Annotated in this window: 48 protein-coding genes, 3 tRNA genes and 1 pseudogene (1 of these 52 running past the window's edge); 29 read left to right on the top strand and 23 right to left on the bottom strand. The window is 41.1% G+C overall.

The genetic code is table 11. The features are described from left to right. The 3 genes from C511_RS0100265 to xerD all read right to left on the bottom strand — a co-directional run. A protein-coding gene (locus C511_RS0100265) for a TlpA disulfide reductase family protein (RefSeq protein ID WP_027317624.1) crosses the window boundary here: on the bottom strand, positions 1-545 show its 5' portion. Its footprint begins 466 nt before the window's first position; only the first 545 of its 1,011 coding nucleotides appear in the window; it begins with the start codon at positions 543-545; the stop codon falls past the left edge of the window. Positions 546-646: 101 nt separating this feature from the next. After that, positions 647-2,344, bottom strand: coding sequence for a tetratricopeptide repeat protein (locus tag C511_RS0100260; protein WP_024996044.1), 1,698 nt, complete (start codon positions 2,342-2,344; stop codon positions 647-649). Between the two features lie 205 nt (positions 2,345-2,549). Next, on the bottom strand, positions 2,550-3,500 hold the full coding sequence (gene xerD / locus C511_RS0100255; protein ID WP_024996045.1) for a site-specific tyrosine recombinase XerD: 951 nt from the start codon (positions 3,498-3,500) through the stop codon (positions 2,550-2,552). 74 nt (positions 3,501-3,574) lie between these two features. Here xerD and aroQ point away from each other — a divergent pair, with 74 nt between their 5' ends. The 6 genes from aroQ (at position 3,575) to C511_RS0100225 (ending at position 8,317) form a co-directional block, all read left to right on the top strand. Then, the gene (gene aroQ, locus C511_RS0100250) at positions 3,575-3,994 is read left to right on the top strand and encodes a type II 3-dehydroquinate dehydratase (protein WP_024996046.1); all 420 of its coding nucleotides are present in this window, start codon (positions 3,575-3,577) and stop codon (positions 3,992-3,994) included. Between the two features lie 27 nt (positions 3,995-4,021). Then, entirely contained in the window at positions 4,022-5,476 is a 1,455-nt protein-coding gene (gene pyk / locus C511_RS0100245; protein ID WP_027317623.1) for a pyruvate kinase, read from the top strand. Beyond that, positions 5,476-6,120 carry an O-methyltransferase gene (locus tag C511_RS0100240; protein ID WP_024996047.1) on the top strand — a complete coding sequence of 215 codons (645 nt, stop codon included), beginning with the start codon at positions 5,476-5,478 and terminating at the stop codon, positions 6,118-6,120. Before pyk ends, C511_RS0100240 begins: the two co-directional genes overlap by 1 nt. A gap of 25 nt (positions 6,121-6,145) precedes the next feature. Further along, positions 6,146-6,478, top strand: a complete 333-nt coding sequence (rbfA, locus tag C511_RS0100235) for a 30S ribosome-binding factor RbfA (protein ID WP_024996048.1) — start codon at positions 6,146-6,148, stop codon at positions 6,476-6,478. Further along, positions 6,475-7,707 (top strand): FtsX-like permease family protein, encoded by a 1,233-nt coding sequence (locus tag C511_RS0100230; RefSeq protein ID WP_024996049.1) that lies wholly within the window; start codon positions 6,475-6,477, stop codon positions 7,705-7,707. Before rbfA ends, C511_RS0100230 begins: the two co-directional genes overlap by 4 nt. A gap of 94 nt (positions 7,708-7,801) precedes the next feature. Then, positions 7,802-8,317 (top strand): hypothetical protein, encoded by a 516-nt coding sequence (locus C511_RS0100225; protein WP_024996050.1) that lies wholly within the window; start codon positions 7,802-7,804, stop codon positions 8,315-8,317. 147 nt (positions 8,318-8,464) lie between these two features. Here C511_RS0100225 and C511_RS0100220 read toward each other — a convergent pair whose 3' ends face one another. Both C511_RS0100220 and ahcY read right to left on the bottom strand, forming a co-directional pair. Further along, a complete protein-coding gene (locus C511_RS0100220; protein WP_027317621.1) occupies positions 8,465-10,963 on the bottom strand; it encodes a YfhO family protein in 2,499 nt (832 codons plus the stop codon). A gap of 69 nt (positions 10,964-11,032) precedes the next feature. Further along, a complete protein-coding gene (ahcY, locus tag C511_RS0100215) occupies positions 11,033-12,451 on the bottom strand; it encodes an adenosylhomocysteinase (protein WP_024996051.1) in 1,419 nt (472 codons plus the stop codon). Between the two features lie 186 nt (positions 12,452-12,637). Here ahcY and C511_RS15895 point away from each other — a divergent pair, with 186 nt between their 5' ends. Further along, positions 12,638-13,888, top strand: coding sequence for a PAS domain-containing sensor histidine kinase (locus C511_RS15895; protein WP_051260417.1), 1,251 nt, complete (start codon positions 12,638-12,640; stop codon positions 13,886-13,888). A 42-nt stretch (positions 13,889-13,930) separates the two neighbouring features. Here the strand turns inward: C511_RS15895 and C511_RS0100205 are convergent, their stop codons facing one another. Continuing rightward, on the bottom strand, positions 13,931-15,580 hold the full coding sequence (locus tag C511_RS0100205) for an AMP-binding protein (RefSeq protein WP_024996052.1): 1,650 nt from the start codon (positions 15,578-15,580) through the stop codon (positions 13,931-13,933). A 16-nt stretch (positions 15,581-15,596) separates the two neighbouring features. Further along, positions 15,597-16,172 carry a helix-turn-helix domain-containing protein gene (locus C511_RS0100200; protein WP_024996053.1) on the bottom strand — a complete coding sequence of 192 codons (576 nt, stop codon included), beginning with the start codon at positions 16,170-16,172 and terminating at the stop codon, positions 15,597-15,599. Positions 16,173-16,417: 245 nt separating this feature from the next. Between C511_RS0100200 and C511_RS15890 the strand changes: the two genes are divergently transcribed. The 14 genes from C511_RS15890 to C511_RS0100130 all read left to right on the top strand — a co-directional run bounded on the left by C511_RS15890 (position 16,418) and on the right by C511_RS0100130 (position 26,028). Next, entirely contained in the window at positions 16,418-16,939 is a 522-nt protein-coding gene (locus C511_RS15890; protein WP_051260416.1) for a DUF134 domain-containing protein, read from the top strand. 13 nt (positions 16,940-16,952) lie between these two features. After that, positions 16,953-17,273, top strand: a complete 321-nt coding sequence (locus C511_RS15885; protein ID WP_024996054.1) for a NifB/NifX family molybdenum-iron cluster-binding protein — start codon at positions 16,953-16,955, stop codon at positions 17,271-17,273. Positions 17,274-17,298: 25 nt separating this feature from the next. Next, positions 17,299-17,643 carry a NifB/NifX family molybdenum-iron cluster-binding protein gene (locus tag C511_RS0100185; protein WP_002562098.1) on the top strand — a complete coding sequence of 115 codons (345 nt, stop codon included), beginning with the start codon at positions 17,299-17,301 and terminating at the stop codon, positions 17,641-17,643. Beyond that, complete coding sequence (locus C511_RS0100180; protein WP_002562097.1) at positions 17,643-18,512, top strand: nucleotide-binding protein; 870 nt, start codon at positions 17,643-17,645, stop codon at positions 18,510-18,512. Before C511_RS0100185 ends, C511_RS0100180 begins: the two co-directional genes overlap by 1 nt. Next, a complete protein-coding gene (locus C511_RS0100175; protein ID WP_024996055.1) occupies positions 18,493-19,353 on the top strand; it encodes an ATP-binding protein in 861 nt (286 codons plus the stop codon). Before C511_RS0100180 ends, C511_RS0100175 begins: the two co-directional genes overlap by 20 nt. Positions 19,354-19,462: 109 nt before the next feature. Then, entirely contained in the window at positions 19,463-20,209 is a 747-nt protein-coding gene (locus tag C511_RS0100170; protein WP_002562095.1) for an acyl-[acyl-carrier-protein] thioesterase, read from the top strand. Between the two features lie 19 nt (positions 20,210-20,228). Next, complete coding sequence (gene sufB / locus C511_RS0100165; protein WP_002562094.1) at positions 20,229-21,665, top strand: Fe-S cluster assembly protein SufB; 1,437 nt, start codon at positions 20,229-20,231, stop codon at positions 21,663-21,665. A gap of 23 nt (positions 21,666-21,688) precedes the next feature. Then, a complete protein-coding gene (locus C511_RS15880) occupies positions 21,689-22,108 on the top strand; it encodes a 4Fe-4S binding protein (RefSeq protein ID WP_034781085.1) in 420 nt (139 codons plus the stop codon). 20 nt (positions 22,109-22,128) lie between these two features. Beyond that, entirely contained in the window at positions 22,129-22,938 is an 810-nt protein-coding gene (locus C511_RS15875) for an Mrp/NBP35 family ATP-binding protein (protein WP_024996057.1), read from the top strand. Positions 22,939-22,950: 12 nt separating this feature from the next. Next, positions 22,951-23,241 (top strand): hypothetical protein, encoded by a 291-nt coding sequence (locus C511_RS0100150; protein WP_024996058.1) that lies wholly within the window; start codon positions 22,951-22,953, stop codon positions 23,239-23,241. A gap of 26 nt (positions 23,242-23,267) precedes the next feature. Beyond that, positions 23,268-23,735 carry a C-GCAxxG-C-C family protein gene (locus tag C511_RS0100145; protein ID WP_002562090.1) on the top strand — a complete coding sequence of 156 codons (468 nt, stop codon included), beginning with the start codon at positions 23,268-23,270 and terminating at the stop codon, positions 23,733-23,735. Beyond that, the gene (locus tag C511_RS0100140; protein ID WP_024996059.1) at positions 23,728-24,567 is read left to right on the top strand and encodes an MBL fold metallo-hydrolase; all 840 of its coding nucleotides are present in this window, start codon (positions 23,728-23,730) and stop codon (positions 24,565-24,567) included. The genes C511_RS0100145 and C511_RS0100140 overlap by 8 nt, the downstream gene beginning before the upstream one ends. 130 nt (positions 24,568-24,697) lie before the next feature. Continuing rightward, the gene (locus C511_RS0100135; RefSeq protein WP_027317620.1) at positions 24,698-25,402 is read left to right on the top strand and encodes a peroxiredoxin; all 705 of its coding nucleotides are present in this window, start codon (positions 24,698-24,700) and stop codon (positions 25,400-25,402) included. Between the two features lie 149 nt (positions 25,403-25,551). Continuing rightward, positions 25,552-26,028 (top strand): Dps family protein, encoded by a 477-nt coding sequence (locus tag C511_RS0100130; protein ID WP_024996061.1) that lies wholly within the window; start codon positions 25,552-25,554, stop codon positions 26,026-26,028. A gap of 70 nt (positions 26,029-26,098) precedes the next feature. Here C511_RS0100130 and rpsO read toward each other — a convergent pair whose 3' ends face one another. Beyond that, positions 26,099-26,368, bottom strand: coding sequence for a 30S ribosomal protein S15 (rpsO, locus tag C511_RS0100125; protein WP_024996062.1), 270 nt, complete (start codon positions 26,366-26,368; stop codon positions 26,099-26,101). 122 nt (positions 26,369-26,490) lie between these two features. Here rpsO and typA point away from each other — a divergent pair, with 122 nt between their 5' ends. Continuing rightward, positions 26,491-28,290, top strand: coding sequence for a translational GTPase TypA (gene typA, locus C511_RS0100120; RefSeq protein WP_024996063.1), 1,800 nt, complete (start codon positions 26,491-26,493; stop codon positions 28,288-28,290). 149 nt (positions 28,291-28,439) lie between these two features. Here typA and pckA read toward each other — a convergent pair whose 3' ends face one another. Beyond that, on the bottom strand, positions 28,440-30,047 hold the full coding sequence (gene pckA / locus C511_RS0100115; RefSeq protein WP_024996064.1) for a phosphoenolpyruvate carboxykinase (ATP): 1,608 nt from the start codon (positions 30,045-30,047) through the stop codon (positions 28,440-28,442). A 266-nt stretch (positions 30,048-30,313) separates the two neighbouring features. Here pckA and upp point away from each other — a divergent pair, with 266 nt between their 5' ends. Further along, the gene (upp, locus tag C511_RS0100110) at positions 30,314-30,967 is read left to right on the top strand and encodes a uracil phosphoribosyltransferase (protein ID WP_024996065.1); all 654 of its coding nucleotides are present in this window, start codon (positions 30,314-30,316) and stop codon (positions 30,965-30,967) included. A gap of 489 nt (positions 30,968-31,456) precedes the next feature. On the opposite strand, the gene C511_RS0100100 is transcribed toward upp, so the two are convergent. Together C511_RS0100100 and C511_RS0100095 are read right to left on the bottom strand one after the other, a co-directional pair. Further along, a complete protein-coding gene (locus C511_RS0100100) occupies positions 31,457-32,470 on the bottom strand; it encodes a 2-oxoacid:ferredoxin oxidoreductase subunit beta (protein WP_024996066.1) in 1,014 nt (337 codons plus the stop codon). Between the two features lies 1 nt (position 32,471). Next, positions 32,472-34,328, bottom strand: coding sequence for a 2-oxoacid:acceptor oxidoreductase subunit alpha (locus C511_RS0100095; protein ID WP_027317619.1), 1,857 nt, complete (start codon positions 34,326-34,328; stop codon positions 32,472-32,474). A 321-nt stretch (positions 34,329-34,649) separates the two neighbouring features. Between C511_RS0100095 and C511_RS0100090 the strand changes: the two genes are divergently transcribed. Next, positions 34,650-34,721 (top strand) — tRNA-Arg (locus tag C511_RS0100090). 117 nt (positions 34,722-34,838) lie between these two features. Here C511_RS0100090 and secDF read toward each other — a convergent pair. The 5 genes from secDF to C511_RS0100065 all read right to left on the bottom strand — a co-directional run bounded on the left by secDF (position 34,839) and on the right by C511_RS0100065 (position 42,872). Continuing rightward, positions 34,839-37,862 (bottom strand): protein translocase subunit SecDF, encoded by a 3,024-nt coding sequence (gene secDF / locus C511_RS0100085; RefSeq protein ID WP_024996067.1) that lies wholly within the window; start codon positions 37,860-37,862, stop codon positions 34,839-34,841. Between the two features lie 281 nt (positions 37,863-38,143). Then, entirely contained in the window at positions 38,144-40,231 is a 2,088-nt protein-coding gene (locus C511_RS0100080) for a M3 family metallopeptidase (RefSeq protein WP_024996068.1), read from the bottom strand. 18 nt (positions 40,232-40,249) lie between these two features. Beyond that, positions 40,250-41,341, bottom strand: coding sequence for an endonuclease/exonuclease/phosphatase family protein (locus C511_RS0100075; protein WP_024996069.1), 1,092 nt, complete (start codon positions 41,339-41,341; stop codon positions 40,250-40,252). Between the two features lie 3 nt (positions 41,342-41,344). Next, positions 41,345-42,229: a rhomboid family intramembrane serine protease gene (locus tag C511_RS0100070; RefSeq protein ID WP_024996070.1), complete on the bottom strand. Its 885-nt coding sequence runs from the start codon at positions 42,227-42,229 to the stop codon at positions 41,345-41,347. Then, a complete protein-coding gene (locus C511_RS0100065) occupies positions 42,210-42,872 on the bottom strand; it encodes a rhomboid family intramembrane serine protease (protein WP_024996071.1) in 663 nt (220 codons plus the stop codon). Before C511_RS0100065 ends, C511_RS0100070 begins: the two co-directional genes overlap by 20 nt. A 224-nt stretch (positions 42,873-43,096) precedes the next feature. Between C511_RS0100065 and C511_RS0100060 the strand changes: the two genes are divergently transcribed. Together C511_RS0100060 and argS are read left to right on the top strand one after the other, a co-directional pair. Next, the gene (locus C511_RS0100060) at positions 43,097-43,369 is read left to right on the top strand and encodes an HU family DNA-binding protein (protein ID WP_024996072.1); all 273 of its coding nucleotides are present in this window, start codon (positions 43,097-43,099) and stop codon (positions 43,367-43,369) included. A gap of 80 nt (positions 43,370-43,449) precedes the next feature. Beyond that, positions 43,450-45,243, top strand: coding sequence for an arginine--tRNA ligase (gene argS / locus C511_RS0100055; protein ID WP_024996073.1), 1,794 nt, complete (start codon positions 43,450-43,452; stop codon positions 45,241-45,243). A gap of 290 nt (positions 45,244-45,533) precedes the next feature. On the opposite strand, the pseudogene topA reads toward argS, so the two are convergent. From topA to C511_RS0100035, 4 genes and pseudogenes are all read right to left on the bottom strand, one after another. Then, positions 45,534-47,888, bottom strand: a pseudogene (gene topA / locus C511_RS15870) (type I DNA topoisomerase); the annotation flags it as partial. Positions 47,889-48,022: 134 nt separating this feature from the next. Next, entirely contained in the window at positions 48,023-49,702 is a 1,680-nt protein-coding gene (locus C511_RS0100045) for a TonB-dependent receptor (RefSeq protein WP_051260415.1), read from the bottom strand. A gap of 10 nt (positions 49,703-49,712) precedes the next feature. Then, on the bottom strand, positions 49,713-52,715 hold the full coding sequence (locus C511_RS0100040; protein WP_024996075.1) for a tetratricopeptide repeat protein: 3,003 nt from the start codon (positions 52,713-52,715) through the stop codon (positions 49,713-49,715). Between the two features lie 89 nt (positions 52,716-52,804). After that, entirely contained in the window at positions 52,805-53,359 is a 555-nt protein-coding gene (locus C511_RS0100035) for an NUDIX hydrolase (protein ID WP_024996076.1), read from the bottom strand. Positions 53,360-53,457: 98 nt separating this feature from the next. Between C511_RS0100035 and C511_RS0100030 the strand changes: the two genes are divergently transcribed. Next, positions 53,458-54,147, top strand: coding sequence for a ComF family protein (locus tag C511_RS0100030; RefSeq protein ID WP_034781451.1), 690 nt, complete (start codon positions 53,458-53,460; stop codon positions 54,145-54,147). 241 nt (positions 54,148-54,388) lie between these two features. Here C511_RS0100030 and C511_RS0100025 read toward each other — a convergent pair. Then, positions 54,389-54,462 (bottom strand) — tRNA-Asn (locus C511_RS0100025). 23 nt (positions 54,463-54,485) lie between these two features. Then, a tRNA-Asn gene (locus C511_RS0100020) sits at positions 54,486-54,559 on the bottom strand. Between the two features lie 76 nt (positions 54,560-54,635). Here C511_RS0100020 and C511_RS0100015 point away from each other — a divergent pair. Then, complete coding sequence (locus C511_RS0100015; protein WP_024996077.1) at positions 54,636-55,613, top strand: adenosine kinase; 978 nt, start codon at positions 54,636-54,638, stop codon at positions 55,611-55,613. A gap of 63 nt (positions 55,614-55,676) precedes the next feature. Beyond that, positions 55,677-57,353, top strand: a complete 1,677-nt coding sequence (locus C511_RS0100010) for a S41 family peptidase (protein ID WP_027317616.1) — start codon at positions 55,677-55,679, stop codon at positions 57,351-57,353. An 88-nt stretch (positions 57,354-57,441) separates the two neighbouring features. Here C511_RS0100010 and C511_RS15865 read toward each other — a convergent pair. Beyond that, positions 57,442-57,671 (bottom strand): transposase (locus C511_RS15865; protein ID WP_034781073.1); only part of this gene is annotated, 230 nt, incomplete at its 5' end.

The raw sequence follows: 57,671 nt of genomic DNA, 5'->3' as shown, positions 1-57,671 counted from the left end.
TACGGATCGTCTCTCATTGGACCGGTCAGTACGTTAATCAGCTCTTTTATCTTTTTGTAATCAGGATTTTCTGCTTTTAAGAAATAGTTTTTGATGATATAAACGCAGACTTTGGAGTCGGTGTTAGAACGAATGAAGGCTTCGGCCTGCTTTAACTGTTCACTTTGCGGCGCCGAACCGTAACGGATGGATTGCAGGAAAGCAGTGAGCTGTTCGTTTGGAACATTTCCCTGAATGACAGGATGCTCCAGATCGCCCGACAGGGTAACCTTGTCGCCTTTATTGAAATAGAAAGGAATCTTTTTATTACTTTTCGTGAAGAGGAGTACCCCCGAAGCAAGCGTGTCTGTTTCCAGTGAGTGCGAAAACTCATTGTTGGTTACGTAAACCGTATCCATCAGGTTGGTTAGCTCATCGGTTCCATAAAGGTAGATGGTGTCGTTACCTGCGTTTGTCAGCTCGCCGCTGATTTTTGCCTTGCCCGATTTGGATTGGCAGCCCCACAATGCAGCAAGTAATATAATAAGTAAAGATAGCTTGTTCATTCTTTTTTTTGCGAATGTAAGCCTTTTACGGGAAATAAAAAAGAGTTGCCCGCATTTAATGTAGCAGGCAACTCTTATCTATGTTAGAAAAGAATCTCTTCTTATTTGATAATGCTTAAGAAATCAGCATTAGTTACATATTTAGCGAATTCAAGATCCTTAGCTGCTTTCTTAGCTAAAGAGCTATCTTTTTGAATTGCGCTCTTCAAGCTGCTTGTAAGCATAGATACATTGTTGGTTCTGGCGCCCAGAATAGCCATCAAATAATCTGTGTAAGCATCGGGTTTAGCAACGTTAGCCAATGTGTTCTTTGCTTTGTTGTAATCCTTAGCAAGGATTTGTGCCAAAGCAGCACTGTTTGTTTTGCTGTCGCCAAAAGCATTTACGGCTCTGTCATACTGACCTTGAGCTACATACAAGTTACCAAGTGTTTCATTGATTTGTTTTGCACCGGCAGCTTTGCCCAAGTAAGTTTCAGCAGCAGTCTTGTCGCCTTTTGCCAAAGCAAGAAGACCTTGGTTCATGCTCACTTCAGGAGCAGCTTTCAAGCTGGCAGCTTTGCTCAGGAATGATTCAGCTTTAGTAATATCACCGGCTTGGAATGCTAATGCACCAAGATTGTTGTATGCACGGTAATCGTTAGGGAATTGTTGAGTAGCTTTCGTATAGATAGCTGCCTTCTTAGCGTTATCATTTGTCAATGTTGCAGCGTAAAGAATCTCTTCAAGACTCAATTTGCTTGCATCAGCATCAGCCAATTTTGCGATCTCTTCATCAGATTTTCCGATGATTTCGTAGTTCAAAGTCAAACGTGAACGTCTCAACTGAGGAAGGATATCGTCAGCCAGGTTCTTGTAAACTGAAGAGATGTTTTTGATTTCTCTTTCTCTTTGTTCAGGATCTTGGTACATTGAAAGTACGCGAAGAATCAACTCTTTGTCTTGGATGTTTGATTTAGAAACCAATTCTTGGAAACCTTCCCAGTCTTCAGCAGTGTATTTTGCATCAACAACAGCATTAACTTTAGCTTTCTTCAACTCTTTGCTAAGGTATTTGTTGGTGTTAGCTTCACGTTTTTCAGCCAAATCGGTATTCAAATCAGTAGCTCCATCAGGAGAAGCGTAAGCTGAGATCTCGATGTTGCTGATCTTTTTGTTTTCAGCAGCGTTCACTTCTGCCACTTGATTGTGGAAATCCTTCATGCCAGCTGACTTCAATTCGCTTGCACGAAGATTAGCTTGTTGGATAAGGAACATGATGTTAGCTTGGTGAGCATCTTTGATGATGCGTTGGAAAGCATCTTCTCCCAATGCAGTGTTTGCATTGTTCAATGTGTTGTTGATCAGTTCTGAAGTAGAAATAACACCATCGGCAATCTTCACAGCAGGAATAGCTACTGTTTTGTCACCAATCTTAGCGTTGAATTCCAGGTAAAGTTCAGACTTAGCCATTTCAGGAACATAGTCGAAAGAAGTTTTCATTGTGTAGTTACCACCCATCTTATAAGAAATGGTCTGGTCGTTGCCTTCTACTTTTTCGCCCTGGAACACAGCAGGCTGACCTTTTACTTGTCCGCCATCCCATTTCAGAACCGGAGTAACTTCTACTACAGCCTTCTTATTAAAATACTTTTCTGGGAACTTTCCGTTAATAGTAACAGGAACTTTACCTCCTACGGCTTCAAGAACCTGAGGAGTCGTTGTGAAATAGTCCGATGACAATTCACCCATCTTTTTGCTGCACGATGACAGTGCAACAATCATAGCCATTAATAACGGCAAATACAACTTCTTAATCATTTTAGGTATAAATTAAATGTTTGTAATTGAAATTTCGTCTATTCGTTTGCTCTCAATGAAACAGTTATGAAAGCTACGCAAAGATATTAAATTATGTCTATTTTGGCAATTACCCATTTGTTTTTATCAAAATTTAATATAATCATTCTTGTATTGATTCACATTGTGGTTAACAACTAATAAACGTATTACTGCTTCTGTTTGTTTATATGTTCTCTTTTTTCTCTCTTGCTTTGATGTTTCTGGGGTGATGTTCTATGATTTCACTCCTCAAACGACTGCGATCTATGTGTGTGTAAATTTCGGTTGTCGTTATGGATTCGTGTCCCAGCATCATTTGAATGGCACGAAGATTGGCGCCGCCTTCAAGCAAGTGTGTGGCAAAAGAATGCCTGAAAGTGTGCGGACTGATTATTTTTATAATACCAACCTCATCTGCAAGCTCTTTAATAATATGAAAGATCATGATGCGTGATAGGTGTGTGCCTCTTCTGCTGAGGAACAGGAAATCTTCGTGTCCTTTCTTGGCGGTAACCAAATGACGGTCTGCCATATAAAACTGAATTTCCTTGATTGCTTTTTTTGAAATAGGAACTAGTCTTTGTTTCTGTCCTTTTCCTTCTACCCGAATAAATTCATCATCTAAATACAAGTCCGATAATTTCAGTGTAATCAGTTCCGACACCCGCAATCCGCAACTATAAAGGGTTTCTAGTATGGCCCGGTTACGTTGTCCTTCTTTCTTGCTGAGGTCAACAGCGGCAATAATGCTGTCAATTTCTTGAATGCTCAGGACTTCGGGTATTTTAAAACCTATTCTCGGATTGTCAATCAACTCGGACGGATCTTTTTCTATGATCTTTTCTAACATCAGAAAGCCGAAAAGCGATTTAATTCCCGACATGATGCGAGCTTGGGAACGAGCTGTAATCCCGATGTCATGTAGTCCGGCAATAAATTGTTCCAGATCTTCGGGCGTAGTGTTCAGAAGCTCTATGCTTTCACCCTCTAAAAACGCCAGTAATTTGGTGATATCAGCGTTGTAAGCCTCCAACGTATTAAGCGAAAGACCCTTTTCGAGTTTCAGGTATTGGTTATACTTCTTAATTATATCTACCCGACTCTGCTTATTGCCTGTTTTTTCATTTAATATCATTTCTTTTTCGTATATTTGCACCTTGAAATATTGTTCTTGAACAACAAAGGTATTAAAAACATTATGATTGTGTTATGAGGATACAAATTATTAACGGGCCTAATATCAATCTGCTTGGAAAACGTGAACCTTCTATCTACGGAAGCGTTACTTTTGAGGACTTTTTGATAGAACTCCGGGCCAATTATCCGGATGTGGAGATCTCTTATTATCAATCTAACACAGAGGGTGAGCTGATTGATAAGATACAGGAGACAGGTTTTGATGTGGACGGCATCATTCTGAATGCCGGAGCTTATACTCATACTTCTATTGCATTGCAAGATGCCATACGGGCAGTAACATCTCCGGTGGTGGAAGTACACATATCTAATGTTCATGCAAGGGAATCTTTCAGACACAAGTCCATGATTGCAGCGGCCTGCAAAGGTGTAATCTGTGGTTTCGGACTTAAATCTTATCAATTAGCATTAGAAGCACTAACGGGAAAATAATATTAACTATTACATTTTTTTGAATTTATGAAAAAGCATACTAAAATAGTTGCGTCTATTTCAGATCGTCGCTGCGACGTTGATTTTATAGCCAAGCTGTATGAAGCCGGTATGAATGTGGTTCGTATGAACACAGCTCATGCCGACAGAGAAGGCTCGGAACGTATTATCGATAACGTGCGTACCGTATCTAATAAGATAGCGATTCTTATGGATACCAAAGGTCCTGAGGTTAGAACTACAGCATGCGCAGAACCCATCCCTTATTCAATCGGCGACAAAGTGAAAGTGGTAGGAAATCCGGATCAGGAAACTACTCGCGATTGCATCTCCGTTTCTTATACGGGTTTTGTAAATGATGTGCGCGTAGGCGGTGATGTTCTGATAGACGATGGAGATCTTGCCTTGAAAGTAATAGAAAAAACTGATTGCGAACTTTTATGTGAAGTGCAAAACGAAGCTACACTGGGAAGCCGCAAGAGCGTGAATGTTCCGGGGGTTCGTATTAACTTGCCTTCGCTGACTGAAAAAGACAGAAACAACATTCTGTTCGCTATTGAAAAGGATATAGATTTCATTGCTCACTCTTTTGTTCGTAACAAACAGGATGTTCTTGATATTCAGGAGATTCTTGATGCGCACAACAGTGAGATTAAGATTATTGCCAAAATAGAAAACCAGGAAGGTGTTGATAACATCGACGAAATTCTGGAAGTAGCTTACGGAGTGATGGTAGCTCGTGGCGATTTAGGTATTGAGGTGGCACAGGAAAAAATTCCGGGAATTCAGCGCATGATTATTCGTAAATGTGTTTTGGCCAAGAAGCCGGTAATCGTTGCTACGCAAATGTTGCACACCATGATTAATAATCCGCGTCCTACTCGTGCCGAAGTGACGGATATTGCCAATGCAATTTATTATCGTACGGATGCTTTGATGCTCAGCGGTGAAACGGCTTACGGTAAATATCCTGTTGAAGCTGTGCAAACAATGGCTAAAATTGCTGCGCAGGCTGAAAAGGATAAGATCGAAGAAAATGATATTCGCATTCCGTTGAGTTCAGATAATATCGATGTAACGGCTTTCTTGGCAAAACAAGCTGTGAAGGCTACTTCAAAGATGCATATCCGTGCTATCATTACAGATAGTTATACCGGACGCACGGCTCGTTTTCTGGCTGCCTTCAGAGGCAAATATCCTGTTTTAGCCATGTGCTACAAGGAGAAAACAATGAGACTTCTTTCTCTTTCTTACGGGGTATTGCCTATTTACCTGGAAGAAAAAGACAACGCTCAGGCTTATTTCTTTTCAGCACTCGATTTGTTGTTGAAAGAGGGTCGCTTGGTGGAAGAAGATATGGTGGCTTACCTTAGTGGTAGCTTCGGAGAAGGTGGTGGAACATCTTTCTTGGAAATTAATAAGGTGAAAACAATTCTTTCGAAAGCGAAAGATTATCTGTTGCCTACATTTATTGAAAGATAATGCTGAATTCGGACGTATTGGAGGAGTATATTCTCAGGCATATTGATGAGGAAGACGACTATTTAAAAGCTCTATATCGTGATACGCATGTGAAATTGTTACGTCCGCGGATGGCTTCGGGACATCTGCAGGGGCGGATGCTCAAAATGTTTGTCCGCATGATACGTCCGAAACAGATTCTTGAGATAGGAACATACAGTGGCTATTCGGCTCTTTGTATGGCGGAAGGCCTGGATGAAGGATCTGTTTTGCATACTTTTGAAATAAATGATGAACAGGAAGATTTTACCCGCCCTTGGTTGGAGCAATCCCCCTATGCGGATAAAATAAAGTTCTATATTGGTGATGCCCTGGAGCGCGTGCCGCAATTGGGCATTACTTTTGATTTGGTCTTCGTTGACGGAGACAAAAGAAAGTATATGGAATACTACGAGATGTCTTTGGCACATCTGTCGCCGGGAGGCTACATTATTGCTGATAACACGTTGTGGGACGGGCATGTAACTGAAACTCCCAATCCCAATGATGCGCAGACAATCGGTATTCAGGCTTTTAATGAATTCGTGGCAAAAGATAACAGGGTTGAGAAAGTTATTCTTCCGTTGAGAGACGGATTAACGATTATTCGAAAGAAGAATGAATAAGCAAGAACAATTAAAATAGTAGAAAATGGAAACGACCAGACAAAATAAGATTTCACGCCTGTTACAAAAGGAATTAAGTGAAATTTTCCTGCTGCAGACGAAGGCAATGCAAGGAACATTGGTATCGGTGAGTGTAGTAAGGATCAGCCCTGATATGAGTATTGCCAGAGTTTATCTGAGTATCTTCCCTTCGGAAAAAGGAGAGGAGTTGGTGAAGAACATCAATGAGAATATGAAATCGATTCGTTTTGAACTAGGTACGCGCGTAAGACATCAGTTGCGCATCATACCGGAGTTGAAGTTCTTTATTGATGATTCACTAGATTATCTTCAAAAGATAGATTCGTTGTTGAAGTGAACTTTCCCTTTTACATAGCAAAACGTTACCTTTTCTCGAAAAAAAAGCATAACGCTATCAATATCATCTCGGGTGTATCGGTGTGTGGAGTTGCCTTGGCTACTTTAGCGCTGGTTTGTACCCTGTCGGTCTTCAACGGCTTTCAGGATATGGTAGCCAGCTTTTTTACGGCATTCGATCCCGAGTTGAAGATTACTGTTACCGAAGGAAAGGTCTTCGATTCTAAAAACAAAAACATACAGCAACTTCGTGCGATGCCTGAAGTTGCTGTTTTTACAGAAACCCTCGAAGAGAGCGCTATGGTGCAGTACAAGGATCGTCAGGTCATGGCTGTTATCAAAGGGGTGCAGGATAATTTCGAGGAACTTACCTCGATAGACAGTATTTTGTATGGTACGGGTGAGTTTGTGCTGCATGACTCGATTGTTGATTATGGTGTGATGGGAGTGGAACTTGTGTCGAATTTGGGCACGGGCATTCAGTTTGTAGACCCGCTTCAGGTGTATGCACCCAAACGCAACATGAAAGTGAACATGGCCAACCCGGCTTCTTCTTTTAACATGGAGTATCTTTATTCACCGGGAGCGGTGTTTGTTGTTAATCAACAGAAGTACGACGGGCATTATATTCTTACCTCACTGGCCTTTGCCAGAAAATTGTTTGATTATGACTCGGAGGTTTCTGCCATTGAGTTGAAGCTGAAACCGGGTGTTGATGTTTCTTCTGCAAAAAAGAAAATAGAAAGGCTGTTGGGAGAACGCTTCCGTGTGCAGGACAGGTATGAACAACAAGCCGATGTGTTTCGAATCATGGAGATTGAAAAGTTAATCTCTTATCTGTTTCTTACCTTTATTTTAATGATTGCCTGTTTCAATGTAATCGGTTCTCTTTCTATGCTGATTCTCGATAAAAAAGAGGATGTGCAAACGTTGCGTTCTCTTGGGGCGGATGATCAGTTAATTGGTCGTATCTTTCTTTTTGAAGGGCGTCTTATATCAGCTTTTGGGGCTTTCGTTGGCATTATTCTGGGTTTGGGTCTCTGCTACATACAGCAACGATTCGGACTCATTTCCCTAGGTGGGGCGAGTGGCAGTTTTGTAATTGATGCTTATCCGGTGAGCGTTCATGCTACCGATGTGATTCTTATTTTCTTTACTGTTATTACGGTAGGCTTCCTTTCTGTGTGGTATCCCGTCCGCTATCTGAGCAAACGTTTGTTGAAAAAGTAGCAATCTGTAGAGATAAAAAGTCTTTTTGTCGATTCCTTTTTTTTATCTCGTTCAAAGCCGGCATATTTGAATTGTTTTTAAATGGATATGCCTTATGAATAGATTGCTTAAAACAAGTTTGATTCTTATGTTTTCATGCTTTGCATGGAATGTTTCGGTGATGGCTCAACAAAAAACAGATGCCAAATTGCCACGTGAAGTTCCTTCTCCCGAGAAGATTGCTAAAAAGATGTGTGACGAACTGCAAAGTGAGTTGCAACTGACTGACAAACAGTATAAGAAGGTCTATAAACTTTATCTGAAAGAACAAAAAGCGCGCTTCTCCAGCCAGCAAGCTGATGGAGCATCTGGAATGCGTCCTCCGATGAAGGAGGGTAATGCCGACTTTGAAGGAGGTGATGGTTTTCCCCCGGCTATGGGAGGTGAAAGACCTGATTTTGGACAACGACCTGGTAACGGTAACGTTTCTAAAGAAGAGATGATGGCTGCTCAGAAAAAGAAAGAGCAGAGTATGAAGAAAATCTTAAATCCGGAACAGTATGAGAAATGGCTGAAGCTGGATAAGAAAAAGGATAAACCCAAAGATGGTAAAATAAAGGCCAATCAATAAATAATGCTTAGATAGTGAGTTTTTTTATAGACGACAAGATTACTTGCAGTTTATCTGTATTCTGATTTGATTTAAACGACCGAACGGGAAGTGGCTTTAGTGGCCGACTTCCCGTTCGTGTATAGTTACTGTTTTAGTCTCTTCTTTCTACTTCTTACGACTAGTCGGTAAGGACTTGCGGCAGTTGTACAACAAGATTATAATTCCTAAAAGTAATACGATTAGTCCACCATAAGCAATCCGTTCCGTGATATGTAAACTTTCAGGGTCGAAAGTCATTGTTATGGTGTGTTTCCCGGCAGGAACACTGATGGCTCTCAATATGTAATTGGCACGGGCAATCTCTACCGGCTGACCGTCAATGGTGGCTTTCCATCCCGGGTAATAGACTTCAGAAAATACGACGATTCCAGCTTGTGGCGATTGACTTTGATACACCAGCTTGTTAGGTGCATAACTGGTAAGCATAATGCTTGATGTTGAATCTTTAAATGCTGTTTGAACGCCATTTAAACATTGTTTAAATCGTGAATCAACTACGGCTGTCTGCGTAGGTTGTATGGAATCCAAAGCGTTCATTTCTTCGTTGGCGTTAGCTACATACCGTATTTCGTTTACAAACCAGGCATTGCCATAGGCGTAAGGATTCAGCAACGGTGCTGTCTTGCCTTGTGAAACGGGGAATATGAAATATTTAGTATTGAGCATGTTCAACACACGGAATGCATTGGCATTTACGCTATCCATATTTCCTTGTGCATTGGCTATCGCACTGTAAGTGGCTTGCATCTCTTTGCCAATGTGATGATCAATCATTTCTTGGTAGCGTCTCAGTTTGGCTGCATGGTACCCGCCAACACTCTTATGCCAATAAGCTGTATTATTCTCGTTGAATGTGTTGGTTGCAAAATTAAGTACACGATAATTCAAGGCACTATCTTGCAGAATGATTTTGTCTGTTTCTGTCTGCTGGAAACTTTCTGTTTGCTGACTGGCGGGAACAAACTGTTCATCGTTCAGGTAACGCTTGTTCACAATCCACATATCTCCCAAGCAGAGAACCGCTATTGCCAATATAGTCATAGTGGGTTTGAGCTTTTTGGCATTGTATGCCAAGAGTAAAGCCGTACCTATTATAATGATGAAGAAACTTCTCCATGCGTCTGATGTCAGTAAGTAAACGCGTATTTCTTCCAAGTTTGCTAGGATGGGTGAAAGCTGATCTCCGGGAATGCCTTGTTTCAGGGCTTCCATTTCCTGTGTCGGGATAAAGTTGCTGAAGAACAATCGAGGAGCCAGAGCGAACAGCAGGCTGAACCCGGCTGTGATGCCAAAGCTGATATATAGGTATTTGATTTTTTCTTTTAGTAATTCAGGCTTATCAAATAGTTGCTTTAAAGCCAAGATGGCTAGTAAAGGAATGGTGAATTCGGCAATAACCAGAGCGGAAGAAACAGCTCTGAATTTGCTGTACATAGGCACATAGTCAATAAAGAAGTCTGTAAAGCCCATGAAATTATGTCCCCACGAGAGTAAAATGGATAAAAGAGTAGCACCTCCCAATGCCCATTTAAGCGGACCGTCAACGATAAATAGTCCTAGAATAAATAAGAGCACAACAAAGGCACCTACGTAAACCGGACCGGCAGTCATAGGCTGATCGCCAAAATATTGAGTAAGCTGTGAGTAAATGCTGCCATACATTGGATTAGCCTTTTCCATTGCTTTTTCATTTTGCACAATGGGAACAGACGCTCCTCCTTTAATATTGGGAATCATTAATGAAAAAGTCTCTCCAATTCCGTAGCTCCATTGTGTAATGTAATTACGGTCTAATCCACTACTGGTTTGTTGGGCACTGTTTGTTTCGCTCTTTAGTTCACTTTTTCCACGCATGGTCTCCTTACTATACTCATAAGTATGGTATAAATTAGAGAGATTGACAGAGATGCCCACAATTGCAGCTACAATGAGAATGCCGCTGGCCTTGAAGAAATGAGGAAGTTCTTTGTTCCTCCAGGCATCTTCAAAAAAGGCACCGGCTATGAGCAATATGACAAACAGGAAGTAGTAGCTCATCTGCACGTGGTTTGAAAGGACCTGAAGAGCCAGGAATAAAGCTGTAAGTACTCCTCCCAATAGATATTTCTTTCTGTATGTAAGTACAATTCCTGCAATTGTTGGCGGAATGTATGCCAAAGTGATAAACTTCCAGATATGTCCGGCTGATATCAGTATAAAGAAATAGGAAGAAAAAGCCCAGATAATGCCTCCTAATGCCGAAAGCCATGCCGAAACGCCCATGCATCTAAGCAGAATGTAGAATCCCAGCATCATAATAAAGGTTAGCCATACGTAGCTTGGCAAGAATAAATGGTATGCTTTTTCGGCTACTTTCAGTGTGTCTGTTGAGTCGTAACTAGGAGCCATCTGATAGGTTGGCATGCCACCGAATATAGAGTTTGTCCAACGAGTACGCTCACCGGTACGTTCGTAATACTCTTTGGCTTCCTGTCCGGCTCCAGCTCCGGCGGCAGTATCATGTTGAAACAAGATACGATCTTCCGTTACTGCCGGGAAGAAGTAAACAAACGAAATGACTACAAAAGCTAAGATGGCGATTAAATCAGGGAGGAACTTTTTCATTTGTGTTTAGTATTATAAAGAGCGGTTTGTTGCCTTTGCAAAGGCAACAAACCGCTCTTCGGTTTCAGATTAATATCTGTAATGATCGGCTTTGAAAGGTCCTTCGGCCGATACTCCGATGTAAGCAGCTTGCTCTGGTGTAAGCTTAGTTAGCTTCACTCCAATCTTTTCAAGGTGTAAACGAGCTACTTCCTCATCCAAATGTTTTGGCAATCTGTATACATCAATGGCATATTCTTTATTGAATAACTCGATTTGCGCCAAAGTTTGGTTAGTGAAAGAGTTGCTCATTACGAATGAGGGGTGCCCAGTGGCACAACCTAAGTTTACCAAACGGCCATCGGCCAGCAGAATAATGCTGTGTCCGTCGGGGAAGAAGTAACGGTCAACTTGAGGTTTGATGTTTACCTGTTTGATGCCGTTGTACTTTTTCAAGGCGTCAACCTGAATTTCGTTATCGAAATGGCCAATGTTACAAACGATTGACTGATCTTTCATCTGCTCCATGTGGTCAATACGTATAATATCAATGTTACCGGTTGTGGTCACAAAAATATTGCCTTCTTTGCAAGCCTCTTCCATGGTTACCACTTCAAAACCTTCCATTGCAGCCTGTAAAGCACAAATTGGATCAATCTCTGTTACGAGAACACGAGCACCGTATGAACGCATAGAGTGTGCGCAGCCTTTTCCTACGTCACCATATCCGCAAACCACCACTACTTTACCGGCAATCATTACGTCTGTTGCCCGTTTAATACCGTCGGCCAATGATTCACGACAACCATAGAGATTATCGAATTTTGATTTGGTAACCGAATCATTTACGTTGAAAGCAGGGAAAAGCAATTTGCCTTCCTCTTTCATCTGATACAGGCGATGAACTCCGGTCGTGGTTTCTTCTGAAACGCCTTTAACCTCTTTTGCTACGCGATGCCAGCGATCGTTGTCCTGAGCCAATACTTGTTTTAAGATGGCATTCAGTTCAATTTCATCCTCGGCATGAACTTCTTTGTCAAGAATGGCAGCATTGCTTTCAGCTTCGTATCCCACATGAATCATCATGGTTGCGTCGCCTCCGTCGTCAACAATTACATTGGGTCCCTTGCCACCTTCGAAGCTCAAAGCCTGAAGTGTGCACCACCAATAGTCGGCGAGTGTTTCACCTTTCCAGGCGAAAACAGGAACTCCGGCAGCAGCTATGGCAGCCGCAGCGTGGTCTTGTGTAGAATATATATTACATGAACACCAACGTACCTCTGCTCCTAATGATACTAATGTTTCGATGAGCACAGCCGTTTGTATGGTCATGTGAAGTGATCCCATAATACGGGCACCTTTTAATGGTTTTGATTCTCCATACTTTTCGCGAAGAGCCATCAGGCCGGGCATTTCCTTTTCTGCCAAATCGATTTCCTTGCGACCGAAGTCAGCAAGCGTTATGTCTGCCACTTTGTAGGGCAGGGTAGAGAATAATTCTAAAGACATAATTAAAAATTGTTTTAATAATAACTGGTACAAAGATAGAACATTCTAGTCGTCTCAACAAAAAGCCACTATACTTTTTATAATTTATAACTTCCGGAGATAGTTGATAAATCTGTATGAAAGTTGTATATTTGTGATGGTGTGATTGAATTAGTTCACTTGTAACAAAGAAAAAAATAAATAGGAATGGAAGTGTGCCCCGATGTCAGGGAGAAAGAACTTGTTGATAAAGTTACATTTCTTCAAAATAAGGTAGAAAGCCTGAACGAGGAACTGTCTCATCTTAAGAAGAAACTGTTGTGCTCTCATTTTCAGTGCCAGTTTCATGCAAATGATGTCTTTTCGACTTCTGTAGAAGCTGTGGTTGAGCAAAATAAAACGATGTTTAATTTGCTCAATAATATTCCCTTTAGCTGTTTTGTTAAGGACCCGGCAAATAATTTCAAATATATATATTGCAACGAAGCTTTTAGTGTACTGGCAAAAGTTAAGGTTAATGATATTATTGGTAAAAATGACTATGAAATATTCCTTGGTAAAACGGATATAAACCGATTTCGCGAAGATGACTATTATGTTTTGCAACACAATCTGCTGGAGTATCAGGAAGAATGTAAAATGCCCGACGGTTCCATAAAACTGATCAAAACATTAAAAAAAACAATACCATCGGGTACTGGTAGTGTTTTAATAATGGGTATGAGTTGGGATGTTACCGATGCGTATAAAACACAAAAAGAGTTGGAGGAGGCACGATGCAAGGCTCAGGTTGCCGACAAATTGAAGAATTCTTTTTTAGCAAATATGAATCATGAAATTCGTACGCCACTGAATGCGATTGTTGGCTTTTCCAAATTGGTAGCCGACGCTTCGGAGAAGTCCGACCGAGATGAGTATGCACGTATCATTGAATTTAATTCGGGGTTATTGCTTTCTATGTTTGATGAGGTGCTCGACTTATCAGCACTTGAATCCGGAACGCTTACTTTGCAATGCCAGGCGGTTAAGCTCAGTGACTTATGCCGGCATTTATTTGAAAAGTATGTATTGATGACTAATTCCGGTGTGAAGCTTGTGCTAGATAACGTTGATGAGTCATTGATTGTGATGAATGATTGGAGCCGTATATCTCAGGTTTTAGCCAGTTTGTTAAACAATGCCGTTAAATTTACCTCTGCCGGATCTATTCATTTTGGTTTCACGACGCATCACAATATCATTAAGTTTTATGTGAAAGACACCGGAATAGGTATTCCGACTCATTTGGTAGCTACCATTTTTAAAAGTTTTGAGAAAGTGGATCCTTTTATTCAAGGCTCCGGACTTGGTTTAACTCTTTGTAGATTGTTAGTCCAAAAAATGGGAGGACAGATATGGGTACGTTCCAAAGAGAACGAAGGTTCTATTTTTTATTTTACTCTGCCTGTTACTGAATAGATAAAAAATGGGGCTCATCTTTACGATAGCCCCATTTGCACGTTATATAATCTCAATGCCTTGCTTTTTGCAAAGTTCCACGCCTAACTCTTTTAGTTTGAACTTTTGTATTTTTCCACTACCCGTCATCGGGAAGCTGTTTACAAAGAAGATGTATTTAGGGATTTTATATCTCGAAATTTTGTTTCTGCAAAAATCGCGAACGTCGGCATCTGTAATCTGGGCCCCTTCTTGCAGAATGATGAATGCCCCAACCGCTTCTCCGTATTTGGGTGAAGGAATGCCGGCTACCTGAACATCCTTTATGCCTTTCAACTTATAAAGGAATTCCTCAATTTCTCTTGGATAGATGTTTTCTCCTCCTCGAATAATCATGTCTTTGATTCTTCCCGTGATGCGGTAATTTCCGTTTTCATCTTTTGTACCAAGATCTCCCGAATGCAGAAAGCCGTTCTTGTCAATAACCGAAGCTGTAGCTTCCGGGTTTTTATAATAACCTTTCATATTGTTATATCCGCGGTTGCACATTTCACCTTGTACGCCTACAGGACATTCTTGGCCTGTTTCGGGATCTAGCACTTTGACCTCAGTGAATTCAAAGTCGCGACCTACCGTGTGGCATCTGACTTCAAAGTCATCATCAATACGTGTTGCCGTCATTCCCGGCGAAGTTTCTGTGAGTCCATAAACGCTGGTTACTCTCATAAACATCTTTTCCTGCACCTGTTTCATTAATTCAACCGGGCAAAGAGACCCGGCCATGATTCCGGTTCGCAAACTTGATAGGTCAAATAGGTCAAACATGGGGTGATGTAGCTCGGCTATAAACATGGTGGGTACGCCATAGACTGCGGTACACCTTTCTTTGTGAATAGAAGCTAGTACCAAGAGCGGATCGAACCGTTCCACCATAACCTGTGTGCACCCGTGCGTGAGGCAATTCATGGTGGCCAATACCACTCCGAAACAATGGAAAAGAGGAACACAGCAGCAGAGTTTGTCTTCAGAAGTAAACTCCATGTGTTCTCCTGTAAGATAGCCGTTGTTTGCAATGTTATGGTGTGATAACATAACCCCTTTGGGAAAACCTGTGGTACCCGATGTGTACTGCATATTGACCACATCGTGACAGTCGACCTGTTCTTTGAGCTTGGTTAGTTCGCTGTTGTCGACCATACTGCCCAACAATAATAACTCCGGCGTGTTGTACATGCCTCTGTGTTTTTCCTGCCCAATGTATACAACGTTTTTCATGAAAGGAAAACGGCTGCTGCTGAGATGTCCTCTTTCGCAGGTTTTCAGTTCGGGCAACATCTGATAAGTCATTTGCACGAAATCACTGTCTTTTTCTCCGTTGACAATACAAAGCGTGTGCATATCCGAGTTCTCGCACAGATACTCCAGCTCGGCTTGCTTGTAGTTGGTGTTAACGGTAACATAAACCGCACCGATTTTGGCGCATGCATATAATAAGGTGAGCCAGTCGGGCACATTAGCCGCCCATATGCCTACGTGACTATTTCGTTCCACTCCAATGGCTATGAGCCCTTTGGCCATATCATCTACACGCTTGTTAAACTCTCGCCACGTAAAGCGTAAGTTTCTGTCAGAGTACACGATGTACTCTTTGTCAGGGGTCGTTTCTGCCCAATGTTCCAGCCATTGCCCCAAAGTTCTATTTGATAATTGCATACTAACTTTCTGTTTTTTATACCGGGGTATAGATGACTGCGAGGATTCGGGCTGCCTGGCCTTCAAAGGCATGAACGTGGTGAGGAACGATGGAGTCGTAGTAGATACTGTCACCTTCCTCGAGTATATACGTATATTTTCCGTAACTTATTTCCAGAGTGCCTTCCATGACCATGATGAACTCCTCACCTTCGTGTGAGGAAAGAATAAAATCGCTGTCTTTTGTCGGCGCAATATCTATCATGAAAGGTTCCATGTGCCTGTCCGCTTTTGATTTTGACAAAGAACGGTACTCCATGTGTCTGCGTGAATGTATGGCGTTATTTGAAAAGCTAATGGTCTCCTTTGCTTCTTTTTTTCGGCAGATAACGGGACCCGTTTCGTCCTGATCATCCAGGAAAGTACCTAGTCGCACTCCTAGCACGCGGGCCAATTTGATAAGGGGAGCCAATGAAGGAATATCTACATTATTTTCAATACGTTCTATCTGTTCCACTGCCAGTCCGGAACGTTCGGCCAATTCTTCCATGCTGATTGAAAGACTTTCACGAAGAGTTCTGATTTTTTCTCCTACAATTTTCGTTGTATCCATGTTGACTGTATTTTCCATGTCTTGATTCCTTCCTTATTATAATTGATTTGCGGCAAAAATAACTAATTATTTATTGCACCGCAATTTTTGATGAATAAAATGCATTTTGATGCGCGTTTTACTTTCTAACTGTTACTTCATGTATATGCCTCACTTTTCTCTTTATAAATGTTAAAGATGATATTTTGCTTTTAGTTATGAACTATAGTTCATTATATTTGCTGAAAATTCTTAATTAAATAAATATGCCAAGACCAAAGTCAGTTAGGAAGATTGCAGGTGTACCTACCATTTCGGGTTTTAAACCCTACGGGCTATCAGGCTCAGTGAAAAGGAGTGAAGCTGTCTTTTTGTTGTATGAAGAGTATGAAGCATTGCGACTTTGTGATTACGAAAAATATAATCAGCAAGATGCTGCACTTTTTATGGGAGTTTCAAGACCTACATTAACTCGTATCTGCATGTCGGCTCGTGAGAAGATTGCGATGGCGATGGTCGAAGGGAGAAAGATTATCATTGAGGGGGGAAAAGTTGAACTAGATAATGAATGGATGTACTGCTCTTCTTGTGGTTGTTATTTTGTGCGTAATGAAGGTACTGAAACGATATTGGGTTGCGCGTTATGCGGATCACCAAATATAAAGCCGTTCTCGAGTGAAGAGATGACTCTACAGGTAGAAGGCGGAACAAGGCATTTGTATTGTGGAAGAGGTAAATGCAGAGGGAGAAGACGACAGAGATGTGGTGGTAATGAAGATATTTTTTAAATAATATATAATTATGAAAGTAGCTATAACTAGTACAGGTGATTCATTAGACAGTGCGATGGATCCTCGCTTTGGAAGATGTGCTTTTTTTGCATTGTATGATACGGAGACCAAGAAAGTTGAATTTATATTGAACACGGCCAAGACCGCAGAAGAAGGAGCTGGTCCGGCTGCCGTGCAAATAGTAGCTCCTCATCAAGTCGTGAAGATTGTATCGGGTGATTTTGGAGTTAAGATTAAGTCGCTTTTGACTGATCTTAAGATTCAGATGATAGTGATGAAGCAGGAAAAAACGATTAAAGAGATTATTGATTTGCTGAATCAACAAGTATAGTACTGATATATAATTGGATAGAAAAATGAATAAAAAAATTGCGATCCCCACAGAAGGGGGGAAATTATGTGCTCACTTTGGTCATTGTGAATCATTTTATATGGCAACCATTCAAGAAGGTTTAATTGTTGAAGAAACAATGGTTACACCACCGGCGCATGAACCCGGATTGTATCCGGCATGGGTTGGTCAACAGGGCGTTGGAACAGTAATAGCAGGAGGTATGGGTGAAAAGGCTAAAGAACTGTTCCGTCAAGAGAATATTCAGGTTTTTGTAGGTGCAGATGCTAAAACTCCTAGGGAATTGGTTGAAGACTTTTTAAAGAATTCGCTAGTTACGGGAGAGAATAGCTGTAATCACGATCATTAATGAAGATTGCAGTTGCTAGTGGTAAGGGTGGAACAGGAAAAACGTTTGTTGCGGTTAACTTGTTTCATTCTTTAAAAAATAAAGGTAAGTGTGTAGCGTTGGCTGACTGTGATGTTGAGGTCCCTAATGCTTTGGCTTTCTTTGAAGCTGATTTGTGTAATGAAATAGAAGTTACTGAATTCAGGCCTATTATTCATAACGATCAATGTGTCTTTTGTGGAAAATGTGTGGAATATTGTGAATATCATGCTATTTTTTATATGCCTTCTTCTCGCTACATCAGGTTGCTCAATGATTTATGTCATGGATGTGCTGCATGCAGCGTTGCTTGTGAGTCGGGTGCAATTGAAAATTCAAGTACTGTAGTCGGGACTGTCTCTTCTTATAAGTATCAGAATAGTGTTTGTTTAGCAGAGGGAAGAATGACAACCGGGCATCCTTCACCGGTTCCGCTCATTAAAGCAACCATGAAGAATGCATTTCAAGATCAATCTGAATATGAACTTTATGATTCGCCTCCCGGTACATCTTGTCCTTTTATTCAAACGGTTGCAAAATCTGATTTTGTTATTTTGGTAACAGAACCAACTCCTTTTGGACTGAGCGATTTGAAACAAGCTATTGATACTCTTCTGACAATGGGTAAAGCCTTTGGAGTTGTTATTAATCGAGCTGGTTTGGGCGATAGGGAGGTTTATGATTATTTAGAAAGGAATGGTTATACTTTGTTGGCTGAGATTCCTTTTGAGGAAGAGATAGCCCGTTTGTATTCCGAAGGAAAAGTTGTATCTGAACATCACGAAGGTGCTAATAGAGTATTTCACAGTCTTGCCGATAAATTGATAGCATATGGAAATAGCAGTAATTAGTGGAAAAGGAGGGACCGGAAAGTCAAGTATAAGTGCAGCATTTATGTCATTGGTGTCAAATGTGATGGCGGTGGATTGTGATGTTGATGCCTCAAACTTGTATTTACTGTTTCATCCTTTTCATGATAAGGAACTTGTGTTTGTTTCCGGTAAGCATGCAAAAGTCGATAATGAAGTCTGCATTGGCTGTGGGCGATGTGAAGAGTTATGTCGTTTTGATGCTATAGAAATGACACAGGGTAAAGCCGTTATTGATGAAATTAGTTGTGATGGTTGTGCGTTATGTTACCGGATTTGCCCCGTAGACGCGATAACTATGATTCCTGTTGATAAAAGCCGAATGTATATAGGTACTTTTCGTCATGGAAATATGGTATACGGTCGTTTGGCTCCCGGCGAGGAAAATTCCGGTAAAATGGTGAATCAAATTCGGGAGATCAGTAAGAATATAGCGAAGGAGAAACTTTGTCCCGTAACAATACTAGATGGACCTCCCGGAATTGGTTGCCCTGTTCTGTCAACAATAACAGGAGTTGATAAGGTTGTTATTGTAACTGAACCCACTTTGTCGGGATTCTCAGACTTAAAGCGCGCGGTAGAGTTAGTTCGGCAGTATTCACTTCCTACGTATGTGATTATTAATAAGTGTACTCTGAATCAAACAGTTGCACGACAAGTGGAAGATTGGTGTGCAGAAAAAAATGTACCGGTAGTTGCACTATTGCCTTTTTCCCCTGAAATGGTTGAGGCTTTGGTTGAGGGAAAAACAATTGTGGAGTATCGTCCTCAGTCTGATATGACAAACTTGCTTAAGAAGGCTCTTTCGGAGATACTTTTTTAAAATATAATTTGTGTTTTAGTGTTTTTTGCTTGTTTCTTTTGAATATCCTCCAGACTGAAAAATGATTTTTTTTGTCTGGAGGATTTATCTCCAGTATTGATTAATATTTATGAATGAGAATATAAAAATAGGTAGCTATCCTTTTATTGTAGAGGATTTTCACGCGGATTATACGGGCAAGCTGTCTTTTAGTGTGTTAGGTAATCACCTTCTGAACTGCTCTAATTTGCATGCCCGACAGTTTGGATTCGGCATGGGGCACTACAATCAGGAGGCATATACATGGGTTATTTCAAGATTAGTGATTCAATTAGAGGAGCCCCTTTATAAAAACGAGCCTTTTACTTTGCACACATGGGTTAGTAAGGTTTACCATTATTTTATTAATAGGGAGTATACTTTGATTAATAGCGATAACCGATTGGTTGGAAAAGCCCATGCCGTTTGGGCTTTAATTCATGAAGCCGATCGTACTCCGGTTAATCTGAATCGTTTTTTTGATCGAATTATTACTGATTCTGTTTGCGATGAAATCCATGCGCTTTCTACATCGAAAGAACGTTTTAAATTAAAAGAAACGATTCCTTGTTTTGAACATAAAGTGACCTATGGCGACTTAGACATCAATGGTCATGTTAATAGCATAAAGTATATAGAATGTATACTTAACTCTTTTTCGTTGGATGTTTATAATCACGGCGGATTATATAAGCTGGAAATTGCTTACGTTGAGGAAACTTCTTATGGAGATCGTCTTCTCTTATATAAGGAAGACATGGGCTGTAATTCTTTTTATGTTGAAATAAGGAAAGATACAGATGAAATAGTTTGCCGGTGCAAGCTATTCTTTAAATGATTCTGTTTTATAGTTTATCATGTTTGATAATTTATTTAAGAAAAATAGATCTCAGGAATATAAATACGGATTTCAAACGGATGTAGACACTTCTGTTTTAAAGGAGGGTTTGAGCGAAGAAACCCTATATTATATTTCTTCACGCAAGCAGGAGCCTTCGTGGATGCTTGAATTTAGACTGGAAGCATATCGATATTGGAAAACGTTGTCAATGCCTCAATGGGGAAATTTGCACATTCCTGATATTGATTTTCAGTCAATAAGCTATTATGCAGAACCTTGCCCTTCATCCGCTAATGATAACCAGAGTGCTTTTGATGCTCAACTGATTGATACATTTGATAAATTGGGTGTACCGCTTTCTGCCGGCCAATCTACCGGAGTGGCAGTGGAAGCAATTATGGATTCTGTATCAGTGAAAACCACTTTTAGTGAAGTCTTAAAAAGTAAAGGAATTCTTTTTTGCTCTATTAGCGAAGCGGTGAAGCTTTATCCTGAGCTGGTGAGGCAATACCTTGGAAGTGTGATTTCTTATAAAGATAATTTTTTTGCTGCGCTTAATACTGCCGTTTTTACTGAAGGATCTTTTGTTTTTATTCCTCGTGGAGTGAGGTGTCCAATGGAGCTTTCTGCTTATTTCCGTATCAACAGCGGTGAAACCGGACAGTTCTCAAGGACCTTGATTATAGCAGAAGATGATAGTTATCTTTCTTATTTGGAAGGATGTACTGCACCCGTACGAACCAAGTGCCAACTGAATGCCGCTGTAGTTGAAGTTGTGGTGATGAATCGTGCAGAGGTAAAATTCAGTACCATTCAGAATTGGTATCCCGGTGATAAAAATGGAATAGGCGGGATATATAATCTGGTGACTAAAAGAGGTCTTTGCTTGGGTGAGCATAGTCGTTTGTCATGGACTCAGGTGGAAACTGGCTCTGCTATTACTTCGAAATACCCTTCTTGCTTGCTAATGGGCGATTATTCTTCGGCTGAGTTTTATTCAGTAGCAGTGACGAATAATCATCAACAGGCTGATACCGGAGCTAAAATGTTGCACTATGGTAAACATACTAGTAGCCGTGTAGTCAGTAAAGGTATCTCATCAGGTGAGAGTCAGAATACATATCGCGGCTTAATTTATGTTGACCCAAAGGCCGATTACTCGCGTAACTATAGTCAGTGTGACAGCTTGCTAATTGGTTCTTCTTGTGGAGCACATACTTTTCCTTGTATTGAGAATAGAAATGACTCTTCAACCGTTGAACATGAAGCTACTACTTCAAAAATCAGTGAGGAGCAGATTTTTTATTGTAATCAACGAGGCATACCTACAGAGACGGCTGTTGGACTTATTGTGAACGGGTATGTGCGTGACGTAATAGAAAAACTACCTCTGGAATATGCGGTTGAGGCTCAAAAGCTTTTGGAATTATCTTTAGACAGTAGTGTTGGATGAAAAAATAATAAATTTTAAATAGGATGTTTGGAAGAAGATTACGTATGTTTAGAAATTTGGGTGCCGGTCGTGGCCGTAACCAAATGAATCATGTTCAATCATGTGTTTGTCCGGTATGTGGTTATAGTGTTCAACATGAAAGAGGAGTTCCTTGTCGTTCGCTATTATGCCCAAAATGCAATGTGCCTTTAGTGCCTGATGATTTAGTGGAAGCTACCATTTTAGGTTCGGGTTATAGCAAAGATTCTTCTGTTTTACCGCGTAGAGGGGTGTCGGCTTTTCCGGTTGTGAACAAAGATTTGTGCACGGGTTGTGGTACTTGTGTAGATATTTGTCCCAAAGGTGCTATTGATATAATTGATGGAGTTGCAGTTATTGATAACAGTAAGTGCAAGAAATGCAGACTATGTATTCAGGCTTGTCCCATGGATGCAATTTCATAACTAGGTAATTTATATTATATATGAAAGTTTTTGATAAAACCCCTTTAGAAGGGGTGAAACATACAATTGTTGTTGCTTCCGGTAAAGGAGGCGTAGGAAAATCTACTGTTTCTGCTAATTTGGCAATGACTTTGGCCGATAAAGGCTATAAAGTCGCTTTGGTTGATGCTGATATCTATGGACCGTCTATTCCCAAAATCTTTGATGTAGAGAATGAACGTCCTTGTTTATCTGTCAAAGCAGATAAAGATGGGATGATGGACCCCATACAAAAATATGGAGTGAAGATTAATTCTTTAGGTTTTTTTGCTGATAAGGGAAAATCAATTGTCTGGCGAGGTCCTATGGCCTCTAATGCAATTACTCAGTTGTTTACTCAGACCTATTGGGACGATATTGATTATATGATTATTGATTTTCCTCCGGGTACGGGTGATATTCAGATTACTGCTGTGCAGAAATTTGAAATTGATGGTGCTATAGTGGTAACTACCCCTCAGGAGTTATCGTTAAATGACGCACGTAAAGGAACCGAGATGTTAACTAACGAAAATATCCATATTCCACTGATAGGAGTTGTTGAAAATATGTCTTGGTTTACCCCGTTACAACATCCTGATGAGAAGTATTTTATTTTTGGAAAGAACGGTGGGCAAACTTTAGCTGATGAATTCAGTGTTCCTTTGTTGGCCCAGATTCCTTTAATAAAAGAAGTTGGAGAGTTGGCTGAACAAGGGAAGGCTTTTTCTGCTCTTGATAATAAAGATTTAAAACTTGTTTTTGAACAATTGGCTGAGGTGGTAGTAGCTTTTTGTGAGGAGAAAAAATAATATAGGAAGGTTATGATGAAACGAATTATAATTGGTGTATTGTTTTTAGGGGCGGTAGGACTTGCTTATTCTTTGGCCCGGAATGATAACAATAATATTGAAAATACGACGATTAGAAAAAGAGGTTGTTTCTTTGATTCTAATCATAATGGTATTTGTGATAATTACGAAAAACGCACTTGCAGGAAAGCTGATTTTAATGAAAAAGATCCTAAAAGGAAAGCTGATCGTTGCGATGGTTCAGGCTATTCTTTAAATCAAAAGAGGCAGCTTAGAAGAGACAAAAGTTCTAATAATGATTAAAGGAATAGTTTTTTAGGATAGTTTTTATGGAAGAAAGAATTGATAGGGCTGTTGAATTGTTTAAAAGCGGATACAACTGTTCGCAGTCTGTTGTAACAGCTTTTGCTGACTTATATGATTTGACAGAAGAGCAAGCATTGCGAATTTCAGCTTCTTTTGGTGCCGGAATTGGGCGTATGCGTGAAACATGCGGTGCAGCCTGCGGAATGTTTATACTGGCGGGTTTGCAAACGGGAAGTGTAGTCCCCGATGCAAAAGCGAAAGGAGCCAATTATAAACTAGTGCAGGACCTGGCGCAAGTTTTTGTAGCGAGAAATGGCTCCTTGAATTGTGGTGAATTATTGGGCCTGAAGAAAAATCACCCCATATCTTCAATGCCTGAAGAACGTACTGCAACGTATTATAAAAAAAGACCTTGTGTCAAAATGGTTGAGGAGGCAGCTCGTATTTGGGTGGAATATTTAGAAGAACAAAAATTAATTGATCATGCTTGATCTTACGGTTTTGATTGATAATAATGCAGCCTTTCTTGATAAAGAATTGCTGACGGAACATGGACTGTCTTTTTATTTTAAAGTTGACGGTTTAGCCTGTTTATATGATTTGGGGGCTTCTGACAAATGGCTCAATAATGCTAATAAATTGGGTATTCATGCCGAAGAGGTTGATCACCTGATTTTATCTCACGGACATAAAGATCATACTGGTGGATTAAGCACTTTCTTGCAAGTAAATAAATCTGCAAAGATTTTTGTCTCTGATAAGGCCTTTAAGTATAAGTATCTGACTTACAGGCATGAGAAGCCCAGAGATATTAGCTCGGACAGTTCTTTATTTGCAAAATATGCCGATCGCTTTGTACTGCTAACAGAAGATTGTCTTTTGTCGCCCCACGTTTATTTAATACATAATCGTGTTTTTGAACATCGCTTGCCTGTTGGCAATCAATTCCTGAGAATTGTAGCCGATGGACAGGAAAAGCCTTATATACCTAATGATGAAGTAGCTTTAGTTATCCGTATAGATGATGGTATCGTAATACTTTCTGCATGTTCGCACAGCGGTGTGCTGAATATTATTCAGTCGAGTGTTGAAATAACCGGTTGTTCTAAGGTTCTGGCATTTGTTGGCGGTACTCATTTAGTAGATACTGATATGGAGGAGAAAGATGATGTTGCATCCATCGCCCGTGTCTTGGCGGATAAATATCCCGAAATGTGCCTTTATACAGGTCATTGCACCGGAAGTGCTGCTGTTGATGTTTTTTCAGAGGTCTTGCAGAACCGTTTTGCTTTGTTTCACAGCGGAATGCAGTTGAAGTTTTAAGCAGTTGATAACTGCTTAATGACTAGATATAAATAAAATCTATTTAGTGATAGATTTTATCTGTTTGACAACCAACCTTTTAAGCGTAGATTTGTTTCGATTTTATAACCAACTAATAATAAAGAAATAAATGATGGAAGAAATGAATGTCATGCCAAGAATTGGCGAACAAGCTCCCTCTTTTGAGGCAGTAACTACACAGGGTAAAATTAATTTCCCGGTAGATTATAGAGGTAAATGGGTCATTTTGTTTAGTCATCCGGCGGATTTTACACCGGTTTGTACCACAGAATTTATGACTTTTGGTAAAATGGCAGCTGAGTATGAAGCTTTGAATTGCCAGCTTGTGGGTTTATCTATTGATGGTTTATATAGCCACATTGCATGGCTAAGAACAATCAAAGATAAAATAGATTACAAGGGAATGAAAGATATTGAAATTAAATTTCCTTTGATTGAAGATGTTTCCATGCATGTGGCTAAACTATATGGAATGGTTCAGCCGGGCGAAAGTGAAACGCAAGCCGTACGGGCTGTTTTCTTTATTGACCCTAAAGGAATTATTAGAACTATTTTGTACTATCCGCTTTCATTGGGTCGTAACTTTGATGAGATAAAGCGTGTATTGATGGGATTGCAAACAGCAGACAACTTTGGAGTAGCGTTGCCGGCCGACTGGCGTCCGGGCGATGACGTGATTGTACCTACTGCCGGTTCTTGTGGTGTTGCCAAAGAGAGGATGGATAACAAAACCGGTGAGTTGATTTGTTATGACTGGTTCTTCTGTACTCGTAAACTTTCTAAAGAAGAGGTTGAAAGTAAATTAGGCAAGTAGTCTTTAGTTAGTGATTTTCAGTTGAAGTACTGATAGATGCTGTCTATGGCCAGATAGAAATTTTGAGTTGGTAACTACCTTTTGAAGCTCTATCTTTGTAGCACAGAAAAGAAATAAAAACAGTATAACAATATAAAAAACAAAAGATTATGAAGACTTTAAATTACATCAAATTAAACGAGAAAGAAGTAAGTAGTGTAGTTGCTTCATTGCAACAGTTGTTGGCCGATTTCCAGGTGTATTATACTAACCTGAGAGGATTCCACTGGAATATCAAAGGACATGGATTCTTTGTGCTTCACAGCAAGTTCGAAGAGTTGTATAACGATGCTGCCGAAAAGGTTGACGAGCTGGCCGAACGTGTGTTGATGTTGGGTGGTACGCCTGCCAATAAATTTAGCGAATATCTTAAAGTTGCCAAGGTAAAAGAGGTTGATGGAGTAAGCAATGCAGATGACGCTTTGAATAACATTCTGGAAACTTATTCTTACCTGATTGCTGAAGAAAGAAAACTGCTTTCTCTGGCTTCTGAAGTGAATGACGAGGTAACAGTCGCGTTGATGAGCGATTACCTCAAAGAACAAGAAAAGATGGTTTGGATGCTTGTTGCCTATAACAGCAAATAAGTATTGAACCCCCTGAAATAGAAAAGGCTGCCCGAAAAGGCAGCCTTTCATTTTTTTGCAGAAGCAAAAATTACTTTCTCAAACCGAGAGTTTTGATGATGGCACGGTATCTTTCGATATCTTTATCCATCAGGTAGTTAAGAAGTCTACGACGTTTACCTACCAACATTGTCAAAGCTCTTTCAGTGCTATAATCTTTTCTGTTGAGCTTAAGGTGCTCAGTCAGGTGAGAAATACGGTATGAAAACAAAGCTATCTGCGCCTCAGCTGAGCCAGTATCAGAGTTAGACTTTCCGTACTTTTCAAAGATTTCCTTTTTTTTAGCGGGATCTAAATACATAATTTTTTAGATTTTTGATATATAAATTATTCTTTGAGGCTGCAAAGATAGATATTATTTTTTATATCACAATGTTTTATAATTCAAATTTCGTAACTTTGCACCCAAATAATAGGTATTATATGCAAAATATTAGAAACATTGCAATTATTGCCCATGTCGATCATGGGAAAACAACGCTCGTTGACAAAATGCTTTTGGCCGGACACCTGTTCCGCGATAACCAGTCGAGCGGCGAATTAATTCTGGATAACAATGATCTGGAACGTGAAAGAGGTATTACGATTCTTTCTAAAAACGTTTCTATCAACTACAATGGGACAAAAATTAATATTATCGATACTCCGGGGCACAGTGATTTTGGTGGCGAAGTAGAACGTGTGTTAAATATGGCCGATGGTTGCATTCTACTGGTTGACGCTTTTGAAGGTCCTATGCCTCAAACGCGTTTCGTACTCCAAAAAGCTTTGCAAATAGGGTTGAAACCAATTGTTGTTATTAATAAGGTTGACAAACCCAATTGTCGTCCCGACGAAGTACATGAAATGGTGTTCGACCTCATGTTTAGCCTTGACGCTACTGAAGAACAGCTCGATTTTCCTACTATATACGGTTCTGCTAAGAATGGCTGGATGAGCACTGACTGGAAACAACCTGCAGAAACAATTATTCCTCTTCTTGATTGTATTATTGAAAACATACCGGCTCCGGTTCAATTGGAGGGAACTCCTCAAATGCTTATTACTTCTTTGGATTACTCTTCTTATACCGGTCGTATTGCGGTTGGACGTGTGCACAGAGGTGTGTTGAAAGAGGGTATGAATGTGTCTTTGGCAAAAAGAAATGGAAGTTTCGTTAAGTCGAAGATCAAAGAGGTTCATGTGTTCGAAGGTTTGGGCCGTGTGAAGACTACGGAAGTTCATTCGGGTGATATCTGTGCATTGATTGGTATTGAAGGATTCGATATTGGTGATACCATTTGTGATTTTGAAAATCCCGAAGCTTTGCCACCAATTGCAATTGATGAACCAACCATGAGTATGTTGTTCAGTATCAATGATTCTCCTTTCTTCGGTAAAGACGGTAAGTTTGTTACTTCACGTCACATTAACGACCGTTTGGAAAAAGAGTTGGATAAGAACTTGGCATTGCGTGTAACCAAGAGTGAGGAAGATGGAAAGTGGGTCGTTTTTGGTCGTGGTGTACTTCACTTGTCGGTATTGATAGAAACCATGCGTCGTGAAGGTTACGAATTGCAAGTAGGACAGCCTCAGGTGCTTTATAAAACCATTGATGGCAAAAAGTGCGAACCTATTGAGGAGCTGACTATCAATGTACCCGAAGAGTATTCGAGCAAGATTATCGACATGGTTACCCGCCGTAAAGGTGAGATGGTATCTATGGAAAATACAGGTGAGCGAATTAACTTGGAATTCAATATGCCTTCAAGAGGTATCATCGGTCTTCGTACCAATGTATTGACTGCTTCTGCCGGTGAGGCTATTATGGCACACCGCTTCAAAGAATATCAACCTTATAAAGGGGAAATTGAAAGACGTCTTAATGGTTCTATTGTTTCTATGGAAGCAGGAACAGCGTTTGCGTATGCTCTTGATAAATTGCAGGATCGCGGTCGTTTCTTTATTTTCCCGCAGGATGATGTGTATGCCGGACAGGTAGTGGGCGAGCATGCCAAAGATAATGATTTGGTAGTTAATGTAACTAAATCAAAGAAGCTGACTAACATGCGTGCGTCGGGTTCTGATGATAAAGCTCGTATTATTCCTCCCGTGCAGTTCTCTTTAGAGGAAGCTTTGGAATATATCAAGGAAGATGAATATGTAGAGGTTACTCCGAAATCAATGCGTATGCGTAAAATCATTTTGGATGAAAATGAACGTAAGCGTTCCAATAAATCTTAGTATTTGTTTTTTGTTTTAGTATAGAAGTCCGGCAGGGTGAAAGCTCTGCCGGACTTTTTTGTGTTCAATTCCCGGCAACGCGCGGTTACGTGCAATAAAAAAAGCGGCCCCCGAAGGAACCGCTTTTGTATATGAATCTAATAAGAATATTAGAGTTGAGGACCAGCAGCAACTAATGCTTTACCAGCATCGTTTCCTGTGAACTTAGCAAAGTTCTTGATGAAACGTCCTGCCAAGTCTTTTGCTTTTTCTTCCCATTGAGCTGCGTCAGCATACGTGTCGCGAGGATCAAGGATTTCAGTGTGAACACCAGGAAGTTCTGTTGGAACAACAAAGCTGAAGTAAGGCAGAGTCTTAGTAGGAGCTTTGTCAATAGAACCATCAAGGATAGCGTCAATAATACCACGTGTATCTTTGATAGAAATACGTTTTCCGCTACCGTTCCATCCTGTGTTAACCAAGTATGCGTGAGCACCAGATTTTTCCATCTTCTTCACTAACTCTTCAGCATATTTAGTTGGGTGCAATGACAAGAATGCAGCACCGAAGCAAGCAGAGAATGTAGGAGTTGGTTCAGTAATACCACGTTCTGTTCCGGCCAATTTAGCGGTGAAACCAGAAAGGAAGTAGTATTTAGTTTGCTCAGAGTTCAAGATTGAAACCGGAGGCAATACACCGAATGCGTCAGCAGAAAGGAAGATCACTTTCTTAGCAGCCGGACCTTTAGAAACCGGTTTAACGATGTTTGTAATATGATTAATCGGGTAAGAAACACGAGTGTTTTCTGTTGCGCTCTTATCGTTGAAGTCAATTTTGCCTTCAGCGTCAACAATTACGTTTTCAAGAAGAGCATCACGCTTGATAGCTGCGTAGATATCTGGTTCGGCTTCTTGGCTCAAGTTGATAACCTTAGCGTAGCAACCACCTTCGAAGTTGAATACACCTTCGTCATCCCATCCGTGCTCGTCGTCACCGATCAATAAACGTTTTGGGTCTGTAGACAAAGTAGTTTTACCTGTTCCTGACAAACCAAAGAAGATAGCAGTGTTTTCACCGTTAAGGTCAGTGTTTGCAGAGCAGTGCATAGAAGCCATACCTTGCAATGGAAGCAAGTAGTTCATGTAAGAGAACAAACCTTTCTTCATTTCACCACCATACCATGTGTTGATGATCACTTGTTCTTTGTGGGTCAAGTTGAATACGGTAGCTGTTTCAGAGTTTAAGCCCAATTCTTTGTAGTTTTCAACTTTCGTTTTAGAAGCATTGAAAGATACGAAATCGGGTTCGCCATAATTAGCTAATTCTTCCTCAGTTGGGCGAATGAACATATTTTTTACGAAATGTGCCTGCCAAGCTACTTCCATGATGAAGCGAACCTTGATGCGTGAGTTTTCGTTAGCTCCGCAGAATGTATCTATCACGAAAAGTTTCTTGTTTGAAAGTTGCTTAACAGCAATTTCCTTTAAAACGTTCCAAGTTTCGGTTGTAACAGGTTTATTATCGTTTTTGTATTCTTCTGAAGTCCACCAAACAGTATTTTCACTGGTTTCGTCTTTCACAAAGAATTTATCTTTGGGAGAACGACCTGTGTAAACGCCAGTCATAACGTTTACTGCACCCAGTTCGGTTACTTGTCCTTTTTCGTAACCCTGAAGACTTTCTTTGGTTTCTTCAGCGAATAATGTTTCGTAAGACGGGTTGTGCACGATTTCAACTGCACCTGTAATACCGTACTTGCTTAAATCTAAATTTGCCATTTTCTTTTGAATTAGTTAAATTGGTATTTTAATTATTGTCTCTTTTTACCTTTGCCTTACAAAAAGAAACGAATTCCGTCTCTTCCTTGTTAACCGATTACAAAAGTAATACTTTATTTGAAATAAAATAGCTTATTAAAGAAATTTTTCTTTAATTGTTTCAGTTTTATATATCCATAACAAAATATGCCACCTGAATGTTGCAGTTTGGAAATATATCAGTTACTTTGCACCGTATAAATACCGAATAAATAAAGCGAGGATATATGAAGATTATTAATTTTAATGAGTCAAATTCAGTTTTAAACCAATATGTGGCAGAGATTCGCAATGTGGAAGTACAGAACGATCGCTTGCGTTTTCGCCGGAACATTCAGCGCATAGGCGAAATAATGGCCTATGAAATAAGCAAAACGTTTTCTTATTCGGTGAAAGATATAAAGACTCCATTGGGAATTGCTCCGGTTAGTACGCCCGATAATCAATTGGTGATTAGTACCATATTACGTGCAGGTTTGCCTTTTCACCAGGGCTTTCTGAGCTATTTTGACGATGCCGAGAATGCATTTGTATCGGCATACAGAAAGTACAAGGATACACTTAAGTTTGATATTCACATTGAGTACATTGCTTCTCCGCGTATTGATGGCAAAACGTTGATCATAACAGATCCGATGTTGGCTACGGGCGGATCCATGGAATTGAGTTATCAGGCCATGTTGACTAAGGGGCATCCGGCAGAGATTCATGTGGCTTCGGTGATTGCCAGCCAAAAAGCGGTTGAATATATTGCCAGTGTGTTTCCCGAAGATAAAACAACGATATGGTGTGCAGCTATTGATCCTGAACTCAACAACCACTCTTATATTGTACCCGGCCTGGGCGATGCGGGCGACCTAGCTTATGGTGAGAAGGAGTAGTCGTTGAACTTCTTATTTCTTATTCTTTTGTATTCAGCATTGCCCATTTCTATTTTATAAGCGAAACTACCTTACACCTGCTGCATAATCTCCGATTTTTGTCAAGAGCAGGTTTATATATTATTAACTGTTAGAAAGGTTTTGCGAATTGCCGTGAACGGTTTGGTAAAACATAACCAGCTTTTTGAAAAAGATAACGGCCGATTTGAAAAAGATAACGAGCAATTTGAAATCATAAACCGTCTTTTGGTTCGGGAGAAACCGTCTCTTCGCCATCAGACGGTTTCTTATTGACCATTTGCTACCGTGCAAACCGGCATAAGCAACCGTCTCTTCCTAAAAATGAACCCAGATAAAACAAAAAAGGCAGAAGTTTGAGCTTCTGCCTTTACGCCTATATTAAATGGAATGTACTATAGGATTATGTTGACAAAGATAATACATTATATTGCCAAAGTCAAGCATTTCACCTATTTATTTCGGACTTTCTTATTTAACTTCCCAGATTTCGCCTTTCATCAAAAGCTCTTCCAGTGTGCGATCCTTTTTCTTTGATTTTACTTCTTCTATTTGTGCGTGAACGCATACATCGTAGCTGGGTGCTTCCACATCACGAATAACGCCCAATGCTATCGGGAAATCGGGACCTTCCATCAAGGCTAGTTTCAGGTGCAGGGTGTTATCTTGGCAATGTGCGTCGTGCACCAAGATGTCTTTCTCTGTTATTCCGTTCTCGCCAAGCTTCACAACTTTCAGTCCGAAACCTTCTTGCATGAGTCCCAATTCGTTGTTCTCTCCGAAAATCATTGGCTGACCGTGTTTTAAATAGATTGCATTCTTAGCACGATCGGCTTTTGTGGCTACCAATGATTGTGAACCGTCATTGAAAATAACGCAGTTTTGCAGCACTTCAACAACCGATGCGCCTTGGTGCTTGGCCGAGGCTACGAGTACTTCTACCGAGGCCGAGCTGTCAACATCTACACAACGGCCGAAAAAGCGTCCGCGTGCTCCGAATGTTAGTTCGGCCGGACAGAAAGGATCTTCTACCGTTCCGTAGGGTGATGATTTGGATACAAAACCACGCGGTGAAGTAGGTGAATATTGTCCTTTGGTAAGTCCGTAAATCTGGTTATTGAGCAATACGATGTTAACGTTTACATTACGACGAATGGCGTGAATGAAGTGGTTACCGCCAATGGCCAACGCATCACCATCGCCCGAGATTTGCCATACGCTCAGGTTAGGGTTTCCTACTTTTACGCCGGTAGCAATAGCTGCTGCACGTCCGTGAATGGTGTGAAACCCGTACGTATTCATATAATAAGGTAGGCGAGATGAGCAACCGATGCCCGAAATCACTGCCACATTATGGGGAGTAATATTCAGTTCTGCCATTGCTTTGTGAAGTGAGTTTAGTAAGGCGTGGTCACCACATCCGGGGCACCAACGTACGTACTGGTCACTTTTAAAATCTTTGGGAGTAAATGTTTGGTCACTCATATTATTTTTCCTCCATAATTTTAGTGAATTCTTCTACTAGTCTTAATACATTGAAAGGCTGACCTTTCACCCGGTTGAATTGATAAACATTCAGTCCGGGAACTTTGGCGCGCAGCAGTGTGGCAAACTGTCCCATGTTTTGTTCGGCCACAACCACTTTCTTGTATTTCTTAAGAATCTCTACTGTATTTTTGGGCAGCGGATTGATGTACTGGAAGTGTGCCAAAGCTACTTTCTTGCCTTGTTTCTGCATGGTTTCCAAAGCAGAGTAAAGGTGTCCGTATGTACCTCCCCATCCTACAATGAGCAGTTCGGCATCATCTTTATCGCCTAACACCTCTTGTTCGGGAATGCAATTGGCAATGTAGTCAATCTTTGCCTGACGGGTTAAGGTCATTTTCTGGTGATTGCTTGCATCAGTCGAAATGGCGCTGGTGTCGTAATCCTTTTCCAGTCCGCCCAAACGATGCTGGAATCCTTCTGTTCCCGGTATGGCCCAAGAGCGTACCATGGTTTCCAAGTCACGTTGGTAAGGTTTCCATCCTTCCTGCATTTCAGGAGTAACGTATGGAGGGTTGATTGCCGGATACTCTTTTAAGGAAGGAATCTTCCAAGCTGCCGAACCGTTAGCAATAAATCCGTCGGTTAGCAAAATAACGGGCGTCATGTGTTCCAACGCTATTTTTGAGGCCATGTAGGCTGAGTCAAAACAGTTTGTAGGCGAAGTAGCTGCTATAACAACCAGCGGACTTTCTCCGTTTCTTCCGTAAACAGCTTGCATCAAGTCGGTCTGTTCGCTCTTGGTTGGCAGTCCGGTTGAAGGGCCTCCGCGTTGCACATTCACAACAACAAGCGGAAGTTCTGCAATAACGGCCAGGTTAATGGCTTCACTCTTGAGACAAACGCCCGGACCCGATGTGCTTGTGGCGGCAAGGCAACCTGCAAATGAGGCACCAATGGCACTGCAACAGCCCGAAATTTCGTCTTCGCATTGTACCGTGATCACACCCAGCTCTTTTAATTTTGAAAGATTGTGCAGAATATCGGTAGCGGGCGTAATGGGGTATGAACCCAGGAAGAGTGGTATGCCCGCTTTTTCGGCTGCTGCTACCAATCCGTATGATGTGGCAAGGTTTCCGTTTACGTCCGTGTAGAATCCTTTGGCCTTATTCTCTTTGGGCTCCACCCGGTAGGTTGATACCGATGCATGCGTGTTATGCCCGTAATTATAACCGTCGGTCAGTACCTTTATATTGGCTTCTGCAATACTTGGCTTCTTGGAGAATTTATTTTGAAGCATGTGCATGGCATGTTCCAACGGTCTGTTGAAGAGCCAGCATACCAAACCCAGGGCAAACATGTTCTTGCAGCGAAGAGCAGCTTTGTTATCAAGTCCGCTGTCTTTCAGACTCTCTTTGCAGATAGATGAAATGGGAGCTTCAATAACCTGATTGTGAATATTGAGTTCGGCAAAGGGATTTTCAGTTGTATATTGAGCTTTTTCCAAATCCTTCTTTGCGAACGTATCGGTGTCAATGATAATAACTGATTGCGGGGTTAGGAATTTCACATTGGTTTTAAGCGCAGCGGGGTTCATTGCGACTAATACATCACATTTATCACCCGGGGTGAATACCTTTTTTGCGCCAATGTGTACCTGGAAGCCTGAGACTCCGCTTAAAGTCCCTTGCGGGGCACGAATTTCTGCCGGGAAATCAGGAAACGTGGAGATGTCATTTCCCAAAACGGCTGATAGATTAGAGAAAATGCTACCTGCTAACTGCATTCCGTCGCCGGAGTCACCGGAGAAACGAACTACAACTCTCTCTAAGTCCTTGATCGTCATTTCGTCTGCCATAATTATATAATTAGTTTTAGGGTTGTTTCTTGTTACCTTTGTGAAGTTATGTAGTAACAACAAGCTTATTTCTTTCCGCAAAGTTCGGAAAGTTATGTGACTTAACAAAATCTTTTGCTTTGAAACTGATATTTTGTGTTAAATAGAAGTGTTTTTCTTATAGTTTTGTCTTTTTACGGTCCTGTTTTTGGATGGATTGTTTTATAAACCTTTTCTAAACTCTACATATTGATAGGAGAAAGGGCGACTTTATGGCATACAATTACGTGGTCATGTTTGGCTAAATCAGTAAATAAGCTTATCTTTGCAGCCGATTATTGGGGCCTTGTAGTTCAACGGATAGAATAGAAGTTTCCTAAACTTTAGATAGGGGTTCGATTCCCCTCGAGGCTACATTCTTTTTTAAGTTTATCAGGTAGGGTTTTAACCTTACCTTTTTTTGTACCCAAGCAAAAAAAGAAGGCGTCCTCAAAAGGACGCCTTCTTTATATATAGGACAATAGTCAGTTCTTATTCAACTGTTTTATCAGCCTTCTTGTTCATCATCATATAAGCAATTGGCGAAGCAATGAATAATGATGAAAGAGTACCGATTACAACTCCCAGAATCATTGCGAACGCAAAGCTTCTGATAGAATCGCCACCCAGAACAAAGATACATACCAATACAATCAAAGTAGTTAATGATGTATTGATGGTACGAGCCAGCGTGGTGTTCAATGAGTCGTTAAACAAAACTGTTTTATTTCGTTTGGGGTACAGACCGAAGAACTCGCGCACACGGTCAAAGATTACCACCTTATCATTGATTGAGTAACCAATTGCAGTAAGGATTGCACCGATAAAGGTCTGGTCAATTTCCAGAGAGAATGGAACAATGCCCCACAATAACGAGTAGGCTCCGATAATCATAATGGTATCACTCGTCAAAGCAACAACAGAACCCACACTGTAGGCAATGTTACGGAAACGCAGCAAGATGTACAGACCGATTGCTACAAGTGATAATAATACAGACCAGAATGCCGATGTCTTGATGTCGTCAGCGATACTTGGACCTACTTTCTGAGAACTTACGATACTTCCACCTGTGTGGTTATCACGGTCGATGAATGTTTCAAGAGTGATGTCGTTAGTAAGTGCAGGCTTCAATGCTTCATACAGGTAAGCTTCAATTTCAGTATCTACAGAGTTTGAATCATCATCAATGCGGTAGTTGGTACTGATACGCACTGTTTTCTTATCTGTTCCAATGGCAATAACACTTACGTTAGCATCTCCGAATTTTTGTGAAATCAAACTACGAATCTGTTCGGGCTCTACTTGTTTTTCGAACTGAACTTTAAAGTTTCGTCCACCCGTGAAGTCAATACTCTGGCTCAATCCTCTGATAGCGAACGAACCGATACAGATAAGAAGAATTACCCCTGTGATGGTTAATGACTTCTTATTGTTGCCCATGAAGTTGATACGGGTAGCCACCAACAACTTCTTAGAAATATTGGATGTAAAGGTAAGGTTCAACAGTTTGTCTTTGTTCATGTAGTGTTCGTAAACTATGCGAGTCATGAACACAGCTGTAAAGAATGAAACCAAGATACCTATAATTAAAGTAGTAGCAAAACCACGAATAGGTCCGGTACCGAAATTAAACAGGATTACACCGGTAATGATAGATGTTAGGTTCGAGTCGAAGATAGCAGAGAAAGCATTTGAATATCCATCGGCCAACGCTTTTTTCACTCCCTTGCCGTTCTTTAATTCTTCTTTTGTTCTTTCATAAATAAGCACGTTCGCATCAACCGCCATACCCAGCGAGAGTACCATACCCGCAATTCCTGACATGGTAAGTGCAGCCTGGAAGGACGAGAGTATACCCAGTGTAAAGAAGAAGTTTAGAATCAACGCTCCGTTGGCAATCATTCCGGGAATGAATCCATAAATAATGCACATGAAGACCATCAGCAATACAAGTGCTACTGCAAATGAGAAGATACCTGCATTGATAGACTCTTGTCCCAATGACGGACCGATAATGTCTTCTTGTACAATGTGTGCGGGTGCCGGCATCTTACCAGACTTCAACACGTTAGCAAGGTCTTTTGCTTGTTCAGGAGTGAAGTGACCGGTAATTTGTGAACGTCCCCCTGTAATTTCAGAGTTAACGTTTGGAGCAGAATATACGTATCCGTCAAGAACAATGGCAATTGATTTACCAATGTTTTGTTTAGTCAACAAAGCCCATCTTCTGGCACCGTCTGTATTCATTTCCATGCTTACAGCAGGTTTTCCCCATTGGTCATATTCATCTTTAGCATCATTCACAACATCACCTTCCAAAGGTGCTTTGCCGTTTCTTTCAGTTGACTTGATTGCATATAACTCAAAAGTCTGTGCTTTAGGATCAAACTCAGCGGCAGACACACCCCATTTCAAGCGTAGCTCTTTAGGGAAGTCGTTAAGCACGGCTTGCATAGCAAAATATTTGTTGATTTCGGCTGTATCTTTGTAGTGTGCATAACCAACAATCGGGCCTTGGCCTGAAGTATTGAACTGAAGAATAGCCGCTAGCGGATGTTCTTTCTTAATTTGCTCTAGGTTGGCATTAGCCGTTGCATCTGTTGCTTTGTCGGTTCCTTTCAGGGCTGCAGCTAAACTGTCGGCAGCACTTTTGGTTTTTTGTGCAGCTACAGCCTCTACTTTAGGAGCTTGTTCAGTAATTGCAGAATCTGTTGCAAGCGTATCATTGGGCATAGGTTCGTTAGAAAGTATGCTTTTGATTTTGGCATCGGCTGATTGCAAATAAGGAATGATTTCTTTGGCATCATATGTTTCCCAGAATTCGAGATTGGCAGAACCTTGAAGAAGTTTTCTCACACGTTCGGGCTCTTTAATACCGGGAAGCTCAACCATGATGCGTCCCATCTTGTCTTCCAGACTCTGGATGTTAGGCTGAACAACACCAAAACGGTCAATACGGGTACGAAGTACGTTGTATGAGTTATCAACTGCGGCTTTTACTTCTTCTCTTAATACTTTTTCAACTTCAGCATCAGAAGATTTTTGGTTAACCTTGTCTTTTAATTGCTGTGTAGCAAATAATTCTGCGAGTTTTGCGTTTGGTGCCAGTTTGCGATACTCCTTAACAAACGAAGTAATGAAGTCATCTTGACTGGTTGCCTGTAACTTTGTAGCTGATGCCAACGCTTTGTTGAAAGCTTCGTCTTGTTTGTTGTCAGCCAACGCTTTAACTACATCGGCTACAGAAACTTCCAATATCACGTTCATACCACCTTTCAAATCAAGCCCTAAGCTGATCTCCATTTCACGACACTGTTTCAGCGTGTAGTTTTTCAACCATACTTTCTCATTTGATAGCGAGTCAAGGTAGTTTTGCTCCAGCTTCACGTCTCCTTTCGCATACTCCTTTGCCTTATTGGTGTAGTAGCGGGTAACGAAGGAGAAAGAGAGATAGAACACACATACCAATGTGAGTAAAATCGCAAAAACCTTAACAAATCCTTTGTTTTGCATTGTACTTTTAATTTATAGATTACTTTTTATATTAATTTCCATTGTATATAAGGCTGCAAATATAGCTTTTTTTTCACATTAAGGTATATCTGGGGGTAAATATTTGGTTTAGGAAGGCTAATTTACCGCTTTTTTTTCTTCTTCTGATAGCGTTCTGATTGTCTTTATCACTTATTTTAAATAGAAAATTGTGTCGGTTTAATAGTTGGCAGGTAAATAAATTAAGCCTCCGGAATGCAATTGATTCCAGAGGCTTAATCTCTTAATGATATATTCTTTGATTATTTCATTCCGCGGTTTTTCAGCATCGCATCGAGCTTAGGCTCTGCTCCTCTGAAGTTTTTATAAAGAGTCATTGGGTCTTCGCTATTGCCTTTCTCCAGTACGTTACTTCTGAATAAGGAAGCCGTCTTCTGATCGAATATGCCGTGTTCTTTAAAAGCTTCAAAGGCATCTGAATCTAATACATTTGCCCATAGGTAGCTATAATATCCGGCTGCATATCCTCCTATAATATGGTTGAAATAGGTAGTGCGGTAGCGGGGAGCAATTTCGGTAATTAAACCTAACTTGTTCATAGCTTCTGTTTCATAAGCCACCACATCGAGTCCTTTTACGTCTTTGAGGTTATGCAGGTTCATGTCTAGTATAGCCGCCGCTAAAAGCTCGGTGGTCATGAAACCTTGGTTAAATGTTTTTTGCTTTAAAAGTTTGTTGATCAAAGAATCGGGCATGCTTTCGCCTGTTTTATAATGCTTAGCATACATCTTCAACACTTCGGGTTCTGTAGCCCAATGTTCCATGATTTGTGAAGGAAGCTCAACGAAGTCTCTTACAACATTAGTTCCTGATATCCCGGCATAGTTACATTTGGTAAGAAGACCGTGTAGACCGTGTCCAAATTCGTGGAAAAGGGTTTCCACTTCGTCAAGTGTTAGCAAAGAGGGCGTATCACCTACCGGTTTGGTAAAGCTACCTACGTTGCATACCAGCGGGCGGATGTTGCCGTGTTGTTCTCTGTAGTTGCTCATCCATGCACCCCCACTCTTGCCTGGGCGTGGGAAATAATCAACGTAAAATACGCCCAAATGTGAACCGTCAGCGTCTTTTACCTCAAATACTTCCACATCGGGGTGGTATACAGGGATGTTTTTCAACGGTGTTAACGTGATGCCATAAAGTTTATGGGCTACATCGAAGGCACCTTGACGAACATTTTCCAGTTTAAAGTAGGGTTTGGTTTCTTCTTCATCCAGGTTGTATTTCTCTTTACGCAGTTTCTCTGTGTAGTACCACCAATCCCATGCTTCCAGCTTTTCATTCTTTCCTTCTTTGTCCATCAGCTTTTGCAGCTCGGCTGCTTCTTCTTTTGCTTTAGGAAGTGAATATTGCCACAAATTATTCAAGAAAGCCATTACTGTTTCTGAGTTTTTGGCCATGGTATTGTCGAGCACAAAGTTTGAATAGCAGTCGAAACCAAGTAATTGTGCTTTCTCCAAACGCAGACTTACAATTTGAGTGATAATCTTCTTATTATCGTTTTTGTCATTGTTATTTCCTCTGTTTATATAAGCCTTATACATTTTCTCACGCAAAGCTCTGTTTTCTGCGTATTGCAAGAAAGGCAGGCGACTGGCATTATGTAAAGTGAAAAGCCATTTTCCTTCTTTGCCATCTGCTTTAGCCTCCTGAGCAGCACTTTCACAAAACCAATCGGGCAAACCAGCCAGATCTTCTTTCTTATCGACAACGAGTTTGAATGAGTTGTTTTCGTTCAAAATGTTATTGCTGAAAGTAATGCCAAGGGTTGATAATTCTTTGTTTATCTCTCTTAAGCGTGCCTGTTTCTGGTTGTCGAGGTTAGCTCCGGATCTCACGAAACTTTTGTATGTTTCATCCAGAAGTCGACTTTGCTCTGTAGTGAGTTTAGCAGTTTCTTTTTTCTGATATACTGCATTTACTTTCTTGAAGAGAGCCTGATTCAGGTAAATATTGTCATTGTGTTCAGAAAGAACAGGTGCAATCTTTATGGATAATTGAGTTAGTTCATCAGTGGTTTCTGCATCGGTCATGTTGAAGAAGATGGCACTGACTCTCGATAGTATCGGATCGCTGTTATCGAGTGCTACAATTGTATTCTCAAAATCGGGCTCTTGCTTGTTATCAATAATAGCCTGAATGTTTTGGTTTTGTTCTTCAATACCTTTTTTGAAGGCAGGTTCATAGTGCTCAATCTTTATTTTGTCAAAAGGCGGAGCACCAAACTCGGTTTTGAATTCCGAGAAGAAAGGATTGCTATCTGTTGAGGTAGCGCATGAGTACATCATAAAACATGTTGTTAAAATGAATACTGTTTTCTTAATTGTCATAGTTATTGCTTTTTATAGTTATTCTTTAGATATATAGCACCAAATGGGGTAGTGATCGGATTCTTTTATGGACCGATCTACAGTACAATTATATGCTTTCAAATTCTTACTTAGCAATATGTTGTCAATGCGAAAAAAGAATTTGTTTTGGTTGTAAGACACACCGAAGCCTCTTCCCGACTCAGTAAAGGCATCGTTTAAATTACGCGCAATGATTCTGTGGACGTAAGAAATAGGAGTGTCATTGAAGTCACCACAAACAATAACATATTTATGCTGCGAACTGTTTATCTCCTCTTCAATGGCTCTTGCCTGCGGAGCACGTATGGCAGATGCTTCTGCTAATTTCTTGATTAATTGTCGCAGTCCGTTTTTTACTTTGTCTGCTTCGGGTGATTTAATCATCTCTTCGTAGATAACTTTGTCTTCTTTGGTCAGCTTATTTGACTCCAGATGGTTGTTGATTAGTGTGACTGTGTCTTGATCTATTTTTATCTCATAGTTTACCGACCCGTTGTATGAGCTTTCGTAATGAAGGACTCTTGAACTCAATATAGGATATTTCGAATAACAGGCTATTTTGTTGGAGCTGCTTTTTTCTCCGACGTTTAGTATATTCTTATATTTATATTCTTTCAGTGCTCTATCAATCATTCGTTGCGTAAGCAAACTCCGATCTGTTGTTGCGTTATACTCCTGCAAACAAATAATGTCGGCCTCGCTGTCTTTTAAGTAATTGAGTATCTTGTTTTCTCCTTCTTCCAGTCTCAATCCGTTGAACCCCATGACATTATAAGATAACAGTTTAATGCTTTTAGGAGGAATGGAGTCCGACTGAAAATTAATAGGCATGTAGGTTCTTATTTGGGGGTAACAGAATAGAAAGCCCACTAAAGGAAGAATTGCAAATTTGTATTTCACTATAAGCCAAAAGAATAGGAAACAACTGTTCACTAAGATGAATATGGGGAAAGTAAGTCCTAAACAAGATTCAATAGGATGTACATCGGGCGTAATATGCGGACTATATGCCGAGAGCCATAAAAGAGCAATGAAGAGCAAGTTTATGGCTAGAATAAGATAGGATACGTATTTTCCTATGTGCTTCATCCTTTATCTTTTACTGGCATCAAATAATTTTTTCTTTTCTTCCGTAGTCAGACTATCGTAGCCCGACTTTTTGAGCTTATCCAAAATCTGATCTACTTCATCTGATTGTGCTTTCTTATTTGCGTTGTAATCGTAATCTTGTTTACGTCCGTAATGCACTTTCATTTTAGGTTTTCGTTTACTTGCACTGAAAGGCTGCTGAATTTTGTCGATAAGAAAGTTGATCCAGAAAGAAATATCTGTCCCTCTTTTTAAGGAAGCTGCAAACCATATACCGGCCAATGCTCCTCCTAAATGTGCGAGATGTCCCCCTCCATTATCAGATGTAATAAAGAGAAGGTCTGTCAATACAACAAATAAAGCGATGTATTTTAAGCGGACGGTTCCAATAAAAAGTAAGTTTATCGGGTAGTTGGGCTCTCTGTAAGCGGTAGCAAGAACAATGGCTAATACAGAAGCCGATGCTCCTACCATGTTTGAAAAAGGTATCAGTTCACGAAAATAGGGGAAGATGTTGTAAGATGCGATATAAAAAAGTCCTCCCAGAAGTCCTCCCAATATATAAAGCCCTCTTAAGTGCTTGGATGAAAAGAAAATCAGAAAGAGTTTGCCAAACCAGTAAAGCCATAACATGTTGAACAGAATGTGAAAAAAATCAGCATGCATGAACATATAAGTAAGTATAGACCATGGTTTTACCAGCAGATTATCCAAAGAAGCCGGCAGAGCTAAAGCGTCAAATATACCACTAATCTCAACCTTGAATAAACGGAAAACGACAGTCAAGAGCGTTATTGCTACAAATAATGCAACATTAATAAAGATAAGTTTGGCAGTAACGTCTCCTCTTTTATAGAAATCTTTTATTTCAGAAATAAGTTGTCCCATTGCGATCTTTTTTCTTCCAGTACAAAATAAATAATAATCCAAACAGCATTCCTCCCAAATGAGCAAAATGTGCTACATTATCATTGGGGTTGTTTGCAAATCCTGAATATAGCTCAATTAACGCATATCCTGCAACAAAGAATTTTGCTTTAATGGGGAAGGGCAATGGAAAAATAAACAAAGACTGATTGGGATAGGTCATTCCAAATGCCAGCAAAATAGCGTATACGGCACCAGAGGCCCCTACCGTTCTCATCAAATTCAAGTTTGGGATAATAGCCGTGCCAATATTAACACTGTTGTATGCAGAAAGTGTCATTTCATATTCTATGAATTGAACCACTTCTTGAATAAGTCCGGCGCCAACACCGCATGCTATATAGTAAAAAAGAAATCTTTTAGGTCCCCAGGTCTCTTCAAGTATTTGTCCGAACATCCAGACTGCAAACATGTTAAAGAAAAGATGGCTGAAGCCTCCGTGGAGAAACATATAACTGAATAGTTGTACCACGTTAAAGTGATCGGCCATAAAGAAATGCAGTCCTAGGTAGTCACTCAAATCTATTCCATAACTTTCGGCAACAATTCCTCCAAAGAAGAATAATAGGTTGATTATTATAATGTTTTTGGTTATTGTAGGCATCATTTTTAGCTCTTTAAATCGGATTCTTACTATTACATTCGGCAACAAAAATACGAATTAATTCTGTTCTATAGCAGTTTTTTAAAATCCTATTTATTCTTTTTCAATCTTTTCTGCGTTTTTTCTAAGTTTTTATTTGATAATTTGATTTGTTACTCTATATTTGTGAGGTATTTACGGATATCTTTTGTGTAATATATATATTAATTAATCATTTACGTATTATGAATAAGGCTGAACTTATTAGCGCTATTGCTGCAGAATCTGGGTTAAGTAAAGCAGATTCTAAGAAAGCTCTGGAAGCTTTCGTTTCTTGTGTGTCTCAATCTTTGAAAGACGGTGACAAAGTTTCATTGATTGGTTTTGGAACTTTTTCTGTAAGTGAAAGAAGCGAAAGAACCGGAATTAACCCTTCTACTAAAGCTACAATTACTATCCCGGCAAAGAAAGTTGCTAAATTTAAAGCAGGAGCTGAATTGTCAGACGCCATTAAATAAATAGCGTATAGGAAGAAATGGAAGGAGGCGCATATTACGTCTCCTTTTTTTTGTATCTTTGTGCCAGAAATAAAATGGATATGAATATAGAGAATAAACTTTTAACAGCTGTAGTGCACGGTATAAAGGCTTTATATGGTCAGGAAGTGCCTCCCTCACAAGTACAATTGCAAAAAACAAAAAAGGAGTTTCAGGGCCACTTAACTTTAGTGGTTTTTCCGTTCCTGAAACTTTCAAAGAAAGGACCGGAACAGACGGCGACCGAAATAGGTGAGTATTTGAAGACAAACGAACCTGCAATTGCTTCTTATAATGTTATCAAAGGATTCTTAAATTTGACAATTGAGTCGGCAGAATGGATTGCTTTGTTGAATGCCATTCATGCGGAACCAGCATACGGTATTGTTGAACCGACTTCGGATTCACCCCTTGTGATGATTGAATATTCATCTCCAAACACAAATAAACCCCTGCATTTAGGACACGTACGTAATAATTTGTTAGGTAACGCTTTAGCTAATGTAATGCAAGCCAATGGGAATCGGGTCGTTAAAACAAATATAGTAAACGACAGAGGTATCCATATCTGTAAGTCCATGCTTGCCTGGCAAAAATACGGCAACGGTGAAACTCCCGAAAGCTCAGGGAAAAAAGGTGATCACCTAGTGGGTGATTATTACGTGGCTTTTGATAAGCATTATAAGCAGGAAGTTGCTACTTTGATGGAACAAGGCATGTCCAAAGAAGAAGCTGAAGCGGCATCTCCACTCATGAATGAGGCGCGTGAAATGCTTGTGAAATGGGAAGCAGGTGACCGCGAAGTGCGTGACTTGTGGACTCGGATGAATCAGTGGGTGTACGAAGGATTCGATGAAACGTATAAGAAACTGGGCGTTTCATTTGATAAAATATATTATGAGTCAGAAACTTATCTGGAAGGAAAAGATAAAGTACTAGAAGGTTTGGAGAAGGGCTTTTTCTACCGAAAGGAAGATGGTTCTGTTTGGGCTGACTTAACGGCTGAGGGTCTTGATCACAAACTATTGCTCAGATCCGACGGTACTTCTGTTTATATGACTCAAGACATTGGAACGGCTAAATTACGTTTTGCTGATTACCCTATTAATAAGATGATTTATGTAGTTGGCAATGAACAGAATTACCATTTTCAGGTCCTTTCTATTCTGCTTGATAAACTAGGCTTTGAATGGGGTAAAGATCTTGTTCACTTCTCATACGGAATGGTGGAATTACCTGAAGGTAAGATGAAATCACGCGAAGGAACAGTTGTTGATGCCGATGACTTGGTTCAAGAAATGGTTCTCACTGCCAAAGAAACTTCGCTTGAATTGGGCAAATTAGAAGGTTGTACTGAAGAAGAAGCCAATAATATTGCTCGCATTGTAGGAATGGGTGCATTGAAGTACTTTATACTTAAAGTTGATGCGCGCAAAAATATGACCTTTAATCCGAAAGAGTCTATAGACTTCAACGGCAATACAGGACCTTTTATTCAATATACTTACGCTCGCATTCAATCAGTGCTTCGTAAAGCGAATGAAGCAGGTATTGTTTTACCGACCAACTTCACGGCTTCTATCTCTTTGTCGGAAAAAGAAGAGGGACTTGCTCAGATGGTGGCCGACTTTGCCAGTGTGGTAAAAGAGGCGGGTAATGATTATAGCCCTTCAATCATAGCTAACTATACCTATGATCTGGTTAAAGAATACAATCAGTTCTACCATGATTATAGCATTCTTAGAGAAGAAAATGCAGACGTTAAACTGTTTAGACTTGTTCTTTCTGCCAATGTGGCTAAAGTAATACGTCTGGGTATGGGATTGCTTGGTATTGATGTTCCTAACAGAATGTAGTTTTACCTGATACAATAAGAAAGCCCGGCTCAAATCTAAGTGAGCCGGGCTTACTATTTATAATAGTTTCGTTACTATTTCTTTTTAGAGGCAACAGCTTTTTGGGTTGCAGTCTTTTTGGTCGCTACTTTCTTAGTTGCCGCTTTTTTCTTAGCGGCCTCTTTCTTAGCAGCTTCCTTCCTCTTGGCAGCTTCCTCAGCCTTTTTCTTTTTAGCTTCTGCTTTCTTCTTATCTGCTAGTGCTTTTTTAGCTAGCTTTTCCTCTTCTTTGGCTTTCTTTGCCGCTTCAGCTTTGCTCGCTTTGGTTTCTTTTTCAGTGTCGGCCAATTCGGATTTTGATATCTGTAACTGAATGATATCCAGACAAGTCTGGTAGTTCAGGTCCTTTGGTTCTACACCTTTAGGGATTTTGTAATTGTTTCCTTTCTGTGCAATATAGGGTCCGTAACGTCCGTTTAATACTTCCAACACAATTTCATCGCTTCCGTCTTCTTTGAATTGCTTGATGATTCTTTCTGCCTCGGCCTTGCGCTTTTTCTCAACCAAATCAATTGCTTCCTCTAAGGTCAGTTCCATAGGGTCTATTGTCTTCGGAATAGATACGAATTTGCCATCGTGTTTAACGTAAGGACCAAATCGTCCTTCGCCAACAACAAGTGTTTTTTCTTCGTATTCCCCTAGCGTTTTGGGCAATTTGAATAACTCAAGGGCTTCTGCCAATGTGATGGTTTCAATGGACATGCCCTTTTTAAGTTGTGCAAACTTAGGTTTATCATCAGATTCAGTCGCTCCAATTTGAACAATAGGACCGAAACGACCTATTTTTACGGCTACCGGAAGACCTGTACCCGGTTCTTCTCCCAAGATGCGTTCACCAATTCTGTATTCAGTTTTGGCAGCCAATGTTGACTCAACTGATGTGTGGAAACCTTTATAAAAGTTCTTCATAATGTCTGTCCACTTCTTCTCTCCTTCTGCCACTTCGTCGAATTCTTTTTCGACAGTAGCGGTAAAGTTGAAGTCCATGATTTCAGGGAAGAATTCCGTAAGGAAGTCGTTAACCACAATGCCTATATCGGTGGGGAATAGCTTGTTCTTTTCGGTACCTGTTACCTCTTTTTCTTTTCTTTCAGCGACTTTACCGTCTTTCAATGTAAGAATGTTATAGATTCTATCCTCACCCTGACGGTCTGTTTTTTCCACGTACCCTCTTTGCTGTATGGTTGAGATAGTAGGTGCGTAAGTTGATGGTCGTCCAATACCCAATTCCTCTAACTTCCTAACCAAGCTGGCTTCAGTATATCTTGGAGGACGTTGAGTGAAACGTTCCGTAGCAAGTATTTCTTGAGATTGCAAGGTTTGTCCTACGGTTAATGGAGGCAGCAAACCGCTTTCGTCTTCTCCCTCGTTCTCATCATCACGAGATTCTTTGTAGATTCGTAAGAAACCATCGAACTTAATGATCTCACCTGTAGCGATGAATGATTCGGATGAGTTGCTTATGCTTATGCTAGCCGTTGTTTTTTCCACTTCGGCATCGGCCATCTGTGAAGCGAGTGTACGCTTCCAGATCAAGGCATATAGTTTTTTCTCCTGAGCCGTTCCGTCTACCTTTTGGTTTTCCATGTAGGTGGGACGAATGGCCTCGTGGGCTTCCTGCGCTCCTTTACTCTTGGTGGTGAAATGTCTCGTTTTGACATAACGTTCGCCCATCATTTGCGTAATGGCAGCTTTACTACCCTCAATGGCATATTCAGACAGATTCACCGAGTCGGTACGCATGTAGGTTATCTTACCCGATTCGTACAGCTTCTGCGCCACACTCATGGTTTGCTTTACCGAGAATCCCAACTTTCTGGCTGCTTCTTGTTGCAGCGTAGAGGTGGTGAACGGTGCCGCCGGACTTTTTCTTAAAGGTCGCGTATTGATGTCGTCAATTGAAAAAGATGCATTCTGGCATTCCTGCAAGAATTTGCGTGCTTCCTCTTTCGTTTTGAGTCTTTTACTTAGTTCCGCTTTCATTTCAACCAGTTTCCCATCGGCATCGGGCACCAGGAAAGTGCCCACTATGCGGTAAGACGCTTCTGCTTTGAAATTTTGTATCTCACGTTCACGTTCCACAACCAATCGCACGGTAACCGACTGTACTCTACCGGCAGAAAGACTTGGTTTTACTTTTCTCCATAAGATAGGAGAAAGTTCAAAACCCACTATTCTGTCGAGCACCCTGCGCGCCTGCTGTGCATTCACCAAGTCAATATTGATGTCGCGCGGGTTCTGAATAGCATTTAAAATGGCTGTTTTTGTAATCTCATGAAATACAATTCGTTTGGCTTTTTGTGGCGTTAGTTTAAGTACTTCATACAAATGCCATGAGATGGCTTCCCCCTCACGGTCCTCATCGGATGCCAACCATACAATCTCTGCATTTTTGGCTTCTTCTTTCAATTCACTGACGAGTTCTTTCTTCTCGGCAGGTATTTCATAATTAGGTTCGAAGTCTTTTTTGATGTCTACACCAAAGTGTTTTTTCTTTAAATCTCTGATGTGTCCATAACTAGAAAGGACTTTATAATCTTTTCCTAGAAATTTTTCTATCGTCTTCGCTTTGGCCGGTGACTCAACTATGACAAGGTTTTTCTGCATGCTACTTTTCTTTAAGAGTGGACTAACGTCTTGGTATTTGCCCGCAAAAGTAGAAAAAACATCTTTGTTTCACCTTATAATAAGGTGATAATCTGATTTTTTTTGCAAAAAAAGACTTTTTTTACCGTTCGTAACTAGAATTTGAAATTAAATCCGCCTATAAAGCTGAATGTCTCGGCCGGGTAGCAACAGTAATACTGGTTATCTGAATTCAAGATGTTATCAAACTGCGCATACAAAGAAATCCCTTTATATAAGTTATATGCAACACCCGCGTGCAGGTTGCTGATGTTTGGCATACTATACTCTAAGCTATTGATGGATGCAGTTGCTCTGTGCATATAATGATAGCCGGCGTTCAGACTGAGTTTTTTAGTGACCTTCACACTACCATCTGCCGAGAATTGGAATTTTGGCTTCTGGTTGATAAACTCTTTGCTGCTATCGCTCCACTTATAGAATTCTGCAAGGGTACTAAAGCTAAAGATGTCTTTGTAGTCGTATGTCAACGCAGCACCTACTGTCATTGCTTTGGTTTCTCCCTGAGCAAATGTGATGGTGCTATCGGGCTGGCAAATGGGTGAGATGTCATTCGCTACAATGTTATACCCTCCAAACAAGTTGAACCATAAACCTTCCGTGGGGCTTGCTTTGAAACCTACTTTGGCGTTTAACAAGTTGTATGAGTCGAACACGCGGGCAACATTCTCCGGAGTCGAATAAAGATGAATCTTTTCAGTAGTACGGAAATCATTTAAAGTCTTACCACCTTTGGCTTGCGCATAGAGTATATACGAATCCGTAATCAGATAATTAGCTTCTAAGTCGGGTGACATGCGCACTCCTTTATCGAATCCGAAAGAAAGATCTACGTGTGCACCAACTCTTAACTTCCAGCTATCGTTGGCATATTCATAGAAAGGATTCATCTGCAAGGAAGTATAGTCCTCAGCTTGGCTGTTATAGAAAAAGTTATCCATTTGCATGGCTATGCTGATGCTCTGAAGATCATCTATTTGTCCCTTTACCATTGCTTTAGTACGTGCAATGGTTTCTTTTACGGCTTCTCCGTTCGCACTGTATTTCTTTCCGAAGGTGAGCAGATTGGTTTCTGCTGCGAAACTGAGCGGCCACGTTTCATCCGTTGATTTCACTCCGATGTGAAGTTCACCTGCTGTGCGCTTCTGTTTATCGGTCGACAAGTTATTCATCAGCGGGTACTGGTAGTTAAAGTTTGCCTGCTGCAAGCGTCCCGATAAATCGAAATCAACCTTATTGAATTGATGCAAGTAATCAAAACCTCCTCCGGCACGGTAATAGCGTGCCTTCCAGTCACCGTCTTCTGCCCGGTAGAGATTGGTAGGGCGGGTGAGTGATTCTTTGAATCCGTCCATGCCGCCATGCACAGTGAGTCGGTCCTTGGGCGACAGATAAAAAAGATAATTCACCTGTGCATCCACTTTATTGTGATTGCCTAATCCTAACCGTGCATAACCTTGCGAAGGCTTTTCTTTTTCCTCCTTACCGACATAAATGCCCATGCTGGGCTTAGGAATGGCCGGATTGCTCACTGCCGACTTATCATATTGAATCTGCTTTTTGGTAACCGTAGGTTCCTCAATGGCAGGTAAGATATTTATTTTAATGGCATCGTTGATGTCGGGGTTATACTCTTGCTCCACGACAACAGTTCTGTTTAGGGTCGTATCTTTCTTTGCAACATTCTGAGCAGTTGCCACGCTTGCCATCCAAACGAGTGAGCCGGCTATACCAACCTTAACGAGCGCTCTTGATACACATATATTATTAGTCATATTTCCAGTATTATTTTAGTTTGTTCAAACGAGATTCAATCATCCCCTTAATGTCATCATTTGCTTGATAGTTCTGTTGAAGACTCAACAGATACTGACGGGCATCCAGCTTTTTGTTTGTAGCCATGTAGATGTCCGAGAGCAACACAAAACCTCTTGCCAGCCAATAGGTGTGCGGAGTGCTTTGGTCAATGAAGTCGAGTATCTCCTTTTCGGCAGCTGCATAGTCTTTTTGGTCGAACAATATTTGTCCCACCAGGTATTTGGCTTCAGCTCCGTAAACGTTACGCGTATCTTTTGCCAGCGTTTTCAAATCATTCATTGCATTACCGTCGGCCTTTTGATTCAAATACGCCTTGGCTCTGTAGTAAGTCACCTCGTTCTTCACCTCGGGTGTTATCTTTTCTTCAACAAGTAACGAAGTGGCGGCATGAATTACGTCGGCATCGTTCTTTGTCTTATACGCCGAGCGGATGATTCCGATCTGTGCCGTGAGGCGATGGCTCACTGAGCCGGCATGCGCTTTCAGCTGCTTGTACAATGGCAATGCTTCGGCATACTGTTGACGTTTGTATAGCAATTCGGCACGCATAACAAGAGCCTCTTCCGTAAAACGGCTACCGTTCACCTCCAAGATGCGAGCTGTGTGTGTCAACACCGCCTCTTCATCATTTTGCTCTTGTCCGATTCGTGCCAAGTAATAATGAGCATACTCCCGGTAAGCTCCTGCGGGGAACGATTGAAGGTACTTCGTGAAACTCTCTTTGGCCTGAGGAATCTGTTTCCTAGTGAAAATCCTTTCGGCGGCAATGTAAGTCAGTGAATCTTGCTCGTTCACATCAAAGTGAATGTCGCCGGGCAGGGAAGATACCACTGCTGCAAACTCATCTACTTTGTTAATGTCCGTATAGATAGACTTCAAATCACGCAAGGCTAGTTTTGCTTCTTCACTGCCCGGATATTGAGTTGCCACCAGCTTGTAAGCCTCAATGGCCTGACTGTATTCCTCATTTTGATAATGAAGAAGTCCTATTTCGGCAGCAGCTTTTCGGCTCAGCGCGTTTTCGGGGAACTTGTTGGCCAGTTCACGGAATGCATTGATGGCTTGTTTGTTGTTGCCCAATTGAACATAAGAACGCCCTTTCTCATACAACCCGTTAATGACGTATGGTGACTCGGGGTATTGTTCCGTTAATTGGTTGAGCAATGTAATTTTGCCATTGTAATCCTTTTGCAGTCCCGATACCAGTGCTAGTTGGTAATAAGAATAGTCGGCCGAAGCGCCACCCATGCTTCTGGCCTTAGCATAATATTGTTTGGCCGCATTGAAGTTACGAACATGAAAGTTGCAGTCGCCCAAGCGGTTGTTGGCGTCGGCCAATGTGCTTCTATTCGTTGCCTTCTCTAGTTGCAGATACTTGGTGAACCAGCTCTCGGCTTGCTGATAGTTTTTCAGATTAAAAGCAATGTAGCCCAGATTATAATGAGCCAGCGTGTACATTTCGCTTTGTCGGTTGGCAGTTAAATCAAGGAAACTACGGAAATTGTCCGATGCACTCTGGTAACGTTGCGTGCGGTAATCAATTTCGCCTTTCCAATACAAAGCCTCCGCTTTTGTTTGCGCGTTATACTGTCCTATTTGAATAGACCTGTTGAGATAAGCCGAAGCCTCATCGTACTGAGAATTGGCAAAAGCCTGTGTGCCCAGCTGGAACAAGATTCTTTGTTTGGCTTCCATGATTCTTCTGCCGGGTGCACTGATTCGTTCTATAGATTTCAGCGCAGCTTCATAGCTTCGGGTACTCATGTACACATCAATGAGGTACTCGCTGACCTTTTCGGCATAAGCCGATTGAGGGAACTGATTCAGGAAATTTTCAAAAGCGGTAACCGATTCGCCGAATCCGGAGAAAGATGTTTCATGAATGGTTAATGCATAGTTGTAAGCAGCTTGCTCCTTCGTTTTCAGGTCGGCATTAGAACGTGCCGCTTGTTCAAAAGCCATGCGCGCCTTGTTCTTATCGGCTAGTTGCAGATAAGCAAACCCCATGTGCAGGTAAGCGTTCTGTGTCAGTGCATCATCGGCAGTGGTTACTTCGCCCAAAGTAGAAGCCGCTTTGGAATACACATTGGTGTGGAAATAAGAGAGCCCCAGCATGTACAAGGCATCCCTGCGAGGTGCACTCACGCTGCCGGTGTATTTCTCGAATGCCTGAATGGCCCGATGATAATCGCCCGTTTGATAATATGTCTCTCCCAAAATGCGCTGCATCTCCTCACTGTAACGGCTACTTGGATAGCTGCTCAGGTAATTCAGTGCTATCTCCTGTGCCGATGCATATTGTTTTTGCAACAAATAAATTTCGGCAGTATAATAAGGAGCAAGCTCTTTGTACTTCAGGTTGTTGCGAAGCGAAAGGAATCCTTCGAGTGCCTCGTCATATCTTTGTTGTGTATACCTTATATAAGATATATAATAGGTGCAGTCGGCCTCATACTTGCTGCTTGTTTCTTTGAGCGTTGCAAACCAGATGGCTGCCTCTTTACTGTTTCCTGTTTTCATGTAAGCAATTGCCATGCGGTACAGCATGTCGGCCCTTTCCGTATCGGCCAGCTTCTCCAGATTTGAGGAGTTATAGAGTGCAAGCGCTTCATCATACTTTTCTTCAAAGAAGTAGTTCGATGCAATCAGCGCGTAAACTCTGTATGCGTATGGTGAATCGGGATTACTTTCCAGGTAATTTCTCAAGATAGCCGTACTGTTTTTGTCTTTCAGTTCGTAGGCCGAGCAGGCAATCATATATTCAACTTCCGGAGTAAAGGTTGATTCGGGATACAACCGGAGGCAGTCTTTTAGAGGAATCATGGCAGCGGCATAATTACCTTCGGAATAGAGGTATTTGCCTTCTTTGTATTGTGGTGAAAACGTAATACTTTCGTTACTTTGACCCATTACAGTTACGGGAACCGTACAAGCCACCAGAGATATAATCTTGATAATATTCTTTTTCATAATCGGGTATTTGTACAAATATACTTTTTTCTGCCAACTTACGGGACTAAGTGACTTTGTTTTGCAGTCTTTTAACTAGTTTTTAAATGTTATTTTATACCTGGAGAAGGAATTTCCTTTGCGTACTTGTCTATGAAGAAGGTTAGCCCTTGCCTAACAGAGTTGAGTCCGAAATCGGCCGGATTGAGCTTATCCATGGGAAGAAAGAATGACTCCTCCACATCATCCATGGCCAGGTAGTGACTCATATCGCTTACCCGGCAGTAGTAAAAAGCATCGAGTGTGTGTACCTCAAAGCCCGAATACAAATAGATATTGGGTAATGAGAATAAATAGGTAGCCTCTTGCACGATGAGGCCGGTTTCTTCTTTCACCTCTCTGATAACGCCTTCTTCTCCGCTCTCAAACAGATCGACGAATCCGCCCGGCAAATCGAGGGTTCCTTTGGCCGGTTCTTTCGCTCTTCTGCAAACAAGTAGCTCATTTCGTTCATTGACTATGAACGCAACAGTTGCCGACGATGGATTAAAGTAATAGGTGAAACCACACTGCCCGCACTTTTTTGACTTGGGGTTGTTGACTCTGAACTCACTTGACCCGCACTTAGGGCAATAGTTGAATAGAGAAAGAGGATGCTTATTCATGTTGTTTTTATGTTCTGATTTTGAGCAAAGTTATTAATTATTATTTGTTTGCTCCTAATTTATATCTGTATATTCGCAACTTTAATAACCTGTTTGCTATGAAAAAATGGATTGTCTCCTTCTGGTCTCTTTTCTTTCCCCCGTGTTGCGTGGTTTGCGGACGCGTATTGCTTGACGGCGAAGCGCATCTCTGCACCAGTTGTAACATGGATATGCCCCGTACTTATTTTCATTTACAAGAAGGCAACGTGGCCGAGCAACTGTTTTGGGGGCGCATTCCCATTGTGCGGGCGGCTTCTTATTTCTTTTATACCAAAGGAAGCCGCTTTAAGAATCTGCTGTACGATTTAAAATATCACGATAACAAGGAACTGGGCTATTTTATGGGCCGTAACATGGCTAAAGAACTGCAACCTACTGCTTTCTTTGAAGGGATTGATGTGATTCTGCCTGTTCCTCTTCATCCTGCCCGCAAACGAAAGCGGGGTTACAACCAGAGTGAGCTGATTGCGCGTGGCGTTTCTCATGTGTCCGGGGTGCCGGTTGATGTGTTGTCGCTCTATCGTGAAGTGAACTCTTCTACGCAGACGCGGAAATCTACTTTCGAACGCTGGGAGAATGTTGAAAAGGTCTTTGCGCTTCATCCCTCCTGTGACTTTTCAAACAAACACATCCTACTTGTGGATGATGTGCTGACTACCGGTTCTACGCTTGTGGCGTGTGCATCGTTGTTTGCTTCTTATAAGAATGTACGCATCAGCGTGCTGACACTGGCTATGGCAGCATAGGCTCTTGGTGGTTTATCTGCTTGTTCTCTGTGATTTTTGTGGTTTTGTTTTTATCGGCTAACCATGGTTAGCCGACTTGTTGACCTTGGTTGTCTGACTTGCTGACCATGGTTAGCCGACTTCCCAACCATGGTTGGACGCTAAATGTATAACGAGGACTTTAGGAAAATTCCGGTGAAAGGGTAGGGGTATAAAACAAGAAAACCGCGTAGGAAGCAATGCTTCTAACGCGGTTTCTTTGCTCTTCGAGTAGGACTTGAACCTACGACCCTCTGATTAACAGTCAGATGCTCTAACCGACTGAGCTATCGAAGAATGTTGCAATTGAGAAGGTTTTGCTCTTCGAGTAGGACTTGAACCTACGACCCTCTGATTAACAGTCAGATGCTCTAACCGACTGAGCTATCGAAGAATGTTTTTCTCAATTGCGATGCAAAAGTAATAGGATATTTTGAAATATGCAATATCTTTGCAAAAAAAAGATTGAAATGGATAAAATAATAGGTTTAGGCAATGCTCTTGTTGACGTGCTTGCCACGCTAAATGATGATAGCATACTCACCGAAATGGAATTACCCAAGGGGAGCATGCAGTTGATAGATAACGCTAAGCTTCAGGTTATTAACCAACATTTTAGTCGCATGAAAACTCACCTTGCAACCGGTGGATCAACCGGAAATGCCATACTTGGACTGGCTTGCCTGGGAGCATGCACCGGTTTTATCGGAAAAGTGGGCGATGATGAATATGGGAGCTTTTACAGAGAGAATTTAATTAAAAATGGCATCGACGAGAAGTTACTGATCTGTGACTTGCCTTCGGGAGTTGCCTCTACATTTATATCTCCGGACGGAGAACGGACTTTTGGAACTTACCTGGGAGCTGCTTCGACTTTGAAAGCGGAAGACCTGACTCTCGCCATGTTTCAAGGCTATACATATTTCTTGGTTGAAGGTTATCTGGTGCAGGATCATGATATGATTCTTCGGGCCATTGAACTGGCTAAGCAGGCCGGATTACAAATCTGCATTGACCTGGCAAGCTATAACATTGTGGAGAATGACTTGGAGTTCTTTACCATGCTGGTTCGCGATTATGTAGATATTGTTTTTGCTAACGAAGAAGAGGCACGTGCTTTTACAGGAAAAGATGCCGCTGAGGCTTTGAAACAAATTGGCCAAATGTGCAGCATTGCCATTGTGAAAGTGGGTGCTCGCGGATCGCATATTCTGAGAGGACAAGATGACATCATGGTGCCTGCTTTGCCCGTAAGTAAGGTAGTTGACACAACCGGCGCGGGAGATTATTTTGCGGCCGGTTTCTTATACGGACTAACTTGTGGTTATTCACTAGAGAAATGCGGAAAGATAGGTTCCTTGCTATCGGCAAACGTTATTCAAGTGGTGGGCACTACGCTTCCTCAGCATAAATGGAATGAAATAAAGTTAAATATCAACACATTGTAATCAGCGCTTTATTCTATTTTGTTATCTTGCGCCGATGTTATCAATCGTTATTATACACAGATTATGAAAAAGTTCTTCAATAGACGTGCAGTTATTCTGTTGACTGCTATCCTTGCAGTGGTGGCATTTTTTAGTTTTAAGAGCAGTGATAGCCGCACTTTTCAGTTAGCAAAGAATATGGAGATATTTAATGCCATCGTGAAGGAGTTGGATATGTTCTATGTTGATACGATTGATCCTAACAAAACTTTGCGCGAGGGTATTGATGCCATGCTGATGTCTCTTGATCCGTATACTAATTATTTTCCCGAGGAAGATCAGAGTGAACTGGAACAAATGATTAAAGGGTCGTACGGTGGTATCGGTTCAATGATTACGTATGATGTAAAACGGAAACGTTCGGTTATTGCCGAGCCTTATGAAGGCATGCCGGCTGCCCAGGTGGGACTGCGGGCGGGCGATATTCTGTTGACACTCGACGGTAAAGATCTGGAAGGGAAAACCAATGCCGAAGTAAGTGAAATGCTCAGAGGACAGGTGGGTACTACTTTCTCTTTGCGGGTTGAAAGACCGGGGGTAAGCAAACCCATTGATTTTAAAATTGTGCGCAAGTCTATACAGTTACCTACTGTTCCTTATGCAGGGGTTGTGAGCGGTAAAACCGGATACATCAACCTGAACAGTTTCTCGGGTAACCCCTCGAAAGAGTTTAAGCAGGCCTTTTTAGACCTGAAATCAAAAGGAATCACTTCACTGGTTATTGATTTAAGAGGAAACGGTGGAGGATTACTCGATGAGGCTGTAGAAATTGTTAACTTCTTTGTGCCCAGAGGCAAAACCATTGTGGTGACAAAGGGTAAAACCAAGCAGGCTGCCAGTGTGTATAAAACGCTGCGCGAACCCATTGATACCGAGATACCGCTTGTGGTATTGGTCAACAGCGGCACGGCTTCTTCGTCTGAAATATTGGCGGGTGCTTTGCAAGATCTCGACAGGGCTGTTATTGTGGGTAACCGTACTTTTGGAAAGGGACTGGTTCAGATACCTCGTTCACTTCCTTATGGCGGGACGCTGAAAGTTACCACCTCAAAATATTACATACCCAGCGGACGATGTGTGCAGGCCATCGACTATAAACATAGAAACGAAGATGGCAGCGTAGGACGCATACCCGATAGTTTGACGAATGTATTCCACACAGCTGCCGGTCGCATAGTACGTGATGGCGGAGGTGTAACGCCCGATATTGTGGTGGAGCAAGAGAAATTGCCTAACATCCTGTTTTATCTGGCTAATGATAACCTCATCTTTAACTACGCAACGAACTATTGTCGTAAGCATGCGACTATAGCGCCTGCCGAACAGTTTAAGCTGACTGATGCTGATTATGCTGATTTCAAGGCCATGGTGAAAGCGGCCGACTTTAAATATGATCAACAAAGCGAGAAGATACTGAAGACCTTAAAAGAGGCTGCTGAGTTTGAAGGTTATATGGATGGCGCTTCTGCCGAGTTTAAAGCATTGGAAAGTAAATTGGCTCATAACCTAGATAAGGACTTGAATCATTTTTCTAAGGATATCAAGAACATGATTTCCATTGAAATAATTAAGCGTTATTACTATCAGCGTGGTGCTATTATAGAGCAGTTGAAAGATGACAATGGTTTGCAGGAAGCTGTTAAGGTACTGGCTAATCAAGGGAAATATAAGGAGATGCTTACTGTTGCTGCAAAGAAATAAATGCAGCGATAATAAATAAAGAGGGTGTGTCAAAACAGGCACATCCTCTTTTTTTCTAATCGCTAGCTTGTCTCTAATCTAAGTTTACCTATGCCGCAATTTTCGGAAGCGGTGACTTCAAAGTCGCCCAATTCATCCCATAAATCGCTTTTAAGTGTGTGTACAGTCGGTAAATTAGGTCAAGAAATAGTTTAGAGGCTTCCTTGGCAATTTTTGCGCACATCTTTTTGATATTAAAGGCAATGACAAAGAAGGCAAAGTCCATTGTAACCTTTTCTTTTCCAACATGTCGGAAACGCCGATACGCCATGTTATATT

It is taken from the genome of Bacteroides graminisolvens DSM 19988 = JCM 15093 (assembly GCF_000428125.1).
GTDB classification, from domain to species: domain Bacteria; phylum Bacteroidota; class Bacteroidia; order Bacteroidales; family Bacteroidaceae; genus Bacteroides; species Bacteroides graminisolvens.
Note: the sequence above shows the minus strand (reverse complement) of the source record. Positions and strands in the feature narration are given on the sequence as shown.

Bases quoted from the DNA above. Each gene is read 5' to 3' on its own strand.
- upp (WP_024996065.1), top strand. From the start codon at position 30,314: ATGAAGATTATTAATTTTAATGAGTCAAATTCAGTTTTAAACCAATAT.
- C511_RS0100040 (WP_024996075.1), bottom strand. From the start codon at position 52,715: ATGAAAAAGAATATTATCAAGATTATATCTCTGGTGGCTTGTACGGTT.
- C511_RS0100170 (WP_002562095.1), top strand. From the start codon at position 19,463: ATGAATGAGAATATAAAAATAGGTAGCTATCCTTTTATTGTAGAGGAT.
- argS (WP_024996073.1), top strand. From the start codon at position 43,450: ATGAATATAGAGAATAAACTTTTAACAGCTGTAGTGCACGGTATAAAG.
- C511_RS0100070 (WP_024996070.1), bottom strand. From the start codon at position 42,229: ATGGGACAACTTATTTCTGAAATAAAAGATTTCTATAAAAGAGGAGAC.
- C511_RS0100130 (WP_024996061.1), top strand. From the start codon at position 25,552: ATGAAGACTTTAAATTACATCAAATTAAACGAGAAAGAAGTAAGTAGT.
- C511_RS0100140 (WP_024996059.1), top strand. From the start codon at position 23,728: ATGCTTGATCTTACGGTTTTGATTGATAATAATGCAGCCTTTCTTGAT.
- C511_RS15880 (WP_034781085.1), top strand. From the start codon at position 21,689: ATGTTTGGAAGAAGATTACGTATGTTTAGAAATTTGGGTGCCGGTCGT.
- C511_RS0100080 (WP_024996068.1), bottom strand. From the start codon at position 40,231: ATGACAATTAAGAAAACAGTATTCATTTTAACAACATGTTTTATGATG.
- typA (WP_024996063.1), top strand. From the start codon at position 26,491: ATGCAAAATATTAGAAACATTGCAATTATTGCCCATGTCGATCATGGG.
- C511_RS0100065 (WP_024996071.1), bottom strand. From the start codon at position 42,872: ATGCCTACAATAACCAAAAACATTATAATAATCAACCTATTATTCTTC.
- ahcY (WP_024996051.1), bottom strand. From the start codon at position 12,451: ATGTCTTTAGAATTATTCTCTACCCTGCCCTACAAAGTGGCAGACATA.
- C511_RS0100205 (WP_024996052.1), bottom strand. From the start codon at position 15,580: ATGCAATTATCAAATAGAACTTTGGGGCAATGGCTGGAACATTGGGCA.
- C511_RS0100240 (WP_024996047.1), top strand. From the start codon at position 5,476: ATGCTGAATTCGGACGTATTGGAGGAGTATATTCTCAGGCATATTGAT.
- C511_RS0100200 (WP_024996053.1), bottom strand. From the start codon at position 16,172: ATGGATACAACGAAAATTGTAGGAGAAAAAATCAGAACTCTTCGTGAA.
- C511_RS0100010 (WP_027317616.1), top strand. From the start codon at position 55,677: ATGAAAAAGTTCTTCAATAGACGTGCAGTTATTCTGTTGACTGCTATC.
- C511_RS0100030 (WP_034781451.1), top strand. From the start codon at position 53,458: ATGAAAAAATGGATTGTCTCCTTCTGGTCTCTTTTCTTTCCCCCGTGT.
- secDF (WP_024996067.1), bottom strand. From the start codon at position 37,862: ATGCAAAACAAAGGATTTGTTAAGGTTTTTGCGATTTTACTCACATTG.
- C511_RS0100225 (WP_024996050.1), top strand. From the start codon at position 7,802: ATGAATAGATTGCTTAAAACAAGTTTGATTCTTATGTTTTCATGCTTT.
- C511_RS0100015 (WP_024996077.1), top strand. From the start codon at position 54,636: ATGGATAAAATAATAGGTTTAGGCAATGCTCTTGTTGACGTGCTTGCC.
- C511_RS0100220 (WP_027317621.1), bottom strand. From the start codon at position 10,963: ATGAAAAAGTTCCTCCCTGATTTAATCGCCATCTTAGCTTTTGTAGTC.
- rpsO (WP_024996062.1), bottom strand. From the start codon at position 26,368: ATGTATTTAGATCCCGCTAAAAAAAAGGAAATCTTTGAAAAGTACGGA.
- C511_RS0100100 (WP_024996066.1), bottom strand. From the start codon at position 32,470: ATGAGTGACCAAACATTTACTCCCAAAGATTTTAAAAGTGACCAGTAC.
- aroQ (WP_024996046.1), top strand. From the start codon at position 3,575: ATGAGGATACAAATTATTAACGGGCCTAATATCAATCTGCTTGGAAAA.
- C511_RS0100260 (WP_024996044.1), bottom strand. From the start codon at position 2,344: ATGATTAAGAAGTTGTATTTGCCGTTATTAATGGCTATGATTGTTGCA.
- pckA (WP_024996064.1), bottom strand. From the start codon at position 30,047: ATGGCAAATTTAGATTTAAGCAAGTACGGTATTACAGGTGCAGTTGAA.
- C511_RS15890 (WP_051260416.1), top strand. From the start codon at position 16,418: ATGCCAAGACCAAAGTCAGTTAGGAAGATTGCAGGTGTACCTACCATT.
- C511_RS0100095 (WP_027317619.1), bottom strand. From the start codon at position 34,328: ATGGCAGACGAAATGACGATCAAGGACTTAGAGAGAGTTGTAGTTCGT.
- C511_RS0100035 (WP_024996076.1), bottom strand. From the start codon at position 53,359: ATGAATAAGCATCCTCTTTCTCTATTCAACTATTGCCCTAAGTGCGGG.
- C511_RS15875 (WP_024996057.1), top strand. From the start codon at position 22,129: ATGAAAGTTTTTGATAAAACCCCTTTAGAAGGGGTGAAACATACAATT.
- C511_RS0100145 (WP_002562090.1), top strand. From the start codon at position 23,268: ATGGAAGAAAGAATTGATAGGGCTGTTGAATTGTTTAAAAGCGGATAC.
- C511_RS0100150 (WP_024996058.1), top strand. From the start codon at position 22,951: ATGATGAAACGAATTATAATTGGTGTATTGTTTTTAGGGGCGGTAGGA.
- C511_RS0100045 (WP_051260415.1), bottom strand. From the start codon at position 49,702: ATGACTAATAATATATGTGTATCAAGAGCGCTCGTTAAGGTTGGTATA.
- rbfA (WP_024996048.1), top strand. From the start codon at position 6,146: ATGGAAACGACCAGACAAAATAAGATTTCACGCCTGTTACAAAAGGAA.
- C511_RS0100135 (WP_027317620.1), top strand. From the start codon at position 24,698: ATGATGGAAGAAATGAATGTCATGCCAAGAATTGGCGAACAAGCTCCC.
- C511_RS0100175 (WP_024996055.1), top strand. From the start codon at position 18,493: ATGGAAATAGCAGTAATTAGTGGAAAAGGAGGGACCGGAAAGTCAAGT.
- pyk (WP_027317623.1), top strand. From the start codon at position 4,022: ATGAAAAAGCATACTAAAATAGTTGCGTCTATTTCAGATCGTCGCTGC.
- C511_RS0100185 (WP_002562098.1), top strand. From the start codon at position 17,299: ATGAATAAAAAAATTGCGATCCCCACAGAAGGGGGGAAATTATGTGCT.
- sufB (WP_002562094.1), top strand. From the start codon at position 20,229: ATGTTTGATAATTTATTTAAGAAAAATAGATCTCAGGAATATAAATAC.
- C511_RS15895 (WP_051260417.1), top strand. From the start codon at position 12,638: ATGGAAGTGTGCCCCGATGTCAGGGAGAAAGAACTTGTTGATAAAGTT.
- C511_RS0100075 (WP_024996069.1), bottom strand. From the start codon at position 41,341: ATGAAGCACATAGGAAAATACGTATCCTATCTTATTCTAGCCATAAAC.
- C511_RS15885 (WP_024996054.1), top strand. From the start codon at position 16,953: ATGAAAGTAGCTATAACTAGTACAGGTGATTCATTAGACAGTGCGATG.
- xerD (WP_024996045.1), bottom strand. From the start codon at position 3,500: ATGATATTAAATGAAAAAACAGGCAATAAGCAGAGTCGGGTAGATATA.
- C511_RS0100060 (WP_024996072.1), top strand. From the start codon at position 43,097: ATGAATAAGGCTGAACTTATTAGCGCTATTGCTGCAGAATCTGGGTTA.
- C511_RS0100180 (WP_002562097.1), top strand. From the start codon at position 17,643: ATGAAGATTGCAGTTGCTAGTGGTAAGGGTGGAACAGGAAAAACGTTT.